Source organism: Methylobacterium sp. J-067, from assembly GCF_022829465.1.
In the GTDB taxonomy this organism is placed as follows: domain Bacteria; phylum Pseudomonadota; class Alphaproteobacteria; order Rhizobiales; family Beijerinckiaceae; genus Methylobacterium; species Methylobacterium litchii.
Genome location: NZ_JAKSXZ010000059.1, coordinates 1 through 54,425, shown reverse-complemented (window position 1 = coordinate 54,425; position 54,425 = coordinate 1). Strand labels below are relative to the sequence as shown.

At 65.3% G+C, this 54,425-nt stretch carries 59 protein-coding genes and 2 pseudogenes (1 of these 61 running past the window's edge); 29 read left to right on the top strand and 32 right to left on the bottom strand.

Going from position 1 to position 54,425, the window contains the following annotated elements; all coding sequences use genetic code 11:
• Positions 1 to 703: the 5' portion of an FAD binding domain-containing protein gene (locus MKK52_RS06755; protein WP_243953053.1), read on the bottom strand. Its footprint begins 311 nt before the window's first position; 703 of the gene's 1,014 nt are visible here — the first part of the coding sequence; the start codon lies at positions 701 to 703; its stop codon lies beyond the left edge, outside the window.
• Positions 700 to 1,221 carry a (2Fe-2S)-binding protein gene (locus MKK52_RS06750; RefSeq protein WP_243953052.1) on the bottom strand — a complete coding sequence of 174 codons (522 nt, stop codon included), beginning with the start codon at positions 1,219 to 1,221 and terminating at the stop codon, positions 700 to 702. Before MKK52_RS06750 ends, MKK52_RS06755 begins: the two co-directional genes overlap by 4 nt.
• A 616-nt stretch (positions 1,222 to 1,837) precedes the next feature.
• On the opposite strand from MKK52_RS06750, the gene MKK52_RS06745 reads away from it, so the two are divergent.
• Complete coding sequence (locus tag MKK52_RS06745; RefSeq protein ID WP_243953051.1) at positions 1,838 to 2,917, top strand: molybdopterin-dependent oxidoreductase; 1,080 nt, start codon at positions 1,838 to 1,840, stop codon at positions 2,915 to 2,917.
• A gap of 171 nt (positions 2,918 to 3,088) precedes the next feature.
• Positions 3,089 to 3,502 (top strand): ester cyclase, encoded by a 414-nt coding sequence (locus MKK52_RS06740; RefSeq protein ID WP_243953050.1) that lies wholly within the window; start codon positions 3,089 to 3,091, stop codon positions 3,500 to 3,502.
• Between the two features lie 111 nt (positions 3,503 to 3,613).
• On the opposite strand, the pseudogene MKK52_RS06735 reads toward MKK52_RS06740, so the two are convergent.
• The 9 genes and pseudogenes from MKK52_RS06735 to MKK52_RS06700 form a co-directional block, all read right to left on the bottom strand.
• Positions 3,614 to 4,183 (bottom strand): annotated as a pseudogene (locus tag MKK52_RS06735) (type 1 glutamine amidotransferase domain-containing protein).
• Positions 4,184 to 4,236: 53 nt separating this feature from the next.
• The gene (locus tag MKK52_RS06730; protein WP_243953049.1) at positions 4,237 to 5,319 is read right to left on the bottom strand and encodes a catalase family protein; all 1,083 of its coding nucleotides are present in this window, start codon (positions 5,317 to 5,319) and stop codon (positions 4,237 to 4,239) included.
• A gap of 323 nt (positions 5,320 to 5,642) precedes the next feature.
• The gene (locus tag MKK52_RS06725) at positions 5,643 to 6,161 is read right to left on the bottom strand and encodes an alpha/beta fold hydrolase (RefSeq protein ID WP_409564627.1); all 519 of its coding nucleotides are present in this window, start codon (positions 6,159 to 6,161) and stop codon (positions 5,643 to 5,645) included.
• A gap of 310 nt (positions 6,162 to 6,471) precedes the next feature.
• Complete coding sequence (locus MKK52_RS06720) at positions 6,472 to 7,812, bottom strand: SDR family oxidoreductase (protein ID WP_313898730.1); 1,341 nt, start codon at positions 7,810 to 7,812, stop codon at positions 6,472 to 6,474.
• Between the two features lie 573 nt (positions 7,813 to 8,385).
• Complete coding sequence (locus tag MKK52_RS06715; protein WP_243953047.1) at positions 8,386 to 8,997, bottom strand: DUF892 family protein; 612 nt, start codon at positions 8,995 to 8,997, stop codon at positions 8,386 to 8,388.
• 127 nt (positions 8,998 to 9,124) lie between these two features.
• A pseudogene (locus MKK52_RS26885) lies at positions 9,125 to 9,364 on the bottom strand (alkene reductase); the annotation flags it as partial.
• Positions 9,365 to 9,428: 64 nt separating this feature from the next.
• Positions 9,429 to 9,773: a hypothetical protein gene (locus MKK52_RS26880; RefSeq protein WP_279597671.1), complete on the bottom strand. Its 345-nt coding sequence runs from the start codon at positions 9,771 to 9,773 to the stop codon at positions 9,429 to 9,431.
• A gap of 41 nt (positions 9,774 to 9,814) precedes the next feature.
• Entirely contained in the window at positions 9,815 to 10,636 is an 822-nt protein-coding gene (locus tag MKK52_RS06705; RefSeq protein ID WP_243953046.1) for an alpha/beta fold hydrolase, read from the bottom strand.
• A gap of 106 nt (positions 10,637 to 10,742) precedes the next feature.
• Entirely contained in the window at positions 10,743 to 11,126 is a 384-nt protein-coding gene (locus MKK52_RS06700; RefSeq protein WP_243953045.1) for a hypothetical protein, read from the bottom strand.
• 1,322 nt (positions 11,127 to 12,448) lie between these two features.
• Between MKK52_RS06700 and MKK52_RS06695 the strand changes: the two genes are divergently transcribed.
• Entirely contained in the window at positions 12,449 to 12,994 is a 546-nt protein-coding gene (locus tag MKK52_RS06695) for a recombinase family protein (RefSeq protein WP_243953044.1), read from the top strand.
• 96 nt (positions 12,995 to 13,090) lie between these two features.
• Here MKK52_RS06695 and MKK52_RS06690 read toward each other — a convergent pair whose 3' ends face one another.
• Positions 13,091 to 13,303 carry a hypothetical protein gene (locus MKK52_RS06690; protein ID WP_243953043.1) on the bottom strand — a complete coding sequence of 71 codons (213 nt, stop codon included), beginning with the start codon at positions 13,301 to 13,303 and terminating at the stop codon, positions 13,091 to 13,093.
• A gap of 330 nt (positions 13,304 to 13,633) precedes the next feature.
• On the opposite strand from MKK52_RS06690, the gene MKK52_RS06685 reads away from it, so the two are divergent.
• A complete protein-coding gene (locus MKK52_RS06685; protein WP_243953042.1) occupies positions 13,634 to 14,233 on the top strand; it encodes a hypothetical protein in 600 nt (199 codons plus the stop codon).
• 244 nt (positions 14,234 to 14,477) lie between these two features.
• Here the strand turns inward: MKK52_RS06685 and MKK52_RS06680 are convergent, their stop codons facing one another.
• The 6 genes from MKK52_RS06680 to MKK52_RS06655 all read right to left on the bottom strand — a co-directional run bounded on the left by MKK52_RS06680 (position 14,478) and on the right by MKK52_RS06655 (position 20,630).
• A complete protein-coding gene (locus MKK52_RS06680) occupies positions 14,478 to 15,167 on the bottom strand; it encodes a hypothetical protein (protein ID WP_243953041.1) in 690 nt (229 codons plus the stop codon).
• Entirely contained in the window at positions 15,167 to 15,415 is a 249-nt protein-coding gene (locus tag MKK52_RS06675) for a helix-turn-helix transcriptional regulator (RefSeq protein WP_243953060.1), read from the bottom strand. The genes MKK52_RS06680 and MKK52_RS06675 overlap by 1 nt, the downstream gene beginning before the upstream one ends.
• Before the next feature lie 121 nt (positions 15,416 to 15,536).
• Positions 15,537 to 16,478: a helix-turn-helix transcriptional regulator gene (locus MKK52_RS06670; protein ID WP_243953040.1), complete on the bottom strand. Its 942-nt coding sequence runs from the start codon at positions 16,476 to 16,478 to the stop codon at positions 15,537 to 15,539.
• 96 nt (positions 16,479 to 16,574) lie between these two features.
• Complete coding sequence (locus MKK52_RS06665; RefSeq protein WP_243953039.1) at positions 16,575 to 17,759, bottom strand: tyrosine-type recombinase/integrase; 1,185 nt, start codon at positions 17,757 to 17,759, stop codon at positions 16,575 to 16,577.
• 495 nt (positions 17,760 to 18,254) lie between these two features.
• Entirely contained in the window at positions 18,255 to 18,737 is a 483-nt protein-coding gene (locus MKK52_RS06660) for a DUF1203 domain-containing protein (RefSeq protein ID WP_243953038.1), read from the bottom strand.
• 981 nt (positions 18,738 to 19,718) lie between these two features.
• Entirely contained in the window at positions 19,719 to 20,630 is a 912-nt protein-coding gene (locus MKK52_RS06655; RefSeq protein ID WP_243953037.1) for an MBL fold metallo-hydrolase, read from the bottom strand.
• A gap of 175 nt (positions 20,631 to 20,805) precedes the next feature.
• On the opposite strand from MKK52_RS06655, the gene MKK52_RS06650 reads away from it, so the two are divergent.
• Both MKK52_RS06650 and MKK52_RS06645 read left to right on the top strand, forming a co-directional pair.
• Positions 20,806 to 22,146 (top strand): sensor histidine kinase, encoded by a 1,341-nt coding sequence (locus tag MKK52_RS06650; protein WP_243953036.1) that lies wholly within the window; start codon positions 20,806 to 20,808, stop codon positions 22,144 to 22,146.
• Between the two features lie 8 nt (positions 22,147 to 22,154).
• A complete protein-coding gene (locus tag MKK52_RS06645) occupies positions 22,155 to 22,817 on the top strand; it encodes a response regulator transcription factor (protein WP_243953035.1) in 663 nt (220 codons plus the stop codon).
• Between the two features lie 590 nt (positions 22,818 to 23,407).
• Here MKK52_RS06645 and MKK52_RS06640 read toward each other — a convergent pair.
• The 6 genes from MKK52_RS06640 to MKK52_RS06615 form a co-directional block, all read right to left on the bottom strand.
• A complete protein-coding gene (locus tag MKK52_RS06640) occupies positions 23,408 to 24,922 on the bottom strand; it encodes a sodium:solute symporter (protein WP_243953034.1) in 1,515 nt (504 codons plus the stop codon).
• The gene (locus MKK52_RS06635) at positions 24,919 to 25,155 is read right to left on the bottom strand and encodes a hypothetical protein (protein WP_243953033.1); all 237 of its coding nucleotides are present in this window, start codon (positions 25,153 to 25,155) and stop codon (positions 24,919 to 24,921) included. Before MKK52_RS06635 ends, MKK52_RS06640 begins: the two co-directional genes overlap by 4 nt.
• A 23-nt stretch (positions 25,156 to 25,178) precedes the next feature.
• Positions 25,179 to 25,625: an SRPBCC domain-containing protein gene (locus MKK52_RS06630; protein WP_243953032.1), complete on the bottom strand. Its 447-nt coding sequence runs from the start codon at positions 25,623 to 25,625 to the stop codon at positions 25,179 to 25,181.
• Positions 25,612 to 25,968, bottom strand: coding sequence for an ArsR/SmtB family transcription factor (locus MKK52_RS06625; protein ID WP_243953031.1), 357 nt, complete (start codon positions 25,966 to 25,968; stop codon positions 25,612 to 25,614). Before MKK52_RS06625 ends, MKK52_RS06630 begins: the two co-directional genes overlap by 14 nt.
• Before the next feature lie 300 nt (positions 25,969 to 26,268).
• A complete protein-coding gene (locus MKK52_RS06620) occupies positions 26,269 to 26,658 on the bottom strand; it encodes a RidA family protein (RefSeq protein WP_243953030.1) in 390 nt (129 codons plus the stop codon).
• Positions 26,659 to 26,906: 248 nt separating this feature from the next.
• Entirely contained in the window at positions 26,907 to 27,860 is a 954-nt protein-coding gene (locus tag MKK52_RS06615; protein WP_243953029.1) for a GlxA family transcriptional regulator, read from the bottom strand.
• Positions 27,861 to 27,977: 117 nt separating this feature from the next.
• Here MKK52_RS06615 and MKK52_RS06610 point away from each other — a divergent pair, with 117 nt between their 5' ends.
• The 7 genes from MKK52_RS06610 to MKK52_RS06580 all read left to right on the top strand — a co-directional run bounded on the left by MKK52_RS06610 (position 27,978) and on the right by MKK52_RS06580 (position 33,768).
• Positions 27,978 to 28,790, top strand: a complete 813-nt coding sequence (locus tag MKK52_RS06610; RefSeq protein ID WP_243953028.1) for an SDR family NAD(P)-dependent oxidoreductase — start codon at positions 27,978 to 27,980, stop codon at positions 28,788 to 28,790.
• Positions 28,791 to 28,805: 15 nt separating this feature from the next.
• On the top strand, positions 28,806 to 29,201 hold the full coding sequence (locus MKK52_RS06605; RefSeq protein ID WP_243953027.1) for a tautomerase family protein: 396 nt from the start codon (positions 28,806 to 28,808) through the stop codon (positions 29,199 to 29,201).
• A gap of 123 nt (positions 29,202 to 29,324) precedes the next feature.
• The gene (locus tag MKK52_RS06600; protein WP_243953026.1) at positions 29,325 to 29,708 is read left to right on the top strand and encodes a tautomerase family protein; all 384 of its coding nucleotides are present in this window, start codon (positions 29,325 to 29,327) and stop codon (positions 29,706 to 29,708) included.
• Positions 29,709 to 30,254: 546 nt separating this feature from the next.
• On the top strand, positions 30,255 to 30,857 hold the full coding sequence (locus tag MKK52_RS06595) for a TetR/AcrR family transcriptional regulator (protein WP_243953025.1): 603 nt from the start codon (positions 30,255 to 30,257) through the stop codon (positions 30,855 to 30,857).
• A gap of 129 nt (positions 30,858 to 30,986) precedes the next feature.
• Positions 30,987 to 31,217: a hypothetical protein gene (locus tag MKK52_RS06590; RefSeq protein ID WP_243953024.1), complete on the top strand. Its 231-nt coding sequence runs from the start codon at positions 30,987 to 30,989 to the stop codon at positions 31,215 to 31,217.
• Positions 31,218 to 31,298: 81 nt separating this feature from the next.
• Positions 31,299 to 32,714 carry an amidase gene (locus tag MKK52_RS06585; protein WP_243953023.1) on the top strand — a complete coding sequence of 472 codons (1,416 nt, stop codon included), beginning with the start codon at positions 31,299 to 31,301 and terminating at the stop codon, positions 32,712 to 32,714.
• A gap of 229 nt (positions 32,715 to 32,943) precedes the next feature.
• On the top strand, positions 32,944 to 33,768 hold the full coding sequence (locus tag MKK52_RS06580) for an alpha/beta hydrolase (RefSeq protein ID WP_243953022.1): 825 nt from the start codon (positions 32,944 to 32,946) through the stop codon (positions 33,766 to 33,768).
• A 79-nt stretch (positions 33,769 to 33,847) separates the two neighbouring features.
• Here MKK52_RS06580 and MKK52_RS06575 read toward each other — a convergent pair whose 3' ends face one another.
• The gene (locus MKK52_RS06575; protein ID WP_243953059.1) at positions 33,848 to 34,261 is read right to left on the bottom strand and encodes a DUF2852 domain-containing protein; all 414 of its coding nucleotides are present in this window, start codon (positions 34,259 to 34,261) and stop codon (positions 33,848 to 33,850) included.
• Positions 34,262 to 34,536: 275 nt separating this feature from the next.
• Between MKK52_RS06575 and MKK52_RS06570 the strand changes: the two genes are divergently transcribed.
• A complete protein-coding gene (locus tag MKK52_RS06570; protein WP_243953021.1) occupies positions 34,537 to 35,700 on the top strand; it encodes a mandelate racemase/muconate lactonizing enzyme family protein in 1,164 nt (387 codons plus the stop codon).
• 46 nt (positions 35,701 to 35,746) lie between these two features.
• Here MKK52_RS06570 and MKK52_RS06565 read toward each other — a convergent pair whose 3' ends face one another.
• On the bottom strand, positions 35,747 to 36,652 hold the full coding sequence (locus MKK52_RS06565) for an SDR family oxidoreductase (RefSeq protein WP_243953020.1): 906 nt from the start codon (positions 36,650 to 36,652) through the stop codon (positions 35,747 to 35,749).
• A 417-nt stretch (positions 36,653 to 37,069) separates the two neighbouring features.
• Here MKK52_RS06565 and gntA point away from each other — a divergent pair, with 417 nt between their 5' ends.
• The 3 genes from gntA to MKK52_RS06550 all read left to right on the top strand — a co-directional run bounded on the left by gntA (position 37,070) and on the right by MKK52_RS06550 (position 41,048).
• Positions 37,070 to 37,846 carry a guanitoxin biosynthesis heme-dependent pre-guanitoxin N-hydroxylase GntA gene (gene gntA / locus MKK52_RS06560; protein ID WP_243953019.1) on the top strand — a complete coding sequence of 259 codons (777 nt, stop codon included), beginning with the start codon at positions 37,070 to 37,072 and terminating at the stop codon, positions 37,844 to 37,846.
• Between the two features lie 5 nt (positions 37,847 to 37,851).
• Entirely contained in the window at positions 37,852 to 39,339 is a 1,488-nt protein-coding gene (locus MKK52_RS06555) for an aminotransferase class I/II-fold pyridoxal phosphate-dependent enzyme (RefSeq protein ID WP_243953018.1), read from the top strand.
• Positions 39,340 to 39,716: 377 nt separating this feature from the next.
• Positions 39,717 to 41,048, top strand: a complete 1,332-nt coding sequence (locus tag MKK52_RS06550) for an LLM class flavin-dependent oxidoreductase (RefSeq protein WP_243953017.1) — start codon at positions 39,717 to 39,719, stop codon at positions 41,046 to 41,048.
• 9 nt (positions 41,049 to 41,057) lie between these two features.
• Here MKK52_RS06550 and MKK52_RS06545 read toward each other — a convergent pair whose 3' ends face one another.
• The 4 genes from MKK52_RS06545 to MKK52_RS06530 form a co-directional block, all read right to left on the bottom strand.
• The gene (locus MKK52_RS06545) at positions 41,058 to 41,600 is read right to left on the bottom strand and encodes a c-type cytochrome (protein WP_409564626.1); all 543 of its coding nucleotides are present in this window, start codon (positions 41,598 to 41,600) and stop codon (positions 41,058 to 41,060) included.
• The gene (gene soxC, locus MKK52_RS06540) at positions 41,587 to 42,828 is read right to left on the bottom strand and encodes a sulfite dehydrogenase (RefSeq protein ID WP_243953016.1); all 1,242 of its coding nucleotides are present in this window, start codon (positions 42,826 to 42,828) and stop codon (positions 41,587 to 41,589) included. The genes MKK52_RS06545 and soxC overlap by 14 nt, the downstream gene beginning before the upstream one ends.
• A 294-nt stretch (positions 42,829 to 43,122) precedes the next feature.
• Positions 43,123 to 43,377 (bottom strand): hypothetical protein, encoded by a 255-nt coding sequence (locus MKK52_RS06535; protein WP_243953015.1) that lies wholly within the window; start codon positions 43,375 to 43,377, stop codon positions 43,123 to 43,125.
• 123 nt (positions 43,378 to 43,500) lie between these two features.
• The gene (locus MKK52_RS06530; RefSeq protein WP_243953014.1) at positions 43,501 to 45,225 is read right to left on the bottom strand and encodes a peroxidase family protein; all 1,725 of its coding nucleotides are present in this window, start codon (positions 45,223 to 45,225) and stop codon (positions 43,501 to 43,503) included.
• A 465-nt stretch (positions 45,226 to 45,690) separates the two neighbouring features.
• On the opposite strand from MKK52_RS06530, the gene MKK52_RS06525 reads away from it, so the two are divergent.
• The 5 genes from MKK52_RS06525 (at position 45,691) to MKK52_RS06505 (ending at position 47,677) form a co-directional block, all read left to right on the top strand.
• A complete protein-coding gene (locus MKK52_RS06525; RefSeq protein WP_243953013.1) occupies positions 45,691 to 46,026 on the top strand; it encodes a hypothetical protein in 336 nt (111 codons plus the stop codon).
• Positions 46,027 to 46,058: 32 nt separating this feature from the next.
• Positions 46,059 to 46,295, top strand: coding sequence for a hypothetical protein (locus MKK52_RS06520; protein ID WP_243953012.1), 237 nt, complete (start codon positions 46,059 to 46,061; stop codon positions 46,293 to 46,295).
• A 122-nt stretch (positions 46,296 to 46,417) separates the two neighbouring features.
• Positions 46,418 to 46,663: a hypothetical protein gene (locus MKK52_RS06515; protein ID WP_243953011.1), complete on the top strand. Its 246-nt coding sequence runs from the start codon at positions 46,418 to 46,420 to the stop codon at positions 46,661 to 46,663.
• A gap of 47 nt (positions 46,664 to 46,710) precedes the next feature.
• A complete protein-coding gene (locus MKK52_RS06510) occupies positions 46,711 to 46,911 on the top strand; it encodes a hypothetical protein (RefSeq protein ID WP_243953010.1) in 201 nt (66 codons plus the stop codon).
• A 127-nt stretch (positions 46,912 to 47,038) separates the two neighbouring features.
• Positions 47,039 to 47,677: a glutathione S-transferase family protein gene (locus MKK52_RS06505; RefSeq protein ID WP_243953009.1), complete on the top strand. Its 639-nt coding sequence runs from the start codon at positions 47,039 to 47,041 to the stop codon at positions 47,675 to 47,677.
• A gap of 55 nt (positions 47,678 to 47,732) precedes the next feature.
• On the opposite strand, the gene MKK52_RS06500 is transcribed toward MKK52_RS06505, so the two are convergent.
• On the bottom strand, positions 47,733 to 48,938 hold the full coding sequence (locus MKK52_RS06500; protein ID WP_243953008.1) for a major royal jelly family protein: 1,206 nt from the start codon (positions 48,936 to 48,938) through the stop codon (positions 47,733 to 47,735).
• Between the two features lie 129 nt (positions 48,939 to 49,067).
• On the opposite strand from MKK52_RS06500, the gene MKK52_RS06495 reads away from it, so the two are divergent.
• From MKK52_RS06495 to MKK52_RS06465, 7 genes are all read left to right on the top strand, one after another.
• On the top strand, positions 49,068 to 49,382 hold the full coding sequence (locus MKK52_RS06495; RefSeq protein ID WP_243953007.1) for a hypothetical protein: 315 nt from the start codon (positions 49,068 to 49,070) through the stop codon (positions 49,380 to 49,382).
• Positions 49,383 to 49,464: 82 nt separating this feature from the next.
• Positions 49,465 to 50,091: an HTH-type transcriptional regulator RutR gene (gene rutR / locus MKK52_RS06490; protein ID WP_279597673.1), complete on the top strand. Its 627-nt coding sequence runs from the start codon at positions 49,465 to 49,467 to the stop codon at positions 50,089 to 50,091.
• 214 nt (positions 50,092 to 50,305) lie between these two features.
• Positions 50,306 to 51,406, top strand: coding sequence for a pyrimidine utilization protein A (gene rutA, locus MKK52_RS06485; RefSeq protein ID WP_243953057.1), 1,101 nt, complete (start codon positions 50,306 to 50,308; stop codon positions 51,404 to 51,406).
• Positions 51,406 to 52,128: a pyrimidine utilization protein B gene (gene rutB, locus MKK52_RS06480; protein ID WP_243953005.1), complete on the top strand. Its 723-nt coding sequence runs from the start codon at positions 51,406 to 51,408 to the stop codon at positions 52,126 to 52,128. Before rutA ends, rutB begins: the two co-directional genes overlap by 1 nt.
• A gap of 34 nt (positions 52,129 to 52,162) precedes the next feature.
• Complete coding sequence (gene rutC / locus MKK52_RS06475) at positions 52,163 to 52,555, top strand: pyrimidine utilization protein C (RefSeq protein WP_243953004.1); 393 nt, start codon at positions 52,163 to 52,165, stop codon at positions 52,553 to 52,555.
• 4 nt (positions 52,556 to 52,559) lie between these two features.
• Positions 52,560 to 53,339 carry a pyrimidine utilization protein D gene (gene rutD / locus MKK52_RS06470; protein ID WP_243953056.1) on the top strand — a complete coding sequence of 260 codons (780 nt, stop codon included), beginning with the start codon at positions 52,560 to 52,562 and terminating at the stop codon, positions 53,337 to 53,339.
• A gap of 14 nt (positions 53,340 to 53,353) precedes the next feature.
• On the top strand, positions 53,354 to 53,911 hold the full coding sequence (locus MKK52_RS06465) for a flavin reductase (protein WP_243953003.1): 558 nt from the start codon (positions 53,354 to 53,356) through the stop codon (positions 53,909 to 53,911).
• Positions 53,912 to 54,055: 144 nt separating this feature from the next.
• Here the strand turns inward: MKK52_RS06465 and MKK52_RS06460 are convergent.
• Positions 54,056 to 54,425, bottom strand: a 370-nt coding sequence (locus MKK52_RS06460) for a sugar phosphate nucleotidyltransferase (RefSeq protein WP_243953002.1), incomplete at its 5' end; no start/stop codon positions are given.

Below are 54,425 nucleotides of genomic sequence, written 5' to 3'. Positions count from 1 at the left end.
AGAGCCGGTCGCGCAGCTTGAGGTAGGTGTAGTTCGTTGCGAACCCGTTCTCCGGCAGATCGACGGACACGACGATTTCGCCGGGTTGGAGCGTGTTGTCCTTGGCCGGGTCGTCGCCGGGGAGGCGATGATAGTCCGCGAACGCGATGCTCCGTTCGCCCTCAGGCCCGCTCACTTGCACGGTAGCCTCCAACGCCGCGAGCGCGACGCACATGTCGGAGGGGTGCGTCGCGATGCAGTACTCGCTTGTCCCGAAGATCGCGTGGATGCGGTTGACGCCGCCGACCGCGGAGCAGCCGGAGCCGGGCTCGCGCTTGTTGCAGGGTGTGGCCGTGTCATAGAAATAGTAGCAGCGCGTGCGCTGGTTGAGGTTGCCGCCGGTAGAGGCCGCGTTTCGCAGCTGGGCCGAGGCCCCGGCCAGGATCGCGTTGGCCAGTATCGGATAGCGTTCCCGAACCCGCGGGTCGTAGGCCGCCGCAGCGTTCGTCACCAGCGCGCCGACGCGCAGCCCGCCTTCGTGCGCATCGATGGCAGTCAACGGCAGACGAGTGATGTCGATCAGCCGCTCGGGCCGCTCGACATCGTACTTCATCAGGTCGACGAGGTTGGTGCCACCGGCGATGAAGCGCGCCTTGGGATCGGCCTGGAACGCCTGGATCGCCTCGGCCACGGTGCCTGCGCGGACGTAGTCGAAACGGTTCATCGGCCGGCCTCCTGCATGACGTCCTGGATCGCGTCGACGATATTGGTGTAGGCGCCGCAGCGACAGATGTTGCCGCTCATCGCCTCGCGGATTTCGTCCCGGCTCTTGGCGTGGCCCTCGTTCATCAGGCCGACCGAGGAGCAGAGCTGACCCGGAGTGCAGTACCCGCACTGAAAGGCGTCGTGCTCGACGAACGCTTCCTGGATCGGATGGAGCGTGTTGGTGCCCTTCTGATGGGCGAGTCCCGCCAATCCCTCCACCGTCGTGATCTCAGCGCCGTCCTTCATCACCGCGAGGACGAGACAGGAATTCACCCGCATCCCGTCCACGAGGACGGTGCAGGCGCCGCACTGGCCGTGATCGCAGCCCTTCTTCGTGCCCGTGAGGTCGAGCCGCTCGCGCAGCAAATCCAGCAGCGTGGTCCAGGGCGCGACAGCGATCTTCCGCGTCTCGCCGTTGATCGTCAGGGTGATGTCGAAGGTGGTGGCGGGGCGGGCAGAACCGCTCGCTGTGGCCATGGGAGGCATCCTGTGCTGGATCAGACCCGGAAGACCAGGTCGAATGGGTGATGCGGCGGCCGATGCTGGAGCGTCGGGAGAAGCGGCACCGCGACCGATGGTCGGTCGATTTCGGACCCAGGCTGGGTCTCGCCTGACTTAACAACCGTTCCAAACAGAGGCTGTTCCCCATGCCTTGAAAATTGCCCAAATGGACCAAGTGAGACGTCATGCTATGTTCTGGGTGCAGTGCTTTCATATGGGCATACGTTATTTAGAACCGTCGTTATACGACTCAAAAACTGCCATTTATTTGGACGATCCGAACCGTGTCGCAGCGGGTGTCGCCCTCGCCGTGCCAGCACAGTGCCTTCATCGAGGTTCTTCGGTTGGGGGCGAGGTCACGCTCGCCCGAAAAGGATCGCGCTGGCGAACAGAGCTGCCTTCGAGAAGTCCGCCTCCTTCAGGGGGGGCCGTAGCACCCGTCCACGTGCATCGACGATTGCGGCCCAGGTTCGAATCCTCACCGTCGAAGCCAGGTTAAGGATCGCGTCCAGGGCGGTCCGCTGGGCCGCTGAATGACCCTTACGGTCCCCGGCGCGTTCACTGCCGTGACCCCACCCGCGCAGGAGCGCCGATGTCGAGCCTGACCGAGCGCAAGGCACGTCTGATCGTCCACGGCGACCAGCCCTACAACGCCGAACCGCCCCTCGACCGATTGCGGGCCACCTACCAGACACCGGCGGAGGACTTCTACGTCCGCACGCACGGCGACCTGCCGGACCTCGACGAGGCGACCTGGCGCCTCACCGTCGATGGCGGAACCGGCCCCCGGCTTGAGTTGTCGCTATCCGATCTGCGGACCCGCTTTCCGGTAGCCATGGTCACGGCCACGATGCAGTGCGCCGGCAATCGCCGCGCCGACATGCGGGCGGTCGCCCCGGTCTCGGGCGACCCGTGGGACGCCATAGCCATCGGCACCGCCGAATGGACCGGGGTGCGGCTCTGCGACGTCCTGCGCAAGGCGGGGGTCGCCGAACGCGTGGGCCTCCATGTCGCCTTCGAGAGCCACGACATGGTGGAAGGCCATCCCTACGGCGCCTCTATCCCGCTCGCCAAGGCCATGGCGCCCGAGACCCTGCTGGCCTACGCTATGAACGGCGAAGCCCTGCTCCCGGAGCACGGCTTTCCGGTCCGCGTGGTGGTGCCGGGCTTCGCCGGCGTGCGCAGCCCCAAATGGCTCCGGCGACTGACCGTCCAGGACCACCCCTCGGACAACCCGATCCAGGCCGGCGATTACAAGCTGTACCCGGCGGACGTGACCGCCGAAACCGCCGATCCGGCCAACGGGTACACCATTGATGCGATGCCGTTGAACGCGGCGATCTGCGAGCCGGCACGCGGGGCCATTCTCAAGCCGGGGGGCAACAGGATCCGAGGCTACGCGTTAAGCGGCGACCGAACCGTCGTACGCGTCGACGTCTCAGGGAACGGCGGCCGGTCCTGGGTGCAGGCCGAGCTCGAACGCGAGGCGGACGCTCCGTTCGCCTGGACGTTCTGGAGCACGAGCCTCGAGCTGCCTTCGGGCGAGCATGAGCTCGCCGTGCGCGCCTGGGACGAAGCGGGCCAGACGCAGCCGGCACTGCCGGACGAGACCTGGAACCACAAGGGCTACCTATGCGCCTGCTGGCATCGGGTGGGGGTGAACGTCACCTAGGGACGGACGGCCTGGCATGTCGGCTACCGCCACCCTCATGGACGACGTCATGCCCGGAGGTCATCCCGACCCTGTCGTGCGTGGCGCCGGCAACGTCCCACCGTGGCGGGAGTTTCCCGTGCGTCGAGGCGCCGGGCGCGCCTTTGCCAGCCCAGAGCCCCAAGGAACATCATGTCCCGCGAGACCAGCATCCAGGCGACCGAGAAGTTCGGCGAACTCGTCAACGCCGGCCAGTTCAACGCCTTCCCCGAGGTCGTCGCCCCGGACTGCCACGACCACGACCCGGCGCCGGGCCAGCACATGGGTCCTGAGGGATACCAAGCGTTCTTCACGCAGCTCCGCTCCGCCTTTCCCGACATGCAGGTCGAGGTGAAGAAGCTCGTCGCCGAAGGGGACAGCGTCGCCTTCGCCTACACGCTCACCGGCACGCACCAGGGAGACTTCAACGGCCACAAGCCGACCGGGAAGGCCATCAAGGTCCGCGGCATGCAGATCGGTCGCTTCGTCGACGGCAAGATGGTCGAACGGTGGGGCTCGTCCGACGAGCTCGGCATCCTGAAGCAGATCGGCGCCATCCAGGGATGACCGGGACATCCGCGAAGACGTCCCGGCCGCGGGACGTCGTCAAGGCATGACCTTGGGCGGCCCACGGGCCGCCCAAGGCTCTTAAGAACCAATCATTGGCTGCCCGCTTCCTCAGTCGCTCCGGGCCTGGTCGGGATGGCGGCCCTCGGCGAACTCCTCCACGATCTTGGCGCAGAAAGCCGGCAGATCCTTGGGAGTACGGCTTGTAACGAGCCCTTTATCGCAGACGACCTCCTCGTCGACTCAGGTGCCACCGGCGTTCTCGATATCGCGGCGGACCGTGGGGTAGGAGGTCAGCGTCCGGCCCTTCACGACGTCCGCCTCGATCAGGGTCCAGGGCCCGTGGCAGATGACCCCGACCGGCTTGCCGGCGGCGAAGAATTCCCGGACGAAGGCCACGACCTCCTTGCTCGCCCGGAGCTTGTCGGCCCCGACGCATCCGCCGGGAATGACGAGCCCGTCATAGTCCGCGGCGGATGCGCCCCCAATGGCGATGTCGACTTCGTAGCGGCCGGCGGGGTCGAGGTCGTTATTGACCGTCTCCGCCTCGCCGTTCTCCAGCCCGATGACCGTGACGCTCGCTCCGGCCTGCGTCACGGCTTCCCTCGGCTTGGTGAACTCCGGCTCCTCCGTCCCCCGCGGTGCGATCAGGATCGCGATCTTCCTGCCCTGCAAGCTCATGTGACTGCCCTTCCGATTTCACGATTCTTTCGAGGTGCTGATCGCGCCGATCCTCAAGCCGGGATGCGGTCGATGCCTGTGGTGTCCTCCGCCGCCACGCCGTTCTCACGGTGGCGGAAATCGCTCAGCGCCCTGTACACCTGCAGCCGTGCCCGCATCACCGAACCAAGCGGCCGGTGGGCCGCAAGGCTGTGCGCCGGACGGAAGGTCATCACCTCATCGAAGTAGCGCACGCGATCCGGTGCGTAGGCATCCTGGCGCGGCAGGCGCAGCGTGGCCACGGTTCGGTAGGGGCTGATCGAGACCGGCCAGTCGACCGAGGCGTCCTCAATGGGTTGCCGTTCGGCATCGGCCCAAAGCTGAGCCTTCAACTCGAACACCACCTCGTTCTCCCGGAAGAAGGCGACCGTGGCGTGGCGGAAGCCGTCCTCGTCCTGATGCGGATCGAGCCGCCACTCGGACAAGGCGCGCTGGCTTTCCGTCGCCGACACGATACCGAGCTTGGCCACGTAGTCTCCGAAGCGGACCGGCGCTTGGCTGAAGTAGCTGTCGGCCAGGGGATGGCTGTACGGATGGCCGAAGAAGTCGGCGAGCGCGCTCTCCGTGCCGAAGGCATGCAGCGCCTTGTTGAGGTTGCGCATGGTCGAGGACACCGCGCTCTTGATGCCCTCCGGCAGGCCGGTCGACTTGCCGATGACCGTGCCGTCGCGCAGGAATCCCGCCGCCGTGCCAGACGGAAAGGTGGTCCCGGTCGCGAGCACGAAATCCTGGGTGTCGACGGGGTGGCCGGGTAGCTTCTCGCCAGGGACGTCGAACACCTTGATGGACATGCCGCGATGGGTCGAGACGCGGTCGCCAAGGGTCTCGCCCGGACCCTGCGCGAAACGGACCGCGACGGGGTGGGTGCCGGGGTTGGCGAAGATCCCTTGGGCCAGTTCGGGCGGCAGACCGGCCGCGACCGTCAACTCGCCCGTGACGCAGGCCGAGCTCTTGGCATGGCTCGCCCGGACCGCGTGGTGCTCCCGCTTCTCGACCGTCTGCGATTGCTGCGTCATGCCGGCGATGATGCTGTCGATGGTCTCCTGCTCGTCCGGCGCGGGCTTCTCGATGTCGGGGGCATATCGGAGATAGGTCATGATCGTCCTCACGGTGATCGGAAAATTGAAGCGGATCGCGGCAGGAGAGAGCGAAGCAGACTTGGGGTTCGACGTATTGAATCGGAAACGGGATCCCGCTCCGAATATCGAGGGACGGCCGCGGACTGTTCCCGGATGACCTTGCGTCCGTCGAAAGTCTGCCTGAGTTCGACTGCGCTATGAGTTGGCTTCGAAGCGCGGCTTCATCCTCATGGTAAGGGAAGACTGGACCATCGACCGGTTGCGGAGCGGAGGCGGCAAGCTCGGCCGATATGCTTGACGACACGCGGATGTCCGCGGGCTCAGCTGTGTGACACGCCAGTTCAATGCGCATCCTGCCAAACCGTTTCAAGGATTACGCGCGCCGTCTCGGCAGGCTGATCCCAATGCTGGAAGTGGCCGCAGCGCTCGAACCAGCGCAGATGGGCCGACGGGAATGCCACCCAGGCGCGTGCAGCCTGACGCGGCAGCAGAAGATGGTCTTGGCGGCCCCAGCCTATGGTGACCCGGCCGGGGGTCGTTGCCGAACCCTGCTGCAGCGGCCCGCGTGCCAGCTCACGCAGCAACGCATCGAACACCGGTGTGGCCGCCAGGCTCGGCAGCTCTTCCACGACAAGCTGCGGTGGCAGCACCCACGGACGGGCCGACAGTTGGGCCAAGAGCAGCGTGCGGGTGACAGCGTGGCGCGACAGACCGGGATGGAATGGCCGCAGCAACCGCACCAGGCGTATCGACGCCGCGAGCATCGAGTGAAACCAGGGTGTTTCCCACCCGCGCCAGAAACCGCCGGGATCAAGCGCCACGCAGTGCCGACCGATGCCGCGCCGCGCCAGCTCCAGCACCAACCGGCCCCCACCGAACTGCCGACAAGGTCCAATGTCGCCAGGCCTTGCGACTGCACAAAGCTGGCGAGGGCGTCCGCATGAGCCTCAACTGTCTGCGGGCCCTCGAGTGGGGCCGATCTGCCATGTCCCGGCAGGTCGACCAAGATCAGTTCGTGCGAGCCGCGCAATGCGGTCAAGAGAGAATCCTAGGTGCGCAGATTGGCCCCCGGCCCATGGACCATCAGCAGGGGCCGACCCGTGCCCAGGCGTTCAAAATGCAGGGACATGACGGTATGCTAAAACAAAGTCCGATGGGTTATGACGTCGGTCAGACCGGTTTGCTCAGCAGGACGTCGAGCTTGTCGAGACGCGCCGGCGCCTTGAGAAGCGCGTTCGACCGTTTCATCAGAATCTCTGCTCCCTCACCTGTCAGGTGCGCCTCGCGGCCGGCCTCGTCGGGAAAAGCTTCGAAGATGCCGAAAGTGGAGTGGCTGAGCCGGACACCGTACCACGGCGCGGTCGCCCGCTCCCGTCGGACGCAAGCAAGGATGTCCCGGAGCAGGGTCTCAACCTCCGCCTCATGTCCGGCCTTGGCCTCGAGATGGATGTGCAGCGCCTTGGCCGTGGTGCTCCCCGCCGATCCAGTTATATTCACGGGACGGTGCGGCAACGCTTTGACGATCGCCCCGAGCACCAGCCCGGCGCCGACGACGGCTGCACTCGTCAGCAACGGGTTGAGCGCCGCCTTGGTGTAAAGGCTCGTCTCGAGAACGCGACCCTCATAATTGCCGCGCTCGCTTAACATCTCGGTCGCCTCATCCAGTCCGCTGCGGTCACGGCTGCGCTGCAGTGGACGACCACTCGGCGTATCCGGGATGATCTTCGCGTTCATGCCTCGATCGGTCAGGCTGGGCGCTAGATGCGCGACCTCCGCCATCACCTTGGCGCCGCCGCCGACATAGACGTCGCGCTCCGGCTTCTCGGCAGCCGAGAGGATCGCCTCGGCCACGACACCTGGTGCGTAGACCGGCGGCACATGGTGCGGCTCGCTGTCGAGGTAGTTCTTGGCATTGACCGTGAACGGCGTGTCGATCTGTCCGGGCTTGATCAGCGTCACCGAGACCGGCGCGCCCTCATTCTGCAACTCCATGCGTAGCGCGTCGGTAAAACCCTTCACCGCGTGTTTCGAAGCGGAGTACATCCCCTGAAGCGGCACTGCCCGTTCCGAGACCTCACTGCCGACGTTGATCAGCGCGCCGCCGTGCTTCTTGAGGTGCTTCACCGCCTCCAGCGAGCCATAGACCTCGCCCCAGAAGTTGGTTTCGAACAGTTTGCGCATGTCTGCGAGGGAGACCTCCTCCAAGCGTCCGTACAGGCCAATGCCGGCGTTGTTCACCCAAGTGTCGAAGCCGCCAAACGTCGTGCACGCCTCTTCGGCGATACGGGTCAGATCCTCCGGTTTGCAGACATCGGCCACCACGACGTGTGCCCGTCCGCCCTTGCTTTTGATTTCGTCGGCGAGTTGCTGGAGCGCACCGTCGCTGCGTGCGGCCAAGATGACGCGGGCGCCGCGATCGGCGGCCATGCGTGCGGTTGCGAGGCCGATGCCGGAGGAGGCACCAGTGATGACGACGGTCTGCTCGGCGAGAGGCTTCAGGGTCGGCGTCATGTAAATCCTTGCGCGGTCAGGATGATCCGATCCAGCATGCTTATCTCGTCATTTTGGGAAGCCAGCTGCAACATGGATTAGAGGAATGACCGGCCCCGCACCGATGCGGTGCTTTGGTCGGTATTCTGTCTGAGCGCCTGCCGCGTCGTGTCGCGTCGCCGACGCATCTGCTGGGGACCTTGCCCGGTTCTTTGGAGCAGAGGCTTTCTACACTGTCGCCGCGATGTTCATGCCCCAGCTCGCGTAAGCGCTCGAGATCGCGGGTGAGCGCGAGGATGGCGTCCGCTTTCGACTTTTGTGCACCAGGAGCGAACCAGCTCCATTCCACCCCGAGCCGCCGTTCCGCACCCGACCCAACTCGGCCGCCCACGATTTTTCTGCGCTTCCACAAAGCAGCCGTTCGTTAGGCTTTCGGGTAAGGTCGGCTCCGGGTGGCGAACGGAAGTTGACCGGTAGCCATAGAGTTGACGTTCGACCTTGCGCCCGTCTCGGTCATTTGAGACACATTCGTTCGTCCCCATAAGCAGACGACGGCAGACCCGGCGTAGGAGGTGCGCCTCGTCCGCCCGCCTTTCAACGTCGCTTGGATCGCTCCGCTTCCAAGAGCGCGACCGCGGCCAGCACACCGCCAAACGCCAGCCCGACCGTAAGGCCGGGGTGCATGGCCGCCGTGGTGGCGAGCGCGGTCTCGCCCGGATAGCGGGTCGAAGTGCGGCGTGCCAGCAGGTGATCGTAAAGTTGCGTGAAGGCGCGATCAATCGCACGGGTCTCAACGAGCGTGCGGTCTAAGAGCTTGACTGCTTTGGCGTGTTCGAGCGCCTGTGCGGCGCGACGCAGCGTGCCATACCGGGCGATGTAGAAATGCGCCGCAACTTGACCGTACTCGATGTTGATGAGGTCGCGGTCGGCGGCGTTCCCGTGCTTGGCTATTTCCGCTTCGTTGAGATCGCAGATGCCCTGCATGGCGAGATCGTTTCTGGGGTCGGGCCTGACGCCGATTGAGTCAAAGACCTCATCCAACCGCTTTAGCTGAACGATGTTCTGCTTCGATCCAGCCTCCAGCATCTGTTTCAGCTTCGGCAGCGTAGCCGTCTTGTCGTTGCGCTTCGCCTGTGCCGCTCCCTGCCGATGCGCTCCGTGGAGCAGATGTAACCCATCCTCGAAAAGTCGCCGGTTCCCTGGCATTGTTCCACACCTCGTGTTCGCCGTCTTGGGCGCGAAGTCTGTTTGGCAGCCCTGACCGCCCTAGTCGTTCGGTTGATGCGAGCGACAGCCGGATGCCGACGCGGCTCCCGCCGTCCCAGGCCTCGGTCACCGCACGGACCACTTCGAGCGGAAAGCGGAGACGATTCGCGAGCGAGCAACCGTAACGATCGGTTCGCCTGTTGGTTGAGTCTCGCACGAACTGCTCCAACAGGTAGTTGTTGGCCGAGTGGATCTCGACTCCGTCGAAGCCGGCGCGCCTGGCGTTCACGGCCGAGCGTCCGTAATTCTCGACGATGCCGGGGATCTCGTCGGTCTCCAACGCCCGCGGGGTGACGTGGGGCTTCACTTTCCTCCAATATGAAAGCGGTTCCCTCCGGCTTCACCGCCGAGGCCGAGATCGGGAGCCCGCTCTACGGCTGAAGGTCGGGATGGGATATCCGGCTGGTGTGCCAGAGCTGGAGGAAAATGCATCCGTCGTTGATGAGGACCGTCGAGACGACGCGCGTTCGGGCCGCGACCTGGTCATCCGACCAGATCCCCGGCGTGTAGGCGTAGCCTACGGCCTGGGGCGAGATGATGGTCGCCTCGGAGACGATCAGGCCGGCGCTGGCGCGTTGACCGTAATAGTCGGCGGCGAAGTCCGGCGGCACGCCTGCGGTCGAAGATAGACTGCGGGTCAGCGGCGCCATCACGATGCGGTTCTTGAGGGTCAGGTCGCCGATGGTGACGGGCTGAAGGATCGGGCTCGATGTCATGGTTCCTCGGATCGTGATGGCAATGGCGAGCGGACCGCGGGTCAGCCCTTCAGGAATGCCACGAGATCGCCGTGCAGCCGCTCGGCATGGGTTAACGGGATCGCGTGAGGGGCGCCTTCGTAGACCACGAGCTTGGCGCTGGGGATCGCGGCTACGGTAGCCTTGCCCGACACGTCGATCGGCACGGTCTGGTCGTCGTCGCCGTGGATGACGAGGGTCGGCACGTGGAACGCGCTCATGTCGGCGCGGAAATCAGTCTCTCCGAAGGCGGTCACGCTAGCGATCGTCGCCTTTGGCGAAGCGAGCATCGCGAGGTTGCCGGTCCACTGGATCAGGTCGGATGAGACCGGCGACGAGAGCACTCCAACCCCGAAGAAGGTCTTGGAGAAGGTCGCCATGAAATTCGGACGGTCTTTCTTCAATCCATCGATCATACCCGCGAACACAGACGGATCCACGCCCTTGGGATTGTCGGCGGTCTTGAGCATGTACGGCGTCACCGCAGAGACCAGCACCGTCCGGGTGACCCGGGCGCCGCCGTGCCGGCTCATGTAGCGGGCGATCTCGCCTCCACCCATCGAGAAGCCGATGAGAGCGACGTCCTGCAGGTCGAGGGCGTCAAGCACCGCCTTCAGGTCGTCGGCGAAAGTATCGTAGTCGTAGCCACCCCAGGTCTGATCCGAACGGCCAAAGCCGCGCCGATCGTAGGCGATCGTGCGCAATCCCGCCTCGGTGAGCGCCGGCTGCTGGAACTCCCACATGTCCGCATCCAGCGGCCAACCATGGATCAGCACGACCGGCCGACCGCTACCCCAATCCTTGTAGAAGAGTTGCGCTCCATCCTTAGCCGCGAGGAAGGGCATGCCGGTATCTCCGATCGGTCGTGATGTCGGGCGGGGATGGCCCGCTGGGCAGCGACGGTTCCCACGCCGTGTACGTGGAGATTAGGGCGCCCTGCTTTGCGGAAGGCTACGGCCTCACACCTGGATGCATCATGGTCAGGTTGCGACCGGGTTCGTCGGCAATCTGAAGCATGGCTGCCCCTGCCGCGACGAAGCCAGCCATCGCCCTCACATCAGAAGGCTGCTTCTGATCACGCGAGACCGCGTCAGCCTCTCGCTGCAGGCGGACGTTGCAAGCGCGAGACGGCATCCCGCCGTTCGGCGTGCAGGCGTCGTGCCGAGCGCAGGCTGCGTCGAGGGCGTCGATCGACGGAAGTGGGGCGTTGTTGCCAGGGCCGCAGTAGTTGCCATGGATCAGCATTTTCGGCTCACCCATGGCACCGGGTTCGGCCAGGACGGGTGTCGCGATGCTTATGGCGAGAAGGAACGGTACGACGGTTCTGCACAGCATGGTTTCATATCCCGAGACGAGCACGCCCCCTCAGACGGCTGGTATCGGGCGCTACTTGACAGCATCCCGGAGAGAGAACTGACCACCGAACAGCGGGTTTCGGTACGAGCTATGCACCGCATCGGGGGAGGTGTGCGGCAAATAAACTCTATGATTGGGAAGAGATAGGCACAGGTCGTCGATAGCTAACTGCCAAACCTGCGTAGGGCAGAAGAGCCCCGCCACCCATTTTGCGACGGATGGCGGGGTGAGACGCTATCAGCGACCCATGGTGCCCGAAGAGCCACCCGTTCCGTTGCCCATCGAGCCGGAACTCCCGGCCGAGCCGGTTCCCATTGAGCCGGAGTTGCCCGTCCCCATGCGGCCACCCGTGCCGGTCCCGTTGTTCATCTGACCGCCCGTGCTCATGCCGGTGCCGGATCCGCCACCCGCACCCATCGAACCGCCTGTTCCCATAGAGCCGCCGCTCATGCCGGCGCCCCCACCGGTGCCTGCACCACCAGCTCCACCGCCTGCCGCACCGCCCTGTGCGATAGCAAAGCTAGCGCTTCCAAGAAGCACAGCCACAGCGATCAAAGGCATGCGAAAAGTTCTGGCGTTCATCTCAAACTCCCTGTGTCACTCTCGGAGATCCTTGGGAGGATCTTGATCGGCAAACCGCGTCAGCAAGGAGATGTTCCTGCCTATAATCGCATCTCGCTCGTAATATTTTGCCGATTTTTGCGAAATTTACATAGGTTATAATCCATGGTTGACCTTCGACAGGACGTAATATTCGAGTGTGTACGTTCATTTCATAGTCAGCGACTTTTCCACCGGCGGCGGCCATCTCCACATGCATCTCCATGGTCAGCCGGAACAGCATGCCCCCACTGGCATCTCTCACGTTCATAGTGAGCTGCTGATCGCGTTCCCCCGTGTTCGCGACGATGTGTTCGGCAGGCAATCAGGTGCCATACCTTTTGGCCGCACCAGGATCGCTCAGCAGGATACCATCGCCGTCCGGCCTCACACGTCGGCTGTACAGGAGGTCGAAGAAGTAACGCTTGGCCATACCTATGAGTCCGAACGCTAGAATATTCGCTGAGGGAGTGTCCGCTTTCGGGCTGCCAGCGTTGACAGTTGGATGGCGGCAATGGGCGCAAAGCAGAAAGCCTGCTTTTGAGATCACGGCGATTTTGCGCGCTGCCAGCCCAACAGGCTTGCACATCAGGGCATACCCTGACGCGACGTAACACCTTGGCCACCGCGAGCCGTAACATCTGGGTTGACGCCGCCTATTTGTGACCGGGTAGCCTAAGGCATAAAGCCTGAGGTGACACATGGCCCGCATCGGTTACGCCCGAGTTAGTACCGTCGATCAGGACCTTGACGGCCAGTTAGCTCGGCTTCGCACCGAGGGCTGCGCGATTATTCGATCCGAGAAGGTGTCGGGCATTTCAAGGGAAGGCCGGACCGAACTGGCCACAGTCCTCGAATTTCTCCGGCCAGGTGACGAACTGGTTGTGACCCGCCTCGACCGGCTCGGGCGCGATACCCGGGACGTTCTCAATGTCGTTCACGAGGCTGAGCAGCGGGGGGCCAGCGTCACCGTTCTCGACCCTCACGTCTCGACCCGAGGGGAGATGGGGCACGTCGTCCTAACCGTCCTTGGAATGGTCGCCCAAATGGAGCGACGATTCATTAAAGAGCGGCAGCGGGAAGGGATCGCTCGGGCCAAAGCCGAGGGGGTTTACGCTGGGGGCACGCGCCGCCTCGACTATGACCGGCTCCGTGGCCTTGCGGCTGAAGGGCGGGGACCGAGCGCGATCGCTGCCGAACTCGGTTGCTCGCGGATGCAAGTTTACCGGGTACTCCGCTCGATCTGAAGGATGACAAATACATCGCCGACTATCCAAGTGATCAATCAGCCACGGTAAGGGCGCCCATCAATTGAGACGAGCGCCCCCGTCACTTAGAACAGCTCAGTCAGCGTCGGATTTTGTCGAAAGCTCGACCTCGACACCGAGATCGTGAAGATATTCGGCTAAGCACCTCATAATCGCCGAAGCGATCATTACCGCGTCGTAAGTCTCAAGGCGATGAATCTCTCGAATCAGCGCCTGCAAATGACCACTGATTTCCGGTGAGCCGATTTGTTCGCGTGGCATCTGTCTTCTCTCTTCAGCGATGATCACTCCGACCATCGCTGAAGTTTTACGGATCGGTGGAAAGGTCATTTTTGCGAGAGCGGCCTGATCAGTTAGGCGCCCGAAAGCTGGCCGAGAGCTCAGCAACTCAGGTTGCATAGCAGTTGCTGCAACCAATTTTGCAGAATGCTCCCTCGAAGACGACCGAGCGCGATCTTCCGCTGTGCAGAGACGCGAGTGCCCAACCCGTAAAAGCCAATTACCACCGCAGGTTTATGCGACGCGTGGAAGTGCCCGCGTCTCAGACCCTGCCTCATCCGCAGATCCAATGTGCCGTCCGAGGGACAGTGCATATGGCGAGCTATGGGCAATTGGGACATGCGCAAGCAGCTGAACAGCTTCACTGTCGAACAGGCCAAAAGCTACCGTGAACGCAAGCGGACGATCAGGGAATGGGGACGATGGATAGACAGGAAGCTCGATGAGGGGTGGGAAGGCTACCTCGTCACCCTGATGTACAAACAGATCAGAGGTTCGGAAGCGACAAAGATCGAGGTCATGGGGAAAGAGGTGGTTCGGGTGTACGCTACCTTTCTTACTCACCTGTTTCGTCGGCCAAACGCCCCAAGCAGCAGAGGGAAGCTCCCAATCCTTATTGCCGCACCAGATTACCCGGTTGCTAAACATCAAAAGGTCATCCTCGAGGAGGTGAAAATCAACGACGGCCTTCACTTTCACGGCGTTTTGCTAGTTCACCCAGACCGTCGACTGAAAGGAAGAGTGGAGGACTATTTCGATAACAACATGCATGTCTATGTGAACAACAAGCATGAGTTATTGCGACTGCACCTCAGGCCCATTGAGGAGCATGCAAGCTACGTCACCGGCTATGGTTACAAGACCATCCGCAAGCGCGCTTCGATTGGGCTTGACGGTTTTGTCGTGTTGCCGCGTATCGAATCGGAGATGCCGTCGTAACGCTGGAGCCATCCAGATGTCATACGAAGAAAAAGTGATTAATGTTCGGCTGTCGCCTTAAGCGATCTAGAAGCTTCCAGCTGGACATGGTCTCAGTGTCAGCTTGAGCATTTTCGCACGGTACGAAAAACGACCGTGACGGTTTCATAGACGGCGTAGCTATCTTCGCTTCATGGACTGATCTTAGGAGAGACGAGGTGTCCCGTTAGGTCAGGGGGACGCTCACGCGCCCCCCCTATTCAGTCTATTCGAAAAGAGTATGGTCAAAAAATTCAATGATCGGCCTGCCCTCGACTACGCCCATGACATGACCACAGACGCCGAACCAACTGCCGGTTTCGAGCTTCGTAATACCTCTGCCGTTCTTGTCGAACTTACAGTGCAACACCTCGGTACCTTTCAGCGAGTTCACTATCGTTTCAACGGACTGGACGTTTTTCGTTTTGGTGTGGGTTGTATCGTCGCCAGAAGCATGGCTCCCATCGGTAGAATTATTTTCAGCTTGCAGCTTCGACCCACGAGGGAATTTTACATGTTGAGATGCGAGCGCTCTATATCCTCCCGCCTTGGTAACTGCTTTTGAAAGCTTCACTCGACTAACGCCCCTCAAAAAAAAAGGCGTAGTCGCTCGGTAGTACAGGCTCACTTCCTTTGGATCTGAGCGCACTTTGGAAAGAACGAAGCGCAAAGCTTCTTCCTTTCTGGGACGACGCTGGATACGACGCTTGAATTCGCCGTCGAGCACCTCATCGCAATCATCTTTCGCTTCCCAAAGATCGCCGGCCAACTTGAAGCAATCGAAGATTTGCATATCGATGCGTTTTCGGTAGCTACCAGCCGCCTTGTCAAAACCCGATCTGATAGACTCGATCTTACGTTCGACCCTTCCCCCCTCGAGAGTGACAGCACGAACTTTCTCGCTGTGACTACGCATCACGCGACCTCCGACGAAATCAGGCTGCGGATGTCTTCGCAACGCCAAGCGGTGATACGCGGACCAAGTTTGACCGGCTGAGGGTAACGGCCGGACCGAACGCCGGCCCACCACGACGAACGACTGATCGGCAGCGGTCCAAGCGGACGGATGATTCCAGTCAATCGAACAAAGCCCGAAGGCGGCAAACCATCAATATCCGATTTCGGATCGCGTTTACTGTCAATAGCCACTTTTGTCCTCCTCATCACCGGAGCTGTGTATCGGTCCGGAACGAAAAGAATTTTGCCCCCTTGGCCCTCCGCGGAGAATCGTCGTTGGTGTTACATGACTTTGTTGCTCGCTATCGTACTGTGATTTCGAAGTTTTTTATGACTCCCGCCCGTCTAGCAACGCATGCACTTTCAATGGTAACGGGCGAACTTCTAATGCGGTCGGAGGCAGCGTCTCAGGAAATATAGGGAAGTTTTCCAAGCCGGTGGTTCGATAATCAAGACGTTCTCGCAGGAGGCTAGATGCCGCCTGGCAGCACGATAGAAAAGTTATAGTCTCCGATCTTTCCCGCCATATCCTATCGACACTCATGTTAAATTCGGTATCCGATGGATCAAGAACGAGATTATGTGCGTAATGGTACTTCCTTACGTATAATAAGGCTGCCGATGGTCCGTAAATTCCCCAATATTTTCGGAATGTTTCCAACGTCATTGGCCATTTATAACCAAATAGTCCGTTCTCATGCACAAAGTGGGCGTTTTGTAAGCTTGTTGAGCGCCGGCGATCTTTGGAATGTGGTCGATATGCCAATATAAAATTCGCGATATCTGCAAAATAATCTAGTTCGTCATAGTTTTGGTTGTAGAGTGGCCAAATGTCGAAGTTTATGAAGTTAGCATCGTCGCCGGCGCACATTTTACGCAACTTATCAACGGAAATATGCTTCAGCACCAATGCCAGCCCTTCCGGGGGCAGCTCGTCCAACGCTGCAGCCGTGCTGTCGCGCGAGAGGTAGGTGATTGCACATGTAGCGATTGCGGCAGGGTGATCATGTGGTGAGTTGGGCCATCTTAGCCACGCGATCAGTTTGAAAACCGCTTCAAGTCCCGCGTATTTTTCGATAATTTGTGGCGATGACAGTACCTCAAGGGCCTTTCCGATGCTAATGCAGCTTGATACCGAGCGATCGGCACCAGTAGCTCGCGAACTACGCTGCCGCACCCACCGGTAAATTGTCGAGAGTGAAACGCCAAGCTTATCGGCAATATCTTTGCGATCTTCAAAATTTAAAATTCCGTCTTCGAATTTCTGCAAGATATCTTGCCGTTGTTCGAGGGTGTGTCGCGAGTTTACCGATTGAGAGCGCTTAGGCATTTGATCCCCAAAGTGTTCATCCCAGCTGTATGTCTGCTAGGCTTTTGGGTGAGTGAGATAGCCGCTCCAAAGTGACATTAGTTCTGCACGTTTGGCCAGTAGATCGCCCCGACGGTATGCGGCTTCCACGCGGTTCTCTATTGTATGGGCCAGGGCCACCTCGGCTACCTCCCGCGGCAGGTTGGTCGCTTCGGCTGCCCAATCGCGGAACGATGATCGGAAGCCATGGGCGGTGATCGTCATACCCATCCTCCGCAGCGCCATCAGAAAAACCATGTTCGAGAGCGGTCGCTCGCTCTCACGACCCGGGAAGACAAGCTTGGTGCCAGCACCTAAATCCCTTGCTCGACATAAGATCTCCGATGCCCGGTCGCAGAGCGGCACCCGATGCTCCCGCCCCGCCTTCATCCGCGCCGATGGCACCGTCCAGAGCTGGTTCGGCTCATCGATCTCGTCCCATTGAGCGCCAAGAACCTCACCGGTCCGCGCCGCAGTTAAGATCAGAAATTCAAAGGCAAGTCGGCTGATCTCGCCCGGGCCGGACATCGCCCGCAACCGTGCGACGAAGGCTGGCACCTCTGCATAGGGTAAAGCCGCGTGATGCTCTTCCCGCTCCCCCTGCTTTGGCAAACCCTTGGCTACCCCCTCGATAGGGTTGTCGCCGCTTCGGTGGCCAGCTGCTTTTGCCCAGTCCAGCACCGTCCCGATCCGCTGCCGAACGCGCCGCGCCGTCTCTGGCTTCGTTAGCCAGATTGGGGATAGGGCTCGCAGGACGTCCGGGGTCTCAATCTGGTCAATCCGCTTGGCCCCAAGGTGGGGAAAGGCGTAGGTCCTCAGCGTCGTTATCCATTGAGCTGCGTGCTTTGGGTTTTTCCACGTGGACTGGTGCTCTGCGTGGACTAGTTCGGCTGCCTCGGCGAAGGTCGGGAGAGTTGCCTGCGCCTTCTTCCGCTCGGCCATGGGGTCGCCCCCATCGCGGGCGGTCTTGCGGTAAGCGAGAGCCTTCTCACGGGCCTCGGCGAGGCTAATGAGGCCCACACCACCGAGTCCGATGTCGCGTCGTCGGCCCTGCACGACAATGCGCAGGAGCCACCGTTTGGCGCCGGATGGATCGACGACGAGATAGAGACCGTGGCCGTCAGCATAGCGACCGGGGCTTTTCAATGCCCGCACCTGCACCGTTGTGAGTGCCTTTTCGGGATGCCGCCCCTTTCCGCCCATTACCGAGTCCGCCTAACTTCCATACCCCACATTTTGACCCACATCAGTTGACGGCTGCAAGTGGATCTTATGGGATCGTATCGGACTAGCGCTTCGAAACTGAAATTCCTCTATCCGCCTGATAAGCTATAGCAAATTGGGCCCTACCGGCCCTTGCAAGACCTCTTCGGAACTGCTGGTTGGGCGGACTCCGTCTCCGCCACTTCCCTGATATGTGGGGTCAGGCGCGGCTTCGCCCGTTGCTGAAGCCCTTGACACAGCACCATATTCACTAGGTCCAGCCATTGAGAGGCGCTTGCTCCCTCGACTGGATGTAGCCGAAAGCGGAATGACCGCTTTCGAAAAGGTGGATTGGAAAAGCGGACAGCCTCCTAGCGACCCAACCCTGCCGCCGGAACTGCTGTCGGCGTTCCCCCGAAGCAGACGTTCGTCAGCCGTCCGGCAACTTCAGCTCGGGGTGGATTGCAGACATCTAAAGACGTTGGAAACTTTCACTCAATCGAGTGTCCGTTCCACGAGCGATAACAGGCAACCGGGACGCGCGGTGTGAATGTTCACAAACAGCGTGCGTGCATCGCGGAGTGCGGTTTGGAGTGGGTCATCAACATCGCTGCCGGAGCAGACGCGCCCAAGGTCATAGAGGCATTGATGATCGACATCGTAAGCTCGTACCGAGACCAGCGGGTTCGCTCGAATGATCGGAGCCACTTCGCTGAAGGCTTCGCTGCGAGGGCACTCTTTTTCGTGCAGGAAGATCGGGCTTGGCGTCCAATAGATGCCGAGGGGCTGGGGTAAATTGTAGGATCCCAGCACCAAGATTTCTCCGGGCTGGGCCAATTGCAGACAGTGCCTGCATGGAAAGTTACCGCTTGCTGTCGCTACAACCCGCCGGACTTTATTGCCCCGATCGTCCAGTCCGGTACGCCGGAAGTGATCGGCCGTCTCCGTTGCGATCGGAACACATTTGAACTTGGTCATTTGCGCATCTCCTGAACGTGCCGTAAGGCTCGTCGCAGGGCTCCACATCCCGTTTCTTGCTTTCCAATCAGGGCAGGCGGTCGCCGCCGCTATGGGTTGTGAGCCGGCAGGGAGGCGATGTCCGCTTGCATCTATAGCTCCCCGAAAGCAGACCGGCGGCTATCCACCCCTACCGGCCATTCGGCATGAGACCCAAGCCAGCCGTTTAATCTGCATTCAAGGTGCTTCGCAAAGCTCTCGTTGCTATCCAATACCTAGGATGTTGATTGATCACATGGACTGCGTTCAATCTCCTGCTAGCGCCCACCCAAGGTGGCGAACGATATCTGGATTGTTTTCTGCTCGGTTCTTGCCGACCGGGTGACTGAAATACTTGTGTCACCACGGCCGGAGAGCGTAAGCCATTACCATCGGCTGGGACAAGCAACCCTTTACATGAGCCCACAGCAAGAGTGGGCGATAATCGCCGTATCGGGCTACATCCGTGAAGATGGGCGTCCTCGCGTCGTCGTACCGTTGATGATGTGCGAAGCGAATGTCCTCGATCGGCACGACGACGATGCCTGTCGCTAGCTCGGGATTGACCGCAATCTATCAAACGTACAGTGGCGTCCGGCTTTGGAAGCCGCACACGAACCGCCGTCATGGCGTGACGCGGATGCGGCGCGCCCGGCCGGTGCGGACGCCATCATTGACTGTTCATGCATCATCCCAAGCGGATGGCACGTAAATCTGTTCCGCTGGAATGAGCTTGGTGGCCCGGTCGTATCGGTCTGCGGTGAGCCGGTTCCCATCCAGTTATCAAACGATGGTCCGAAGTGGGGCTTGTAGCCATCTTTGAATGGCTGCCTTATCGAAGCCACACCCAGAAGCAGAATGGTACAAACCCATCCTGAGCAGTTATTCGGCTTGCGACCCGATGCAGCCGGCGAAGGGTGGTTCGATTCCCCCCGCAAGCGGACTTTCTCTGTCTCGGCCTGCTTAGATCAGCGCATATCCCGTACTAGCGCGCTCAACTCTCCCCATCGTGGCGAGATGCATTCCGGTGACGCTTAGACCCTCCACCGCCGCGCGGTCGAGGATGCCTCGCCGCGTCGCGATCGCCTCTGTCGGGTCGGTGTCCCAGATCACCGTCCAGTCTGGGTGCGGCATTTGCAGAATCCGGGAGTGGACGATGTCGCCCCAGATCAGCAGCCGGTCGGGACCGTCAGCGATGAGCACACCCATATGGCCTGGCGTATGGCCGGGCAGGGGCAAGGCATGGATACCTGGCGCGAGTTCCGCTTCACCGGAGACCCGCCGGAGCCGCCCCGGATAGGCCGCCATCACAGCCTGCACCGTCTCGAACATCGGGCTCAATGCAGCCGGAGCGGAGGCCCGGGCGCCCGCATCCGACCAGTAGGCCACCTCGCGCTCCTGCAGCACGAGTTCGGCGTTCGCGAACCGCGCGAGCCGGCCCGGCGTCAGCAGGCCGCCGGCATGGTCCGCGTGAAGGTGGGTCAGCCAAATGGTCTCGATCTGGTCCGGGCGCACGCCTTCCGACGCCAGTGCGGCAGTCACCCGGTCGAACCCCGGCCCGAGAACGGTGCCGCAGCCCGCATCGAGCAGCCACTGCCGGTCTCCGCGCCGGATCAGGAACGCGTTGACCGGTTCCGGCGAGGGGCCCTTCGCGGGAAGCCCGGCCCCCTTCAACAGGGCCTGTCCAGCTTGGCTTTCGGCCGCCGGGATCATGCTCGGCTCCAGCGGAAACAGCCCGTCGCGCAACGGCGTCACCGTGAACGCGCCGACCCGGTAAGGACCGCTTGGGGCTGCAGTGACAGCAGGGCCATGCAACCCTAGGGGCAGCAGGGCGGACGCAGCCAACAGGCTGCGGCGGGAGAGGTGAAAGGACATAGCTGGCTCCGTGGAGATGACACGGCGCCATCTTTCGGCTCCTGCCGCGACCGGGCCAGGGCTATCCTCCCGCCGAGGGCCGGGCATTCTTCCCGACCCGACTGTCCATGGCTTGCGCGCTGCGCCGCTCCCGGTGCCAAATCAGGACCTCGCTTCGAGCCCAGCCGTTTCATCCATGAGCCTGCCCGCGCACCTCGGCCTCCGCCTCCTCGTCATCGCCCTGCTGTGCCTCGCCGGTGCGGTCGCATGGACCGCCTGGGAGGCCCATGCGAGTCTCCGCCGGGAGGCGGCGACCTCGGCCGACCGGATCGCCGGACAGTTCGCGCGACAGCCGGGTCTCGGCAGCGCCGGCCCGGCCGCGATGCCCGCGGCCGCTCCGCAGGCCGCGCCGGCCATCCTCACACTCCTGCCGGGGATCTGCGCCGACATTCACCTCGGCATGGAATTGCCCCGGCGCAATTGTGGCGACTGGGACGGCGTCGATGCCGCCCCCGGGTGGTTCCGCGAGATGCTTTTCTGGGAGGCCGAGGCCGTACCGACGATCCGGCCGATCGTGTACCGTGAGCGCACGATCGGCAGTGTCACGGCGTGGCCCGACCCGATGGCGTCGGCCGTCCGTCTCTGGCGTCAGTTGCGCCTCGTGGGCGGGCTCGCCCTTGGAATGACGGCAGCGACGGTGCTGCTCAACTGGCTCGCCGTCACGCGCCTCGTCGCGCCCGTTGGTCGGATCGTGCGAGGGCTGGAGAGCCTCGACACGGCCGTGACCCGGGCGCCGCTGCCCCGCTTCGCTGCCGCCGAGTTCGACCGGATCGCCCGTGCCTGCGACGGGCTCGCCGAGCGGCTCATCCGCACCGAGGCGGAGCGCGCGAGCCTCATGCAGCGGCTGGTCATGGTCCAGGAGGAGGAGCGGGAGGCGCTCGCGCGCGATCTGCACGATGCCTTCGGCCAGTGCCTCGCCGCCGCCGGCGCACGGGCCGCCGCGATCGAGCAGGCCGCGCCCCCGGAGCACGAGGACATCCGCGAGGACGCCCGTGGCATTGAGGACACCATCGCCGCGATGCGGAGAAGCTTGAGCGGGGCGCTGGCCCGCCTCGAACTGCCCGATTTCGCCGAAGCCGGCTTGGAGGGCGCTCTCTGCGGCCTCGTCGCGAACTGGCGGGGGCAGCTCAGGTCCGGCCCCGCCCTGCATCTCGACGTGACGGGCGATCTGACCGGGATGCCCTGCACTGTGTCCGCGAGCCTCTATCGGATTGCGCAGGAGCTTCTGACGAACGCCCTCCGACACGGAAGGCCAAGCCGTGTCTTCCTGCGGCTGCACCGGTCCGAGGCCGGGGCACGCACAGTGACGCTCACCCTCGATGACGACGGCGGGGGCGATGTGTCCCGAACGACGTCCGACACGGGCCGAGGGCTCGTCGGCATCCGGGCAAGGCTCGCCGCCCTCGGCGGAAGCTTCTCGCTCACCGACACCGGTAGTGGCATCCGGGCCTGCGCGTCCGCCCCCACCCTCGCGTGAGGTCACACATGCCGACGTCCATCCTCCTCGTGGACGACCATCCTGTCGTGCGTGAGGGCTATCGCCGCCTGATCGAGCGGCAGCCGGGCTTGGTGGTCGTCGCGGAAGCCGAGAATGCCGCCTCGGCCTATCACCAGTACAAAGCCCATGCGCCGGATCTGGTGATCCTCGACCTGTCCCTGCCTGGCCCGAGCGGCATCGAAGCCATCCGTCACATCCGCCAATGGGACGGGGCCGCCCGCATCCTCGTCTTCAGCATGCGCACCGGGGCGGTGATCGTGCGCCAAGCCTTCGCGACCGGCGCAAGCGGATATGTCAGTAAGGCAAGTCCGCCGCGTGAGCTGTTGACCGCGGTTGCCGCCGTGCTACGCGGCGAACGGCCGATGAGTGACGACATCACCCACGCAATCGCCCAGGACGAGGTGGCGGGCGGGCGCTCCGTGCTCGACGACCTGAGCCCCCGGGAACTCGAAATCCTGAGCCTAACTGCCGGGGGGATGACCGCCCAGGCCATCGCCGACGCGCTGTGCCTGAGTCTCAAGACGGTGCACAACAACCTCTCGGTGATCCGCGCCGCGCTCGGAGCGCGCACCGATGCGCACCTCGTTTGGATCGCGATTGGCGCCGGCCTCGTGAGTTCGGCCGAGGCACCACCCGTCTCAGACGCATGAAATTTTGTCCGGTCTATCAAATTTCGACCGAAAGCTGATTGTTGCGACGCCAAACTCAAATCGTAAATCATCTCCCAAAATAATTTGGACAAGCTGATATATGGAATGATATCGAAATAAGACATCAATGGATGAAGCCGCTATCCCTTGTTATTCATGACGTTCGCGTTGTATTCGTCTTGCGCGAGAGTTCCGACGGCCGCGACACGCTCGCGATCAGCCGGCAGCAGGTCCTCGTCCAAGAACGCCAGCCGCTTCCACGCAGCCACCGTTGCGTTCCCCCGCGCGTCGGCACGTCGTGCGAGCTGACCTCATGCCGGTCGCGGTGAACGTCGCGTGGGCAGCGGCGAGTCATCTCCGCCGATCCGTACGAAACTCGGCGCGCCGCCCTTGTAGGACACGGTCGGTTGGCCGGTGGCATCGATGGTACAGGAACAGCATGTCGCGTCCCTCGATGAAGGCTCGGTGGTCCTCGGACAGTCGGTCGCTGACGATCACGCGCTCCTGCGTGTCCGCCAGACGGCGCGTGCCGAAGCGGTCCTGCAACGCCCGGTGCTAGGGCGTGTAGACGCTTCCCATGGCGGGTCTCCTCAGGCCATGGCCGGTCGAGACTGGCGGCTCACCCCCGACTGCCTTTCCCGCCTCCCCCGTACGACGGCGAACAGTTCCTCGATCCGCCGTCGCTCTTCGGCCGAATGCGGAAACTTATAGGCGCAGGCGATGTAGACGATCAGATTGACGGCCAAGCCGAAGCAGCCGGAGGTCAGTCCGTAGCCGAAGGGTAGATGACCGCCATAGGCGAACTCCAGCCCGACCGCCGTCACGAAGCCCAGGATCATGCCGGCGAACGCGCCCTGCCGGTTTCCTCGTTTCCAGAAGATCCCGAGGAACTGCGGCACCGCGAGTTGGATGATGCCCTGGTAGGCCAGCACCGCCAGCGAGAAGAGCGCCGGCAGTGTCAGCGTGGCGAGCCACGAGGCGAGGAGCGTCAGGAGCAGCATGCCGACCTTGGCGATGACGATCATCCGCTTCTGGTCGAGTTCGGCGTAGTTGCCGACGAGGTCGTTGGCGAGTTGAGCGCCATACGCCTGGATGTTGCCGTCCGTGTGTCCCATCGAGGCGGCGAGCAACACCACGCCGGCGAGGCCCAGCAGCACGAGGCCGCCGGCCTGCTGCGAGACGATGAACCAGACGTCATCGGGCTTGGCCACCGCCTCAGGGACCTTGGAGGCGAGCATGCCGAAGATCAGCAGCGCCACGCCGAACAGGAAGGTCAGCGGCACGGCGAGGGCGGCAGACTTCTTCAGGCTGTGAACGCCATCGGCCGTAAATAGCCGCACGAAAATGTAGGGCCAGCACCAGCCCCCGATTGCGCCGGTGAACATCAGCGCGAACAGATAAAGCGGCCCCTCCTTGGACCCGAAGCTCGGGATCGCGAACATCTTTGGATCGAGCGAGGCGAGGGTGCTGCCCCGGGCGACCATCAGCCAGACGATGAGGCCGACGAGCATCGCGCCACCGCCGACATAGGCGACGATCCCCTGCAGGTAATCGGAGATCACGACGCCGCGCATGCCCATCCGCACGGTCCAGACCTGACGGAGCGCGATGACGAGCACGCCGACCACGACCGACGTCGAGAACGAGAGTGCGCCGAGCGACATCGCCTGGAACAGGTTGCCGAGCGCTTGCATGCCGAGCACCAGCCAGGGCAAGCCCGAGACGATGCCGATCAGTGCCGCAACCGTGCGGATGTGGCGCGAGCCGTAGCGCAGCGCGAACAGGTCGCCCTGGGTCCGCAGGTCGTAGGCTTTGCCCCAGATCCAGACCGGCCGGGCGAGCACGAACAGCAGCACCACGGTCAGGAGCGAGTAGGACAGGACGTAGAACGACATCACCCCGGCGGTGACCGAGAGTGCGCCGAAGGCGGTGAACATCGAGCCAGGATACCAAGTGTTGAGGAAGGACATCGCTTGGTAGCGCGCGCCGAAGGAACGGCCGCCCACGGCATAATCGGTGAAAGACTGGTCGATGGCGCTGTTGCGCTGGAGCACCCAGACCACGGCAGCAAAGAACAGGGCGAGCAGGCCAAAGGTGATGATCATGCCGCGCTCCCCTCGTCGGCCGCATCGAGCCAATAGGCGACGATCAGGCTCGTGGTGATGCAGAGGCTGACAGCCAGGAAGTAAAACAGTGCGGCCGGGATCGCGGCGATCTGGGTCGTGCGGCCGTCGGCGGCCCAGTAGAGCGGCGGGGCCAGCGCTACGATTGCGTCGAGCGCAAACCACAGTTTGACGATCCCGCGCCTGAGGGGCGCAGGTGAGGTTCGTGTCGGCATGGCGTTTCCTCGTTTTTTGTCGTTTAGTGCAGGACGCGATCAAGCTTGTCGAAGCAGCTCGGCCAATCGCCCTGGTAGGCGTCGCGGATGTCGCCGCGGGCGATCCGACGATGGGTCAGGCGCATCTCGCTGGTGCCGTCGTCCCGCGGGGTGAAGTCGATTTGCAGCACCGTCTCCTCGCCCGGCAACAGGTCGAGGGGGCCGTCGTAGATCCAGGTCTGGATGATGCGACGCCCCGGTTCGAGTTCCCGATAGCGTCCGCTGATCCGGTGCTGCGTACCATCGGGCCCCCGCGTCTGTAGGCGGAAATGACCACCGACCCGCAGGTCGGTCTCGGCCCGCTCGACCACGTTCGGCCCCGGCGCGAGCCAGCGCTGGACCATGACCGGGTCGGTCCAAGCCCGATAGAGCGTCTCGCAGGTCGCCCGGAACGTGCGGACAAGGATGACGGCTGGCTCAATCTCGGTCATCGTCGTCCCCGGCATTCAGGAGATCTTCCAAGGCGTCGAAGCGCGCGTCCCAGAACTCGGTGTAGGCCCGCAACCATGAGAGCGCCTGCACGAGGGGCTGACGCTCGAGCGAGCAGCGATGGACCCGCCCTTCAATCGCCCTGCGGAGAAGGCCCGCCTGTTCGAGCACGCGGACGTGTTTGGAGGCGGCGGCCAGTGACATCGCGTGCGGCGCGGCCAGTTCGGAGACCGTGCGCTCACCGGACGCGAGCTGCTGCACCATCGCCCGGCGGGTCGGATCCGCGAGGGCATGAAAGATACCGTCCAGGGCTGCAGGCGGATGATCAACCATTTGGTTGATCATTGCAGGCTACTCCCGGGATCGCAAGGGGGGCGGATGAACTCCTAGGGCCCATGAATGGTCTTGTCCGTTTTCTTGCGTCCGTTGCTCGAGAGCGGACGGGCAGAAACCCACCCGACCCGGTAGTTCAGTGGCGCCGGTCGACGCGACAGGTGCTGGCCGAAAGCGGCTGGTCTGCTGCGAAAATGGTCCGTCGCTAAAGCAGACGACCTCCTACCGATCCCACCCAGCCGCCAGGACAGCCGTTAGCGCTTCTCAAACGCAGCCATTCATCGGCGGTCCGACAACTTTGGATCGCTGTGGTTAGCGGTCTTCGCTGCCCTTGCGGGCCGTGACCTCGATTTCGATCTTGATCCGTTTGTCGATCAATCCCGCCTCGATCATTGTCGCTGCAGGCCGCGCCTCTCCAAACGCACCTCGGAGGGCAGGCCAGCAGGCGGGGAAATCTTCCGCCGTTGGCAGGATGTAGCGCACCCGCACGACGTCGGCGAAGGTCGCGTCGGCCTCTCGCAAGGCTAGCGCGATATTTGCCAAAGCTTGCTCGGTCTGGGCCGCCACATCATTCGCGATGGTCATCGTAGCGTAGTCGAACCCGGTGGTGCCGGACACAAACACCCAATCGCCTTCGACGACGGCCCGGGAGTAACCGACGTCATGCTCGAATGACGAGCCGGACGAAATGAGGTGGCGCATCGTATTTCCTCGGGGCGTCGAACCGATACTCCGGCCTAACCTTTGGGATTGCAATGGGATGTGCGCAAGCGGGTCAATCTCGTCCGGTATCCCGTTGATCCGCGGGGACACGAACGGACTGAAAACCACCCCGAGCCGCCATTCCAATCTCGACCCAAGCCGGACGGGCATTCTCGCTCCTTCTTCGCCCGGAAGCAGACGTGCAGGGCGGCCTCCCCCCGGTGTGGGCTCATCGCGAACGGCTTCAGCTACGCGTTCGCCGGATCTGCATCTCCACGCGCATTGCGCCGAATGACCTGCGGCGGCTGTCCGAACGCCCGCAGGAAGGCGCGGCGCATGCGGTTGCGATCCGCGAAGCCGGTTTGGTCGGCGACGGCGTCGATGGGATGTCGGCTGCGCTCCATCAACACCCGCGCGGCCTCGACGCGCAGGTTCTCAACTGCCTTCGCCGGCGACTGGCCGGTCTCGGCGTGGAAGACGCGGCTGAACTGGCGCGGGCTGAGGTGAGCGGCCTCCGCCAACTCTTCGACCGAGAGCGGGCGGTGGAGGTTCTGCTTGGCGTAAGTCAGGGCCGCCTGGATGCGGTCCGACTTCGCGTCGAGGTCGAGCAGCGTCGAGAACTGCGACTGGCCCCCTGCCCGGCGATGGTAGAGCACGAGTTTCTTGGCGATCTCCTTCGTCACCGCGTGGCCAAGATCCGCCTCGATCAGGGCGAGCGCGAGGTCGATGCCGGCGCTCATGCCCGCGGATGTCCAGATCGGACCGTCGTTGATGAAAATGCGGTCCGTGTCGGCCGAGCACTTCGGGAATTGGGTTTGTAGCTCCCGCGCGTGCATCCAGTGCGTCGTGACCCGCCGTCCGTCGAGCAGGCCGGCTTCGCCGAGGACGAAGGCCCCCGTGCAGATGGCGGCAACGCGCCGGGCGTTTGCGGCCGCGCGCTGAACCAGCGCGACGAGGCCAGGCGTCGACGGTTGCACGAAGGTGCCGCCGCCGATGACGAGCGTGTCGAAGGGCATCTCGCCGAATGCCTCCGTTTCCACGTTCATGCCGGCCGAGGTGCTGACCGGACCTCCATGCTCAGAGATGAAATGGATGTCGTAGGTCGCCTCGTCAGTCGCGAGATTGGCGACCTCAAAGGGCGGCACGGCCGCCAGCGCCATCATCGAGTAGCCCGGATAGACGACGAAGCCGATGCGCTGCATGCCCATCTTCCATGACCTAAATCGACGCAACTATGACATTTGCGCCGCATACAGACAACGGTAGCTTCCTCCCATCGGGCGCCACCGACCCGTGCGCGAACGACGAGGAGAACGACGATGACCACTCGATCCACCAAGGGCCTCGCCGTCGTGACCGGTGCATCCGCCGGCATCGGCGCGGTCTACGCCGACCGTCTCGCCAAGCGGGGGTATGACCTCCTGCTGGTCGCCCGCAACGGGGAGCGCTTGCAGGCGCTGGCCGACCGCCTGTCCCGCGAAACGGGGCGCAAGGTCGAGCCGTTCACGGCCGACCTGGGCCGTAAGGACGATCTCGCACGCCTGGAAACTCGCCTGCGGGAAGACGCGAGCATCACCATGCTCGTCAACAACGCCGGCATCGGCTCCGTCGCCTCGATCCTTCAGGCCGACGTGGAGACGATGGACGCGATGATCCAGCTCAACATCACCGCGCTGACCCACCTGACCTACGCGGTCGCTCCGGCCTTCGTGGCCCGCGGATCGGGAACCATCATCAATATCTCCTCCGTCGTCGGCATCGCGGTCGAGATGCTCAACGGCGTCTACAGCGCCTCGAAGTCCTACGTCCTCAGCTTCGGCCACTCGCTGCAGAAGGACCTCGCGGACAAGGGCGTGCGCATCCAGACCGTGCTGCCCGGGGCGACGGCCACCGAGTTCTGGGATGTCGCCGGTTACGCGGCACAGAAGACATCGGTGATCACCATGTCGGCGGCCGATCTGGTCGATGCGGCCTTAGCCGGTCTCGACCAGGGCGAACTCGTCACCATCCCGGGCCTGCAGGATGTGTCCGACTGGACGCGCTGGGAGGAGGATCGGAAGACCATGTCTGCCAAGTTCGGCAACGCCAAGCCCTCCGTGCGCTATGGGCTCGCGACGGCGAACGCGGCCTGAACCCGAGGAGGATCCATGCCGTACCTTCAGCTCGACGTGACCGGCACACACTCCGTGGCCTCCAAGAAGCGCCTCGCGGCGCAGATGAGCCGGACCTATGCGGAGATGATGGCGGTCGACATCAGACGGATCAGCGTCGCCATCCGCGAACTCGGCGAGGGCGGCGTGTGGCGGATACCGGACTCCGGCGGCGAGCCGGTGCCGGTCTCCGTGATGATGCTGGACATCCGCAAGGGACGCTCGGCCGAACTGCGGATGGAGGTCGCCAAGGCGCTGTGCGCCCACTGCGTCGAGATCCTCGGGCTGAGCGAGGATCGCCTCAATGTGGAGTTCACGCAGCATTCCGGCGACGAGATGTATCACCCGACCCTCGGGGGCTACAGCCCCGAGTGGTCGGAGGATGAGCGCTAACCCGCCGCGCACGGTTCTGGCGCTGAGTGAACGCCATCGTGCAAGATGACCTTCGGGCGGTCGCCGTCGCGGTCTGGCCTGGACCCACTGCCGTCTTAAACTACAGACCCTGAGGAGTATGACATGCCATTGGCTCGGATTGATCTCGTTAAGGGCAAGTCCGCCGAGTACCGCCGAACGATCGGCGAGGTCGTCTACGACGCCATGCGCGAAGCCCTGAACGTGCCCAAGGATGATCGTTTTCAGGTCATAAACGAGCATGAGCCGGAAAACTTCGTCATTGACCCGAGCTACCTCGGCATCCACCGAACGAGAGACTGTGTCGTCATCCAGCTCACCCTCAATGCGGGGCGCGGGGTGGAGCAGAAGCGAAGCTTCTACAAGGCGGTGGCGGACGGCCTGCACGAGCGCCTGGATCTGCGCCGTGAGGACGTGTTCATCAGCCTCGTCGAGGTCGTCAAAGAAAACTGGTCCTTCGGCAACGGCGAGGCCCAGTATGCGACGTGATCGCTTGGGGCATGCCGCTCGATGCGGCTGTCGAGGGTAGCCGCTCCCAATGCCCTGGGTTGCCCCACCCAGAGGACGCCCGCAATCGCGAGCAGTATCCCTCGAGTACGCTTGACCGTCATCGGTTCGCCGAGGACCGCGCCGCCGCCGATGAACATGCCGGAGACGGGCCCGACGATGTTGGCCGGTCCGAGCGAGAGCCTCTTAAACGGAGATCCGGCAGCAACCATGAGCGCCGTACCGGCGGCGTAGGCGTACGACGCCCCGGCCGGGTCGTGCATTGGCCAGACCATCGCGCCGACCCGTCGGACGGCGTCGATGAAGATCTGCGCGAAGTACCCCGGCGCTCCGGTGCTGACGCTATGAAATTCAGTAATTGCTCTGGCGATACGCCGCCGCTGGTCTTGAAAGCAGACACCAGCGGTGAGGCGTGTCTTAGCAAGGTTCGTCGGCTGCGAACTGCCGCGCGGTGTCCTATACCCCCGATGGCGAAAAAAATTCGAAACGGCACTAGACGACCGGTCTAATCCATCTTATTTCATCGTCATGGCACGCGTCACCGCACACACCGATACCCGGCAGGAGATCCTCGATACCGCCTACGGCCTCGTCGGCGCGAAGGGGTTCTCTGGGGTCGGACTCAATGAGATCCTGACCTCGGCTGGCGTGCCGAAGGGGTCGTTCTACCACTACTTTGGCTCCAAGGAGGCTTTCGGCGAGGCCCTCCTGGCCGACTATTTCGAAAGCTATCTCGCCGACCTCGACACGACGCTTGCCGAGCCGGGGCTCAGCCATGCGGAGCGTCTGATGAACTACTGGCGCAAATGGCAGGCCACGCAGGGGAGCATCGACTACCAACGCAAGTGTCTTGCGGTGAAGCTTGCGGCGGAGGTCTCGGACCTGTCCGAGGCGATGCGCCTCGCCCTCAAGTCCGGCACCGCCGCGATCATAGAACGGCTGTCGCGAGCCATCGCGGCGGGCATGGCCGAGGGCTCGCTCAAGGTCGAGAGCGAACCGCATACGACCGCCGAGGACCTGTATCACGTTTGGCTCGGTGCGAGCCTGATGGCCAAGATCGTCCGAACCGACGCACCGTTCGAGGCGGCGATTGGCACAACCCGACGCATTCTGGGCCTCGCGTCGCACTGATTTACCGCGTTTGGAAGTCGCTCAGGACCGCTTCCTTCACGCCAAAATCCAAGACGACCGGTCTACTTTTATCGGAGCGAGCTGCCTCCCTCTGGCCGGCGGGGGAGCAGAACCCAACGGAGAGAACCCATGTCCCACCACATGCAGCCCACCGTAGCCGCAACCCTCACCGTTGCCGGGGTGATGACACTCCTGGCCGCGTCACAAGCGACGGCACAAGAGCGGATCACCCTGGAGATGATCGGCGCAGTCCGCATGGCCCGGTTCGAGGAGATCCGCAGCGCGAACCCTCAGACCCGTCCTGCGCAAACGACGCCGACGCGCGATCAGGCTGCGGAACGCACCGCGAAGGCGCGATAGAGCCGCCCCCCCTTGCCCAAGCCATCGACGGAAGCGGCCCCACACCCGCCCGCATCAACGACCTCAAAAGGATCCCAGCCCATGAGCACCAACACCGACATCGTCTTCTCGGACGCGACCCGGCTCGCCGAATTGATCCGCACCCGGCAGGTCTCGCCTGTCGAGGTCGTGCAGGCGCATCTTGATCGCGTCGAGGCGGTCGACCCCAAGATCAACGCCATCGTCACCGTTGCCGAAGGCGCGCTGGCGGCGGCAAGGGACGCCGGAGCCGCGGTCATGGCCGGCGGCCAGCTCGGGCCGCTGCACGGCGTGCCGTTCACCGTCAAGGATTCGATCGACACGGCGGGCGTTCTCACCCAGCGCGGCTCACCGATCTTCAAGGGCCGCACACCCGACACCGATGCGACCAGCGTGGCGCGCTTGAAGAAGGCCGGCGGCATCCTGCTCGCCAAGACGAACCTGCCCGAATTCTCCTACTGGATCGAGAGCGACAACCTGCTCTCCGGCCGCTCGAACAATCCGTGGGACCTGGAGCGCACGCCCGGTGGATCGAGCGGCGGCGAGTCGGCGGCCATCGCAGCGGGCCTATCGCCGCTGGGCCTCGGGACCGACCTCGCCATCTCGGTGCGCGGTCCGGCCGCCCAGACCGGCATCGTGTCGCTGAAGGCGACCCACGGGCGCGTGCCGATGACCGGCATCTGGCCGCGGGCGCCGCGCCGCTTCTGGCACGTCGGCCCGATGGCGCGCTCGATCCGCGACCTCGCGCTCGCTTTCTCGCAGCTCGCTGGCCCTGATGGCGAGGACGCCTTCGCGACCAGCACCGTCCCGTTCGATGCCGGCATCGGCGCCACGCCCGACCGCAAGCTCCGCGTCGGCTGGATGGTCGGGCCGGGCTTCGGTCCCATCGACACCGAGGTCGCGGCGACGGTGCGCTCGGCGGCCGAAGCCCTCAAGGGCGAGGGTCATGACGTGGAGGAGGTGCGCATCCCGGCGCTGGAGCGCGACTTCGCCCTCGACGTGTTCAACAAGCTCCACGTCATGGAGATGAAGCCTGCGTTCCGAGAAGCGGTCGCGGGTCGTCCCGAGGACGAAATCTACAAGATGGCGCGGACGATGCTGTCGCTGCCCGACACGTCGATGGAGGACTACGTCGCGGCCGAGCAGGCGGCGGAGCGGCTCCGGGACGGCTACGCGACCTACTTCCGGGACTACGACGTGCTCCTGACCCCGGTGCTGCCCATTCCGGCGCACAAGCACGGTATCCAGGAACTGGTCGTCAACGGTGAGACCGTCGACCTGACCTACCTTCAGGGCGCGACTGTGCCCCTCAACGTGACGGGCCTGCCGGGCCTGTCGATGCGCTTTGGGACGAGCCGCGAGGGTTTGCCGATCAACGTGCAGGTGGTGGGCAGCTGGCAGGCCGAGTCCACGATCCTGCACGCGGCCTCGGTTCTGGAGCGCGTGAGCCCCGTTCGCGGCCTGCACGCAAGCCTTTGATCGGACTGTACCGGCCGGGGAGCGCCACGCGGGCCCCGGCCGTGGCTGACGTCGAAAGGCCAGACGACACAATCGGGTCGATGTCTGCCCTCGATCTCGGTAGTTATAGCGCAAAGCATCACCACTTATTGCATCTTAATCTCTGCAGCCGACCTTCCTCTTGCCTATCGTGAGGGTCGAGCATCCGGTACGATCTTCGTCGCTCGATCGCGACCAGGATGTACGGCTGATGCTGAGCTATCTGTCAGGCAAGCTCATGGGCGGGGCCCTAATGCTCCTGAACCTTCTCGCGCCCGCCGAGGTCCGCGTCCATAAGGACCTTCCCTACGCTGGCGGAACCCAGCAAGTCGCGGACGTCTATCAGCCGAACACCGATGGTCTGCATCCCGTCGTCGTCTTCTTCTACGGCGGTGGCTGGCGGTCCGGCTCCAAGAACCGGGTCGCCTTCCTCGGTGCCGCCTTAGCGCGGCAAGGTTTCGTCGCTGTGATCCCTGAATTCCGACATTTCCCAAATGGAAGCCTGCCCGACATTCTGAGCGACAATGCCAACGCCGTCGCCTGGACAATCGCCCATGCGGAAACCTTTGGCGGGGATCCGAAGCGCGTCGTGGTGGCCGGACATTCCTCCGGCGCCTGGTCCGCCGCGATGCTGGGACTGGATGGCACGTGGCTTGAGCACGCGGGTTCGAGCCCGGCGGCTCTGGCAGGTGTGATCGGGCTATCGGGACCCTACACGGTGTCGTCCCTGACCGAGACCGTTGACGCGGAGGTTTTCGCGGGCAGCGATCCCACCCTGCAGCCGATCAATCATGCCGCGGGGTCGCATCCGGCCATGCTCCTGCTCACCGGCGCGGACGATCAGGACGTCAAGTCATCCGGTACCGTCGCCCTCGCTGACCGGTTGAAGGCAGCGGGGGACAACCCGGAAGTGCGCATCTATCCGGGGCTGGGGCACGATGGGACGTTGCTGTCGATCGGCACGCCCTTTGCCCACCGGGCGCCGGTCGTCACCGACATCAAGCAGTTCGTCGAGGGCGTGCATACCGCGCAATGAGCGCACTTGAGGCCGGTGTTCGGGGGGATCGGCGCACGACCGAACGGCCGCCGATCCGCCGGCCCGACCGCAGTCGAAACTAAACGGGTCGGTGCTCGGAAGGACCGGTCGCTCCGGCGATGTCGACCACCGCCCCCGAGGCCGCGGGATGCTCCGCCATGAAGCGCTCGAAGGTGGCGCGATCCTTGGCACGCTTCAGCTTGTCAACGAAGCTTTCGAAATCCTGGAGACGGCTTTCGAGAGCGTGGCGCTGCGCTTCGATCCGGCTGATCTCGCCATCGCGCCATGCGTCGAAGGCCGTGTTGCCGCTGGGACGGGCCGTGGCGTGCGAGGACCGTCCGCGGGGCGCAGCGTCACCCCCGAAAGGCCGGCGCAACCGTTCGAAGCCCGGCAGGCCGGACAGCTTGAGATCGTATCGGCCGAGCGCTTGGCGTGCCACGACGACGAGGCCGGCAAAGCCACCGAGATAGAGGGCATCTTCGATGAGGGGCATGAGGGGCATGTGATGGCTCCTTGAGCGCGTCTCGGCGCTGGTGACGATGACCGGAGCATGCCGATGCGCCCGTGATGCAGCCTGAACCGGTCGGTTCAGAGTGGGTTAAGCTCTCGGGCCCCGTGTCCGGCGCCGATCGACCGCAGGCGGAAGCGACCCGGCCCATTTGCAGGCGGTATCCCACGGTTGGTCCGCACGGGCCCCCATGGCGTCGCGGAGGCGCCACCCGATCTCACCTCACCACGTCCCCTTGCGTCCACGAGCGGAGCCCACAGATGCGCATCATCGACGTCCGCGAGGTCACCAAGCCGATCGCGTCCCCCATCCGCAACGCCTACATCGACTTCTCGAAGATGACGGCGAGCCTCGTCGCCGTCGTCACGGACGTCGAGCGCGACGGGCGGCGCGTCGTCGGCTACGGCTTCAATTCGAATGGCCGCTACGGCCAGGGCGGCCTCATCCGCGAGCGCTTCCGCGACCGCCTGCTCGAAGCCGATCCGGCGAGCGTGCGGAACGAGTCCGGGGACAATCTTTGCCCGCACAAGCTCTGGGCGGCGATGATGAAGAACGAGAAGCCCGGGGGCCATGGCGAGCGCTCGGTGGCGGTGGGCACCCTCGACATGGCGATCTGGGACGCCACGGCGAAGATCGCAGAGAAGCCGTTGTTCCGGATGCTCGCCGAGCGGAACGGCCGCGAGCCGAACCCGCGTGTCTTCGTCTACGCGGCAGGTGGCTACTACTACCCGGGCAAGGACGACACCCAACTGCGCGCAGAGATGCGGGGCTACCTGGACCGCGGCTACACCGTCGTGAAGATGAAGATCGGCGGGGCGCCGATCGCGGAGGACCAGCGCCGCATCGAGGCGGTGCTGACCGAGATCGGTTCGCGGGCGCAGCTTGCCGTCGATGCGAACGGACGTTTCGATCTGGAGCAGGGCATCGCCTACGCCAAGATGCTCCGGCAGTATCCCCTCTTCTGGTACGAGGAGGTGGGCGACCCCCTCGACTACGCCCTGCAGGCAGCGCTCTCGGAGTTCTACCCCGGCGCGATGGCGACCGGCGAGAACCTGTTCTCGCATCAGGATGCGCGCAACCTCTTGCGCTACGGCGGGATGCGGCCGGACCGAGACTACCTCCAGTTCGACTGCGCCCTGTCTTACGGGCTCGTGGAGTACCTGCGCACGCTCGACGTTCTGCACCAGTTCGGCTGGTCGCCCGCGCGCTGCATCCCGCACGGCGGACACCAGATGTCGCTCAACATCGCAGCGGGGCTGGGCCTCGGGGGCAACGAGAGTTACCCAGATCTCTTCCAGCCCTACGGCGGCTTCCCCGACGGGATCGCGGTCGAAGACGGACACATCACGATGCCGGAGCTACCCGGCATCGGCTTCGAGGGCAAAGCCGACCTCATCGAGGTCATGCACGAGCTGGCTCATTGAGACGCAGGTGCCAGACTTACGGCCGGTCGAGGTCGCGACCTCAGGATCAGGCGGTGCCGTTTCCGCCGGTCGCGCCGTAGACCTCGCCGGTCACGTAGCTCGCCTCCTGGCTCGCCAGAAAGACATAGACCGGCGCCAGTTCCACCGGCTGCCCGGGGCGGCCGAGCGGCACATCGGAACCGAACTTTTCGACCGCATCCTGCGGCTGGCCGCCCGAGGGCTGAAGCGCCGTCCAGAACGGGCCCGGCGCCACCGCGTTCACGCGGATGCCCTTGGCGATCTGCTGCTTGGCGAGCGCCTTCGAGAAGGCCACGATGCCGGCCTTCGTGGTCGCATAGTCGACCAGGATCTGCGGCGGGTTGTAGGCCACCACCGAGGCGGTATTGATGATGGATGCCCCCGCCGGCATGTGAGGCAGGGCGGCCTTCGTGATCCAGAACATCGCGTAGAGGTTGGTCTTCAGCGTCCGGTCGAACTGCTCGTCCGTGATGTCGCCGATGTCCTTCTGGTTCGTCTGCTTGCCGGCATTGTTGACCAGGATGTCGAGGCCGCCCAGGTCGGCCACGGCCTTCTTCACGAGCATGTCGCAGAACGCCTTGTCGGTGATGTCGCCGGGCAGCAGGACGGCCTTGCGTCCCTCGGCCTCGATCAGCTTGGCGACCTCCTGCGCGTCCGGCATCTCGGCCTCGACGAAGCTCAGCGCGACGTCGGCGCCTTCGCGGGCGAAGGCGATCGCCGCCGCTCGCCCGATGCCCGAATCCGCCCCCGTCACGAGGGCCTTCCGCCCGTCCAACCGGCCATGGCCCCTGTAGCTGGTCTCGCCGTGATCGGGCTTCGGGTCCATCGCTTTGGCCAGGCCGGGCGCCTCCTGCGGCTGCCGTCCGAACGGCGGCTGCGGGTATTGGGTGCGCGGATCCTGCATCGCGAGTCGCTTGTCGGCGTCGTTCGTCATCGTCGATCCTGAAAGCGCCAACGAGGCCGGGGCGGCTGTCGCGGCGGCTATAAGCAGAGTGGGTCCCAATCTCAGGCAAACCGCGGAAGTTCCTCGACCGAAGCTCGACAAGTCGCCGCGCGCCGCCGATGTCGCAGGCGTAGACTCCGGCCCTGAATCGTCACGGGAATGTTATCGCCGATAAATGAAGCCTACTACAGGGCGCGCGAAGTCGTTCGACTATAAGGGTTTAACTCAAAATCCTGCCGTGTCGCCGCCGGCTTTAGTCATGGCGGGCGCATCGATCACATCCCGAAATGCCGCAGGACGGACGGTGACGAGGCTGGAACGGCGCCAGCGGCGTGAGGTTGCTCAATCCGCAATCAGCGACTGCCGCCATCCTGCGCAAGCCTGCGCGCCTCTCGGGCTTCCCGCCTCATGCAAATGCCTTCCGACGATCGCACGCATCCGAGCGCCGAGGCGTTCCGTGCCTTCATCCGCAATGCGCCGTTCCCCTGCGTGGGAGCGAAATCCGCCCTGGTGCGGGGGCAGTTGAGGATCGTCATCGCCCGGGACATCCGATCGGGCTGGGACGACATGCGCATCTATCCCGCCCTGCTGGCCTTCATCGCCGGCTACCGGGCGCGGCCGGATCTGTTCCAGAGTTTCGCCGTCGTCTTCGAAGGCCCGGGTGACCTCGACGAAGCTGCGTTCGAGGATCAACTTTGGCACCGCGTCCAATCGTTGTCCGACAAGGATGCGTCCCTGGGCCTTCCCCACGATGGTCGTGTCGCTCAGGACCCGGACAACCCGCATTTCTCGCTCAGCTTCGGTGGCGAGGCCTTCTTCGTCGTCGGCCTGCATCCCCGGGCCAGCCGTCCCGCCCGGCGGTTCGTATCGCCCGCGCTCGTCTTCAACCTGCATGCGCAGTTCGAGCGTCTGCGCGCCGAGGGACGCTACGAGAAGCTTCGCGCCTCGATCCTCGACCGAGACCTGGATCTGGCGGGCAGCCTCAACCCGATGCTGTCACGCCATGGCGAGATGTCCGAAGCGCGCCAATACAGCGGCCGGGCGGTCGGCGACGCCTGGCGCTGCCCCTTCCGAGGGCGGCCGGAAACACTGCCGGACGCGACAACCCGGTCACAACACGACCTGCCGTTCGACCAGTTGTTTCCAGTCGGCGGGGCTTGGCAGTCGGCGCAGACGGGGGAGTGAACGGCATGATGGACCAGTCCAAGGCACCGATCCTCGACGCGCTTGCCGCCGTCGAGCGTGGTGACATTGCAGGCTTCGGCGGCCCCGGACACGACGAGGGCCGGGCGGCCTCGGCCGACGTGGTCGCCCTCCTCGGCGAAAAGGCCTTCCAGGCCGACGTGCTGACGCCGAAGGGGCTCGACGACCGCACGGAATCGTTCGGGGTGATGCAGCAGGCCTATCGCCTCGCCGCCGAGGCCTGGGGTGCGCAGCTCTGCCGGTTCTCCACCGGTGGCTCGACGCAGAGCGTCCAGACCGCCGTCGCGGCGGTCGCGGGCCCCGGCTACACGGTGCTGATCGCCGGCAACGAGCATAAGGCGGCCTACTGCACGGCCGTCTACGCCGGCGTGAACCTCGTGGCGATCCCGCCGGTGATCGACCGGGAGCGGGACGTCGAGCACGGCACCGATCCCGAGACGCTCGCCCGGCTCCTCGACCTGCATCCGGGCGCGAAGGCCGCGCTCGTGATCAGCCCGACCTTCTTCGGCGTGACGAGCGACATCCGCGCCCTCGCAGAGGTCTGCCATGCCCGCGGCGTTCCCCTGATCGTCGATGCCGCCTGGGGGGCGGCCTACCCGTTCTGCGACCGCCTGCCGGACAACCCGATGGCCCTCGGTGCGGACGTGATGGTGGTGAGCGTGCACAAGACCATGGGGGCGCTGGCGCAGGGCTCGTTCATGCTCGTGTCCGGCGACCTGATCGACCGCGAGCGGTTCGTCTGGGCGTTCGAGATGCTTCAGTGCACGAGCCCGTCGGTGCCGATCCTCGTGTCGCTGGACGCCACGCGCCGCGCCCACGTCGCCGAGGGGCAACGGCTGTGGCAGCGCGTCGTCGACCTCGCCGCTTCGGTTCGGGATCGCCTTGCCTCCCTCGACGGGATCTCGATCCTCGGTCGGGAGATGATCGGCGGCCCCGGCGCGCATGACCTCGACCCGACCTTCCTGATCCTGGACGTGCGCCGGCTTGGGATGTCGGGCTACGAGGCCGACGAGTGGCTTCAGGCCGAGCGCAAGGTGAGTGCGGTGCTGGGCGACCTGCGCCATATCGGGTTCAGCTTCTCGCTCGGCACCACCGAGGCGGACGCCGAGCGTCTCGTCCAGGGCGTCCGCGACCTGGCCGCCGCCGCGAAGGCCGGCGACGCCCGCTTCCACGCGGTCCCGGACGGGGCGCCGGACTACGCGTCGCTCATGGCGGCTCTCCCGGCGACCCCGGCGATGCCACCTCCGTTGGCGGCAGCGGCTCCGTTCGACCGCGTGCCTTATGAGCAGGCCGCCGGGCGGATCGCCGGCCAGTCGGTCGCAATCGTGCCCCCCGCCATCCCCCGCCTGCTCCCGGGCCAACGGATCACTGCCGCGCATGTCGCCTTTCTCCGGGCGAACCTGGATGCCGGGGCGTTCATCCTCGACCCGGACGAGCATGGCGACGGATTGATCCGCGTCGTCCGCAAGGCCTGACCGGCGTGCGGATCGGGGATGGCAGGGTGCCGGCCCTGCAATCCGCCTTCAGGTCGACGCGGGCGAACTCTGTCACCGGTTTCGTCTGCTTCGGGAACACTTGGTGAGCTGACAGCGCGATCATTTTGCTAGATCGCCCCTCGCAAACCGTCTTCCGATGGCCTCGCCAACGGTTGATGGTGGTTCTGCGGCGCTTCCTGCGGCCGGGTCGATGGCAAGGGGCTCGGCACGGATCGCGTTGTCGCGCGACGGCTGCTAGGATTCCGGCGAGGCCACGGCGTCGTCGCCACCCGGGAGCGGGGGCGATCCGGCGGCGGGGCGGCATCCGATACCAGTCCCGCGCGTTTCGATGGGGCTCCAACCCGATCAGACCAGACATGACTCAGAACGTCCTGCGCCTGGGCGCCTTCTTCTACGCCACCGGCCACCACATCGCCGGCTGGCGGCACCCGTCCAGCGAGGCGGATGGCGGGGTCGACCTCGGCCGCTATGTCGGCTGGGCGCAGAAGGCGGAAGCCGCCAAGTTCGATCTCATCTTCCTCGAAGACGGCACCGGCATCCGCGACACCAACCTCCGCTCCAGCGAGCGCACGGCCCGCTCCACCCATTTCGAGCCGGTGACGCTGCTGTCGGCGCTCGCCGCCGTCACCAGCCGGATCGGCCTCGTGGCCACCACCTCCACGAGCTTCAACGAGCCCTACAACGTCGCCCGCCGCTTCGCCTCCCTCGACCTCCTGAGCGGCGGCCGGGCGGGGTGGAACCTCGTCACCTCGGCGACCGACGCCGAAGCCGCCAATTTCGGCAACGACCGCATTGCCCAGCACGCCGACCGCTACGAGCGCGCCGAAGAGTTCGTCAACGTGGTCCTTGGCCTCTGGAACACGTGGGACGACGACGCCGTGGTCATCGACCGCGCGAGCGGCCAGTTCTCGAAGCTGGACGGCTTCCGGCCCCTGAACCACAGGGGCACGCATTTCGAGGTGCGGGGCCCCCTCAACATCTCGCGCTCGCCGCAGGGCCAGCCGGTGCTCGTCCAGGCCGGCTCCTCGGGGCCGGGCAAGGACCTCGCCGCCCGCACCGCCGAGATCGTCTTCACCGCCAACCAGACCCTGGCCGAGGCCGTGGAGTTCTATGGCGACCTGAAGGGGCGCATGGCCGGGTTCGGCCGCGCGCCCGATGACCTGAAGGTGATGCCGGGCCTGTTCCCGGTGGTCGGGCGCACGGAATCCGAGGCCCGCGCCAAGTTCGAGGAATTGCAGGACCTGATCGACCCGGTGGTCGGGCTGGCGCTGCTGGAGCGCATGATCGGCGGCTTCGATCTCTCCGGCTACGATCCGGACGGGCCGGTGCCGGAATTGCCGGAATCCAACGGCGCCAAGTCGCGCCAGCAGCTGATGTTCGACCTCGCCCGCCGCGAGGGGCTGACCCTGCGCCAGCTCTACCTGCGGATCGCCGGGGCGCGCGGGCATTCGCAGATCGTGGGCACCCCCGCCCAGATCGTCGATGAGATGGAGGCACGCTTCCGGGCGGGCGGCGCCGACGGGTTCAACATCATGCCCGCGACGCTGCCGGGCGGCCTCGACGACTTCATCGAGCTCGTCCTGCCGGAGCTGCGTCGGCGCGGCCTGTTCCGGCAGGATTACGAGGGACGCACCCTGCGCGCGCATCTCGGCTCCCGCCCGGCGCCCGGCTTCGGCCAGCGCGGATAGAACCGCGGGTCAGGGCTTCACATCCGGCCTCGGGTCCGGGACGAAGCCGTCCCGGTTCGGCATGCGGATGGCCGCGAGCGAGCGGGCGTCGAACACCGCGTCCTCCGGCGCGAGCCCGTTCAGGTGGAGGACGTAGCCCGAGACCGCATAGACGTCGTCGTCGCTGAGCGATTGCGGCGCGTTCATCGGCATCGCCCGGCGGATGTAGTCGAACAGGGTCGGCGCGTAGGGCCAGAAGCTGCCGACCGTCTTGACGGGCTTGGCCGAGGCCAGCGTGCCGCGACCGCCGACCAGCCGCTCGCCGAGGCCGCCTTCCCCGGTCGCCCCGTGGCAGGCGGCGCACTGCGCCGCGAAGATCTCGCGGCCATGGGCGACGCGGCCCCGGCCCGGCGGGAGCTTCAGCCCGTCACGGTCGATGTCGATGTTCCAGGCGGCAATCTCGGCCTCCGTCGCCGGTCGGCCGATCCCGAACCGCTCCGCGCCCCCGGCCGCCCCGGCGAAGCCGAGCAGGAGGCCGAAGGCCGCGACGAGCCGGATCTCACGCATAGCCATTGGCGACCTCGCCATCCGCCGCGATGCGCCAGGGCACGACCGCGTTGTTGTGGTAGAAGGACTTGAGGCCCCGCACCGCCGTCAGATCCTCGAAGGTGGGCTGCACGTAGCCGGTCTCGTCGATGGCCCGGCCCGCGATGGTCGTCGGCGCGCCGTCCCCGGTCCAGGGCAGGCGGAAGCGGGTCAGGGCCCGGTTCAGCACCGGCTCCTGCAGGACGGCGTCCTGCCAGGTCTTGCCCCCGTCGGTCGTGACCTGCACCCCCCGGATGCGGCCGCGCCCGGTCCAGGCGATGCCGGTGATCTCGTGGAAGCCCGGGGCGATCCGCTGGGTGCCGGAGGGCCGGGTGATGATCGACTTCGCCTCCATCACGAAGGTGAATTGCCGGGCGGTGCCGTCCGGCATCAGGTCCGTGTACTTGGACGTCTCCTCGCGGGAATAGGCCGGCTCCGCGCTCACGTTGAGGCGGCGCAGCCACTTCACGCTCATGTTGCCCTCGAAGCCGGGCAGGAACACCCGCAGCGGGTAGCCCTGCTGCGGGCGCAACCGCTCGCCGTTCTGGCTGTAGACCAGCAGCGCGTCGTTGAGACATTTCGCGATGGGGATGCTGCGGGTCATGGCGGCGGAATCCGCGCCCTCCGCCACCACCCATTGCGCCTCCGGCTTCAACCCGGCCTCCCGCAGGACCGTCGCGAGGCGCACGCCCGTCCACTCGGCGCAGCTCACGAGCCCGACGAGGTCCGAGGCCGTCTTGCCCTTGATCGCCTCGAAACCTGGATTGCCCGAGCATTCGAGGAAGTGGATGTGCGATTCCGAGGGGAAGCGGCGGATGTCCTCCATGGTGAGGACCAGGGGCCGCTCGACCAGTCCGTGGATCAGCAGCCGGTGCCGGGCGGGGTCGATCTCCGGGATGCCGCCGTGGTGACGTTCGTAGAACAGGCCGTTCGGCGTGAGGATGCCGTCGAGGTCCTGCAGCGGCGAGCGGCTCGAGGCCGAGGTGTATTGCTTCAACCCCTTGGGCACGTTGCGGATGAGCCCCGCCTCGAAGCGCGAGGGCGTGCCGTAGGTCTGGCTGCCGACATCGGCGCCGGGGGCCTTCATCCCATCGGGGATGCCAGGTGGCGTCGCCTCCTCCGCGCGGGCGGAACCGGCCACCGCGCCCACGGCCGCCGCCGCGCCCTGCACGAGGAAGCGGCGCCGGGCGGGGATCGTCGTATCGCTGTCGCTCATGGGAGACGCCTCAAGCCGAGCCGACCCGGTATTGCCGGGGCGGTCCCTCGCCGGTTCATCCGTCTGCGACATGGCCTCGACCTTCCGATTCACGACATCGCCCCGGGGGCGGTCGTCCGAAGGAATCGGCGAGGCGTTTCCCGATCTCAAGCCGGATTCTCCCTCGACTCTCGTCTTTGGGACCGATGTATTGCATAGAAACGGGCAAGTGGAATTTCGTTTTTCCCTCGTCGGCTTACACCGACAATCCCTTCTCGGCCCCGGAATGGCAGCGTCTGTCCGCGACCCCATGCGTCAGAGCCGGGCGGATTTCACGCCTTCCGCCGTGCGGACCACGGCTTCGCCCGATCCCGGGGGCGTGAAGTAGGCCGCTCCGAGCGTCGCCATGGCGGTGACGAGGGTGGTGATCGCCGCGCTGACCGCACTGGGCAGCGCCCCCGCAGGGTCTATGGCATAGAGCAGCAGGATCGCGATGGCGGCTCCCACGGCCGAGCCGCCGGTTGCCGCGACGGCCTTGTTGGTGGGCGCCGCCGAAGGGAGCGGCGGCATCGTTTGCGGATCATCGGCGGGCATGTGATGGCGATCCCTCGTTGACGATCACCGCATCCTGCGGACCCTGCGGCTCGGCCGTCGCGACGGTGGGCCGCCGTCGCGGCCCACCGCTCCCGTCAATCACTCGAACGACATCGCCCCGTCCGTCGTCCATGCGGCAAGGCCGAACATGGTGGAGAGCGGCGCCCCGGGATCGAACCCGCTCCTCGCCTTTTCGGCCGCGGGCGTCCACGCGCGGTCCTGGTACAGGAAGGACGTGTGATCGTTGAAGGCGATGCCGACCAGGACTTCGGCGACGATCCGTCCACCGACAGGGCCGAGGTGATGGCCCGCGCTCTTGTCCGTCACATGCGCTGACCGCCCCTTCAGCTCCGATTCCTTGAGGATGTAGAACCAGAGCGGCGCCCGGAAGGCGAAGGGATTGGGGGTCGGCGCGGTGGCGCTGAAGTCGTGGCCCCGCTTCGGGTCCTTCGTGTCGTCCCAGAGCTCCGCCTCCGACAGGACTGGCACGCGGAGCGCCCGCGCCACGTTCTGCCCCGAAGGCAGGGAGAAGGCGCTCCCGCGCAGCAGGTTGCGGTAGGCGAGCGAGGGAATGCCGTCCGGGTGGTTGCCGCTCCGCGCGACGTCGGGGGGCAGCATGGCCAGGGGATCGACGATCTGCGAATCGATCCGGTAGCCGGGTTGCGTCCGATGCGCGTCGTCCTGCGGGGCGACGCCGAGGACGTCCTTGTCGGGCCCCGATGGCGTGACCATCGTCGGCATGGCCCCGGCGGCGAAGAACAGGCGCCAGTCGATCTCCCAGTGGGACGGCAGGGGGCCGAAGCCGTTCAGGCTCACGTTCGGCAGCACCTTGTCCGAGAAGATCGGGATCCGGTGGAACCGGTCGTCACTCGCGAACGGTGTCACGGCATCGCCCCCGACGATGGCCTCCCCGCGCCGCAGCGCGTAGCTCGGCCGCACCATGGAATGCCCGAAGCGGAAGGCCGCGACGGAGAACTCGACGGGCATGTAGGCCTGCCCGTCCTTGGGCTTGTAGAACTCGATCGCCGGGTGGGGCTTGGTCCCGCCGCCCAGATAGACGTGCCGCCACGCCTCTTCGCCGACGATGCGCGGCAGGTAATCGTTGAGCACCAGGTACTGGTAATGCCAGCGGACGATCCGCTGCGCCTCGGCGAACAGCCTAGGCCGATCCGCCTTGAGGTCGGGGCGCGCTTTTTCGAGGGTGTCCACGACCTTGTTGTGAAAGTTCAGGAAGAGCGCCTGGATCTGGCAGACGATGCCGTTCTCGTCGTTGCGGGGGTCGCCGAGCAGCGCGCGGCCCTCGACGTTGCGGGGCAACTCGCCCCGGCGCACCGCCGACGGGTTGCCCGCCTGGCGGCCGAGCAGGAAGCGGATGCCGCCGCCGTCGGACTGACGATCCTGGTAGAGGTAGGGCTGGTCGTCGGGCCCCCGCCCATAGAGGGAATCGAGGTCGAACCGCGGGGTCCGGAAATCCTCCGTCGCGTCCGGGTCGTTCAGCTTCTGCAAGGAGCTGTTGGGATCGAAGGTCAGGTCATGGTCGATGAACTGGCCGAAATAAGTATAGCCGGCAGGAATGAGCGGATTTTCATCGCCGGGCTCCGGTTCGCCGTAGGGCGTGTCCAGACGCGTATTCGGGCTGGGCGGATCGCGGGTGAAAGGCACCGTGCCGAATACGACATCCGGGCCCTCCTTGACGGGTGCCGTCGGGTCCCGTCCCTCCTCACCGCTCTTGCGCAGATGAGCGGTTTCCTTCTGGATCATGATCGTAGCGAGGTTGGCCAGATCGGCCTTCTCGTAGTTCTCGGCAGGCAACCACCGGAACATGCGCCCGAATCGTGCGCCCTCCTGGGGAGACTTATTGACATACGTTGTGCCGCGAACGATCCCGTGCGCCCTGGTCATGCCAAGCCTCCGTATCATTATTTTATGTTTAACAAAACGGCCGCGATCGCTTGAAGCGAATCGGTCTAAAGTCATACGCAGCGCCAAATCATCTGGCGCATAATTGAATTACATTGTCCATGAGTCTTGAAATAATATAAAGAGATGGCCGTGATATGAATTGATATCTCGAATTCGTATCAAGCTTCGCAAAATCGATTGGCGCAAATCCGGCCTTTTGATTCATCGCGCCGCGCATCGCGCGGCCCAACACGAATCGCCCCGAACACGACCTCACGGAAGCTTGAAGGATTTTCGGCTAGACTTGTCGGACCATAAGCGTCCGATAATAGCCTTTCATTAGCCTGGCGGCCGAATGATGGGCGCAGGTCTTCAGACGGCTTCGCCATGCCCCCGTTTCGTGCCCCTCCCGATATCGCGAACAGGAACCGCCAGCCGACCACGTGGGGCGGCACGTCGCGTTCGGATCGCGAAGGGTTCCTATCCAGCCACGACCTGGCTGTCCGGCAGGGCGCTCCGGGCGGCTCCGGCCGACGGGAGGCGCTGCTCACCGGGCTCATCGCCGTCCTGATCTTCTCGGCCGTGGTGATCGGCTGCGCGGTGGTCTGGCCGTCGTATCTCTCCTGCCGCCACGTGCAGCAGACGACCGGCCTCGTCGGTGGCCAGACGCTGACGACCTGCACGGCCCAACGCGCGCTGTGGCGCATCGGCCTCTCGATCTAGCCACGGGTTTCCCTGCGCCGACGACGAGCCGCATGTCCAGCCTCCCTCTGATCCCCCTCGCCGAGGCGGCCGTCTTCACCCTCGGGTGCGCGGTCATCCAGGCCCTGCGAAGCCATGCCGTGCGGCTGACGCAGGTCCTGGTCGTGATGGTCATCGTCGCCGTACTGGCGATCGCGTTCGCGATGACACCGGACGACGAGTTGAACGCGGCGGCGACCGCGACGGCGGTTGGCGATACCGGCATGCCGCCGACATTCGAGCTTCAGTAAGCCCGCAGGCAGCAGAACCGGCTCGGCCGATGAGGTTCGTCAAGATCGGGTCGCGTTGCCGACGCCGATCATCGCTAATCGGTGCCGGTGAGCGTATGCTCATCGCCACAGGGGGATCGGCGATGTCCATGACCAATCGGCGAGAACTGTATCGAAGCCCCAACGGCGACAGTTGGTTTCTCGGGCGCGAACCGGAAAGCGGCCATGCCTTCGTGATCCATCAACCGAACGGGCCCTCCGGCGGACGTCTCTCGCACATCGCGTTGGGAGACTTCCTCCGGGGCAGCGCGCACGGCCCCGAGCACCAAGCCCTGCTCCGCCTCATTGGATCGCTCGTCGAGGTCCCCCCCTATGCCGAGCGGACGTAGCCGACGGCCGATTCTCGGCCGGCGGCGCGTCGATGAGGAGAGAACGTGTGACCAGTCAGACTGCGATAGACGCCCTGGCCCTCGAAAATCGGCGTTTCACCGAGATCATGCGGAGCTTCGACGGCGGGATCTGGTGGTCGTCCGATGCCACGGCGCAGATCGATGTCGACGCCATTTGCGCCCAGGCGGCGCATATCAAGATCGCCTTGGACGAGATCACCCGGCTGGCGAAGAACATCGCGGGGTGATCGCCGTGGCGGCCGAGGGGCGGCCTCTCCGCGGGGCGAGGGCTACCGGGATCTCCATGGCGTCTTCGACCATTGACCCGCACCCGCGCAGAGACCGCGCGCCGCCCTCGAAGACAATGGACAAGCGATGAAGTTCTACTGGGGACCGCACACCTGCGCGATCGGCATCCACATCCTGCTGGAGGAGATCGGCAAGCCCTATGAGAGCGTGAAGATGGATGTCGCCGGCGGCGAGGCCGGGCGCGAGCCGTTCAAGGCGATCAACCCGAAGGGTAAGGTGCCCACCCTCGTGCGCGAGGACGGGACCGTCATGACCGAGTACGGCGCCATCGCCACGTGGCTCGCCCGCACCAACCCGGACAAAGGGCTGATCCCCGCCGACCCGGACGCGGAGCGTCGGGGCCTGGAGGTGATGGACTACGCCATCGGGACGCTGCACCTGCAGGGGTTCGGACGGCTGTTCAAGACGGCGAACTACGAGCCGCAGGACATGCTGCACCAGACGCTCAAGCTCGGGCAGGCCTCGGTGAAGGACCAGGGTCGCGCGATCATCGACGAGGCGCTGGTCCTCCTCGACCGGCAGATGGCGTCCCGCCCCTACGTCGCGGGCGATGCGTTCTCGATCGGTGACAGCGCGCTGTTCTACGCGACCCGCTGGGCGCCGCAGGAGGGCATCGCCCTCCCGGCCAACCTCGCCGGGCATTACGAGCGCATGATCGCGCGACCGGCTGTGGCGCGGGTGCGCCGGATCTGGGGCGAAGAGTAAGACGGCACCAAACCGGGCGACGCGACCCTCGCAGGCCGCGCCGCCCCTCCCCTGATCAGCGGGCGGTGCCGGTGTCCGTGGAGCCCGTGGCCTCGGCGGGGCCGGGCTTGATCGACCACAATTCGGTCGGCAGGCTGATCGGCGCGCCGGGCTTGTAATCCGCCGAATCCTGGATGTGCGACGTGGTGAAGTAGATCGTGCCGTCCGGCCCCTCGGAGAAGGTATCCGGCCAGCGCAGACGCTCGTCCTGGACGAGGGTCGTGAGGGGCGCATTCGCCTTCGAGAGGTCGCGCACCTTCACCGCGTTGTCCTGCGGCGAGGTCACGTACATCCGCCCGTCCTTGCGCGAGATGAGCAGGCCGTCGGCCACGCCGTTCTCGCCCACGGTGGCGATCTTGCCCGTCAGGGTCTTGTCGCTGAGCATCTCCGGCACGAAGGAGGCGGTGGCCCAGCCGGTCAGCGCGTCGGTCGGCAGGCTGTAGAGCGTCTTGCCCTTGATCGCCTGCCAATAGAGCGTCTTGCCATCCGGCGAGAGGGCGATGCCGTCTGCCGAGAATTCCACGCCGCGCCCATCGGGGCGGCGGAGCGGCTTGCCGTCATACTGCACGGTGACGCTCTTGTCGGGCATGGTCGAGGGATGCCCCGACAGGAGCCGCTTGGCCGTGCCGCTGTCGAGATCGACCACGATCAGCGCGCCCTCCGCACCGGAATCGGTGAGGTAGGCGGTCTTGCCGTCCGGCGAGATCCGCACGTCGTTGATGTAGGAGGCCTGCATCACCGTGCTGGTGTCGAAGGGAATGGTCTTGATGACCTTATTGGTCTTCAGGTCGATGCCGACGAGCTTCGGGCCGTCCTTCACCACATGCGCCATCGCGGGGGCGGCGGCATCGACCACCCAGAGCCGGTCCTGCCCGTCGGCGACGACGCTCTGCACGCAGACGAAATGCGTCTTCGGATCGACCTCGTCCTTCTTCGCGTTGCGCCAGCCGTTCCACTCCTCGTCCGGGTAGGCGACCGGCTTGCCGTCCTTCAGCTCCGCGACGGACACGGGGGCGTCCTCGCTCCAGCGGGGGAAGTTCACGAACATGCGCCCGTCCCGGCTCACGGTGATGCCGGTGACCTGATGCGCGAAGCTCGCGACCTGCGTGAGCTTGCCCTGGCCGGCGGCCGGGTCTTGGGCCAGGGCGGGGCTCGCGAGGATCCCGACACCGGACATCATCGACAGGGCCAGCCCAATCCGGGCCGTCACGGGACGAGTCATGCTGTACGCTCCTTAAGGATATGCACGCCAACGCCGGCCGGGCGGGACGGCTCCCGCCTGCGACGCGGCAACCGCGACCAAAGCGGGCTTCGCGCGTTACCCGCAGCACACGCCCGAAAGGGGATCCCGATGCTGATCCGCGCTGCCCTCGTCTTCGTCGCCCTCACCTCGGGCGCGCACGCCGCCGCCTTCGATGACCTGAAGGGCTATCTCGCCTCCTGCCTGCGCTTCGAGATGAACGGCGCTAGCGTGCCGCGCGGCGTCGCCGCCTCGACCCGCGTCCGCTACGCCCTCGACCGCTGCTCGGACGAGGTCGCCCGCCTCGACCGGGCGGACGGGCGCCGCCTGCGCGGCGACGGCGGCATCAGCCCCTCGACCAAGGAGGTGATCGGCGCCGTCGTGAGCCGCAGCGGCGGCAACGGCTTCGCCAACGTCCGCTATTGAGCGCTTCCCAGCCGCGTGCCGCTCCGCGATAGGATTGGCGCGGCGCGCGGGGCAGAGGAGTGCGGGTGTGACGGGACGCAGCATGCCGGTGCCGGCGCGACGGCGGCGGCGGGATGGCGAGGCACGCCGCGAATCCGTGCTGGATGCGGCCCTCGACATCTTCTCCACCACGGGCCTGCACGGCGCCAGCCTCGACCAGATCGCCGAGCGCGCCGGCCTCTCGAAGACCAACCTGCTCTATTACTTTCCCTCGAAGGAGGAGCTGTACCTCGCCGTCCTGCGGCGCGTGCTCGACGTGTGGCTCGATCCGCTGGTCTCGCTCCAGGCCGACAGCGAGCCCGCCCAGGCGCTGCGCGACTACATCCGCCGCAAGGTCATGCTCTCCCGCGATGCGCCGCAGGCCTCGCGCCTGTTCTGCCTGGAGATCGTGCAGGGCGCGCGCCTGCTACGGGCGGAGCTCGAAGGGCCGCTGCGCGCCCTCCTGGACGACAAGGCCGCGATCCTGCGCGCCTGGACCGAGGCCGGGCGGATCGCCCCGCACGACCCCCACCATCTGATCTTCTCGATCTGGGCGATCACCCAGCACTACGCCGACTTCGCGACGCAGATCGAGGCGATCACCGGCCACACCCTCGATGACCCGGATTTCTTCGAGGCCACGGTGGCGAGCACGCAGGCGCTGATCCTCGGGCGGCTCGGCCTCACCTGATTCGCCCGCCCCGGAGGGTCTGCGCGCCCGCGCCTTGCGCAAACGCCGCCTTGCCCGCGGTCAATCGGCGGAGAGTTTGTGCAAACGGTCAAAATTGGCCGTTCGAAGTTTGACCGTTTGGTCCGATCATCTCATCGTCCTCTCGCACAGGCCAGTATTCCGGCCCGGCCCATCCTGAATGCGACAGGTGAGGGAGATTGCGATGGCGAATCCCATGAATGTCGGTGTCTTCATCCCGATCGGGAATAACGGCTGGCTCCTGTCGGAAAACGCGCCGCAATACAAACCGAGCTTCGATCTCAATAAAGAGATCACCCTCAAGGCCGAGGGCTACGGGCTCGACTTCGCACTCTCGATGATCAAGCTGCGCGGCTTCGGCGGCAAGACCGAGTTCTGGGACCACAACCTCGAATCCTTCACGCTGATGGCGGGCCTCGCCGCCGTCACGAGCCGGATCAAGCTCTACGCCACCGCGCCGACCCTGTGCCTGCCCCCCGCCATCACCGCGCGGATGGCCGCCACCATCGATTCGATCTCGCACGGGCGGTTCGGCATCAACCTCGTCACCGGCTGGCAGCGGCCGGAATATTCGCAGATGGGCCTGTGGCCGGGGGACGAGTATTTCGCCCGCCGCTACGATTACCTCTCCGAATACGCGCAGGTGCTACGCGACCTGTGGGGAACCGGGCAGAGCGACCTGAAGGGCGACTTCTTCCAAATGGACGATTGCCGCCTGAGCCCCCGGCCGCAGGCGGACATGAAGATCATCTGCGCCGGCCAGAGCGCGGCGGGGATGGCGTTCACTGCCACCTACGCGGACTACAATTTCTGCTTCGGCAAGGGCGTAAACACGCCGACCGCCTTCGCGCCGACCGTCGCCCGGCTGGAGGAGGCCAAGGCCAGGACCGGCCGGGACGTGTCCTCCTACGTCCTGTTCATGGTGATCGCCGACGAGACCGACGCGGCGGCGCAGGCCAAGTGGGAGCATTACAAGGCGGGCGCGGACAAGGAGGCCATCGCGTGGCTCGGCGTCCAGGGCGCGGCCGACACCAAATCCGGCAGCGACACCAATGTCCGCCAGATGGTCGATCCGACCTCGGCCGTGAACATCAACATGGGCACGCTGGTCGGCTCGTTCGCGACGGTCGCGCGCCTGCTCGACGAGGTGATGACCGTGCCGGGCACGGGCGGCGTGCTGCTCGTCTTCGACGACTTCCTCAAGGGGCTCGACGATTTCGGCACCCGCATCCAGCCCCTGATGGAGACCCGGCGGCACATCACGGCCGAGGCTGCGCCCCTGGCGGAGGTCGCCTGATGGACGCGCCTGCGGGCTACCGGGATCCGGCGGGGCGGTTCGGGGCGGTGACGCTGCCGGCGCGGCCCGAGCCCATCGCCTTCGCTCCCGCCGCCACGGCGCTAATCGTGGTCGACATGCAGAACGCCTACGCGACGAAGGGCGGCTATCTCGACCGCGCCGGCTTCGACGTGTCGGGCACCGGGCCAGTCATCGCGCAGATCGCGCGGTCGGTCGCGGCGGCGCGAGCGGCCGGGATCGCGGTGATCTGGTTCCAGAACGGCTGGGACCGCGACTATGTCGAGGCCGGCGGGCCGGGCTCACCGAACTGGCACAAGTCGAACGCCCTCAAGCACATGCGGGCGCGACCGGAGATGAACGAGCAGCTGCTCGCCCGGGGCACCTGGGACTACGCCCTCGTGGACGAGCTGAGGCCGGCGCCGGGCGAGATCGTGCTGGGCAAGCCGCGCTACAGCGGCTTCTTCAACACGCCGCTCGACAGCATGCTGCGCGCCCGCAGCATCCGCACCCTGGTGTTCACGGGCATCGCGACGAACGTCTGCGTGGAATCGACCCTGCGGGACGGCTTCTTCCTCGAATATTTCGGCATCGTCCTGGCCGACGCGACGCATCAGGCCGGGCCGCCGGCCCTGCAGGAGGGCGCGCTCGCCAACATCGCGACCTTCTTCGGCTGGGTCTCCGACGTCGCCGCCTTCGAGGCCGCCCTGAAGACCGCCGCATAAGCCTCCCCCACCGTCGAGAAAGGGACCCGAGACCATGCCGAAGACCGTGATCATTCCCCCCGGCACGGGCAAGCCGCTGGCGCCCTACGTGCCCGGTACCCTGGCGGACGGGATCCTCTACGTTTCGGGCACCCTCCCCTTCGACACGGACAACAACGTCGTCCATGTCGGCGATGCGGGGGCGCAGGCCCGGCATGTGCTGGAGACGATCAAGGGCGTCGTCGAGGCCGCCGGCGGCACGATGGACGACGTCACCTTCAACCATATCTTCGTGCGGGATTGGGCCGATTACGGCGCGATCAACACTGTCTACGCGGAGTATTTCCCCGGCGACAAGCCCGCCCGCTACTGCATCCAGTGCGGCCTCGTGAAACCCGATGCGCTGGTGGAGATCGCCACGATCGCGCATGTCGGCAAGGCGGGGTGAGCCGATGGGCCCCGTCCACCACGCGGTCTCGGGGCTCGCCACCGGGCGCCCCGTCCTGCTCTCGCCGGGCCTCGGCGGCTCGGCCGCCTACTTCGCGCCGCAGATGGAGGCGCTGGGCGCCGCTCTGCGGGTCGTCACCTACGATCACCGGGGCACCGGCCGCTCGGCCGGTCCCCTGGAGCCTGGCCACGACATCCCGGCCATGGCCCGCGACGCGCTCGGCGTGCTCGACGCCCTCGGCATCGAGACAGCCGACATAATCGGCCATGCGCTCGGCGGCCTCATCGCCCTGCAACTCGCCCTGGACCACCCGGAGCGGGTCGGCCGCATCGTGGTCATGAACGGCTGGGCGGCGATGGAGCCCGCGACCCGCCGCTGCTTCGCGGCCCGCAAGGCGCTCCTGACCCGCGCCGGGGTCGAGCCCTTCGTGGCCGCGCAAGCCATCTTCCTCTACCCCTCGGCCTGGATCAGCGCGAACGGCGAACGCCTCGCGGCGGACGAGGCGCACGCGCTGGCCCATTTCCCCGGTGCCGAAACGGTGCTCACCCGGATCGCCGCCCTGGAGGCCTGCGATTTCGGCGACCGGCTCGGCACCCTCCCCCACGACGTCCTGGTCATGGCCGCCCGGGACGACGTGCTCGTCCCCTACACTGCCTCGGAACGCCTCGCCGCGATCCTGCCGAACGCCCGCCTCGACCTCGCGCCGGAGGGCGGCCACGCCCACAGCGTCACCTGCGCGGAGTCCGTGAACTGCGTGCTCCTCGATTTCCTCGTCCGGCCCTGAGGAGGAACCCCGCCATGGCCTTCGACGATCGCCGCATATCCGTGGATGGCGCCGCCTATCGCGAGGCGATGGCGCGGCTCGCCGGGGCCGTCCACCTCGTCACGACGGACGGCCCGGGCGGCCGGGCGGGCTTCACCGCCACTGCCGTGTGCAGCGTGAGCGACGCCCCGCCGACCCTGCTCGTGTGCATCAACCGGGACTCGTCGGCCTATCCTGCCTTCAACCGCAACGGGCGGCTCTGCGTGAACCTCCTCGCCGCCGGGCACGAAGCCCTGGCGGAGGCCTTCGGGCGGCGGCCGCTCGCCGAGCGTTTCTCGGAAGGAGACTGGCACGAGGGACGGGGCGGCGGCCCGGTGCTGGATGAGGCGCTCGCGGCCTTCGAATGCCGGATCGTCCGCCGCGTGCCCGCCGGCACGCACGACGTGCTGTTCGGCGAGGTCGAAGCCCTGTCGGGCGGGGGCGGCGACGCCCTAGTCTACGGCTTCCGCCGCTACCACGGGGTGGCGCGGGACGTAGCCCCGCCCTCCCCGTCCCTGTGCGACCGTGCCCCCAGGGTGCTGGGACTTCGATAGCTCGGCTTATATCAGCCTACGACCACCTCCGCCCCTGACCTCAAACGGTCGGCAATCTCTGAAATATTATCCAACGAGCGTTCACACGCTTCACGTGAGCTGAATGCCGCTTGAGTTCGCTCAGAGGATGAGGGGCATCTCATCTCACGCCTGCGGCTCGTCGGCGAGCCGCAGCAGGTTCCGGCCGTAGGCAGTCTTGGAGAACAGCTTGCCGCGGGCGATCAGCTGCTCGCGGTCGATGAAGCCCTGCACGTAGGCGATCTCCTCCAGGCACGCGACCTGAAGCCCTTGCCGGTGCTGGATCGTGCGAACGAATTCCGACGCTTCGAGCAGGCTGTCGTGGGTCCCCGTGTCGAGCCACGCATAGCCCCGACTCATCTTCTCCACGTAGAGCTGGCCGCGCTCGAGATAGGCCTCGTTCACGCTGGTGATCTCGAGTTCGCCGCGCGCCGAGGGCGTCACGGCGGCGGCGATGTCCAGCACCTGATTGTCGTAGAAGTACAGGCCCGTCACC

Bases quoted from the DNA above. Each gene is read 5' to 3' on its own strand.
- MKK52_RS06750 (WP_243953052.1), bottom strand. From the start codon at position 1,221: ATGGCCACAGCGAGCGGTTCTGCCCGCCCCGCCACCACCTTCGACATC.
- MKK52_RS06745 (WP_243953051.1), top strand. From the start codon at position 1,838: ATGTCGAGCCTGACCGAGCGCAAGGCACGTCTGATCGTCCACGGCGAC.
- MKK52_RS06740 (WP_243953050.1), top strand. From the start codon at position 3,089: ATGTCCCGCGAGACCAGCATCCAGGCGACCGAGAAGTTCGGCGAACTC.
- MKK52_RS06730 (WP_243953049.1), bottom strand. From the start codon at position 5,319: ATGACCTATCTCCGATATGCCCCCGACATCGAGAAGCCCGCGCCGGAC.
- MKK52_RS06720 (WP_313898730.1), bottom strand. From the start codon at position 7,812: ATGACGCCGACCCTGAAGCCTCTCGCCGAGCAGACCGTCGTCATCACT.
- MKK52_RS06715 (WP_243953047.1), bottom strand. From the start codon at position 8,997: ATGCCAGGGAACCGGCGACTTTTCGAGGATGGGTTACATCTGCTCCAC.
- MKK52_RS26880 (WP_279597671.1), bottom strand. From the start codon at position 9,773: ATGACATCGAGCCCGATCCTTCAGCCCGTCACCATCGGCGACCTGACC.
- MKK52_RS06705 (WP_243953046.1), bottom strand. From the start codon at position 10,636: ATGCCCTTCCTCGCGGCTAAGGATGGAGCGCAACTCTTCTACAAGGAT.
- MKK52_RS06700 (WP_243953045.1), bottom strand. From the start codon at position 11,126: ATGCTGTGCAGAACCGTCGTACCGTTCCTTCTCGCCATAAGCATCGCG.
- MKK52_RS06695 (WP_243953044.1), top strand. From the start codon at position 12,449: ATGGCCCGCATCGGTTACGCCCGAGTTAGTACCGTCGATCAGGACCTT.
- MKK52_RS06685 (WP_243953042.1), top strand. From the start codon at position 13,634: ATGCGCAAGCAGCTGAACAGCTTCACTGTCGAACAGGCCAAAAGCTAC.
- MKK52_RS06680 (WP_243953041.1), bottom strand. From the start codon at position 15,167: ATGCGTAGTCACAGCGAGAAAGTTCGTGCTGTCACTCTCGAGGGGGGA.
- MKK52_RS06675 (WP_243953060.1), bottom strand. From the start codon at position 15,415: ATGAGGAGGACAAAAGTGGCTATTGACAGTAAACGCGATCCGAAATCG.
- MKK52_RS06665 (WP_243953039.1), bottom strand. From the start codon at position 17,759: ATGGGCGGAAAGGGGCGGCATCCCGAAAAGGCACTCACAACGGTGCAG.
- MKK52_RS06660 (WP_243953038.1), bottom strand. From the start codon at position 18,737: ATGACCAAGTTCAAATGTGTTCCGATCGCAACGGAGACGGCCGATCAC.
- MKK52_RS06655 (WP_243953037.1), bottom strand. From the start codon at position 20,630: ATGTCCTTTCACCTCTCCCGCCGCAGCCTGTTGGCTGCGTCCGCCCTG.
- MKK52_RS06650 (WP_243953036.1), top strand. From the start codon at position 20,806: ATGAGCCTGCCCGCGCACCTCGGCCTCCGCCTCCTCGTCATCGCCCTG.
- MKK52_RS06645 (WP_243953035.1), top strand. From the start codon at position 22,155: ATGCCGACGTCCATCCTCCTCGTGGACGACCATCCTGTCGTGCGTGAG.
- MKK52_RS06640 (WP_243953034.1), bottom strand. From the start codon at position 24,922: ATGATCATCACCTTTGGCCTGCTCGCCCTGTTCTTTGCTGCCGTGGTC.
- MKK52_RS06635 (WP_243953033.1), bottom strand. From the start codon at position 25,155: ATGCCGACACGAACCTCACCTGCGCCCCTCAGGCGCGGGATCGTCAAA.
- MKK52_RS06630 (WP_243953032.1), bottom strand. From the start codon at position 25,625: ATGACCGAGATTGAGCCAGCCGTCATCCTTGTCCGCACGTTCCGGGCG.
- MKK52_RS06625 (WP_243953031.1), bottom strand. From the start codon at position 25,968: ATGATCAACCAAATGGTTGATCATCCGCCTGCAGCCCTGGACGGTATC.
- MKK52_RS06620 (WP_243953030.1), bottom strand. From the start codon at position 26,658: ATGCGCCACCTCATTTCGTCCGGCTCGTCATTCGAGCATGACGTCGGT.
- MKK52_RS06615 (WP_243953029.1), bottom strand. From the start codon at position 27,860: ATGCAGCGCATCGGCTTCGTCGTCTATCCGGGCTACTCGATGATGGCG.
- MKK52_RS06610 (WP_243953028.1), top strand. From the start codon at position 27,978: ATGACCACTCGATCCACCAAGGGCCTCGCCGTCGTGACCGGTGCATCC.
- MKK52_RS06605 (WP_243953027.1), top strand. From the start codon at position 28,806: ATGCCGTACCTTCAGCTCGACGTGACCGGCACACACTCCGTGGCCTCC.
- MKK52_RS06600 (WP_243953026.1), top strand. From the start codon at position 29,325: ATGCCATTGGCTCGGATTGATCTCGTTAAGGGCAAGTCCGCCGAGTAC.
- MKK52_RS06595 (WP_243953025.1), top strand. From the start codon at position 30,255: ATGGCACGCGTCACCGCACACACCGATACCCGGCAGGAGATCCTCGAT.
- MKK52_RS06590 (WP_243953024.1), top strand. From the start codon at position 30,987: ATGTCCCACCACATGCAGCCCACCGTAGCCGCAACCCTCACCGTTGCC.
- MKK52_RS06585 (WP_243953023.1), top strand. From the start codon at position 31,299: ATGAGCACCAACACCGACATCGTCTTCTCGGACGCGACCCGGCTCGCC.
- MKK52_RS06580 (WP_243953022.1), top strand. From the start codon at position 32,944: ATGCTGAGCTATCTGTCAGGCAAGCTCATGGGCGGGGCCCTAATGCTC.
- MKK52_RS06575 (WP_243953059.1), bottom strand. From the start codon at position 34,261: ATGCCCCTCATCGAAGATGCCCTCTATCTCGGTGGCTTTGCCGGCCTC.
- MKK52_RS06570 (WP_243953021.1), top strand. From the start codon at position 34,537: ATGCGCATCATCGACGTCCGCGAGGTCACCAAGCCGATCGCGTCCCCC.
- MKK52_RS06565 (WP_243953020.1), bottom strand. From the start codon at position 36,652: ATGACGAACGACGCCGACAAGCGACTCGCGATGCAGGATCCGCGCACC.
- gntA (WP_243953019.1), top strand. From the start codon at position 37,070: ATGCAAATGCCTTCCGACGATCGCACGCATCCGAGCGCCGAGGCGTTC.
- MKK52_RS06555 (WP_243953018.1), top strand. From the start codon at position 37,852: ATGATGGACCAGTCCAAGGCACCGATCCTCGACGCGCTTGCCGCCGTC.
- MKK52_RS06550 (WP_243953017.1), top strand. From the start codon at position 39,717: ATGACTCAGAACGTCCTGCGCCTGGGCGCCTTCTTCTACGCCACCGGC.
- MKK52_RS06545 (WP_409564626.1), bottom strand. From the start codon at position 41,600: ATGGCTATGCGTGAGATCCGGCTCGTCGCGGCCTTCGGCCTCCTGCTC.
- soxC (WP_243953016.1), bottom strand. From the start codon at position 42,828: ATGAGCGACAGCGATACGACGATCCCCGCCCGGCGCCGCTTCCTCGTG.
- MKK52_RS06535 (WP_243953015.1), bottom strand. From the start codon at position 43,377: ATGCCGCCGCTCCCTTCGGCGGCGCCCACCAACAAGGCCGTCGCGGCA.
- MKK52_RS06530 (WP_243953014.1), bottom strand. From the start codon at position 45,225: ATGTTCCGGTGGTTGCCTGCCGAGAACTACGAGAAGGCCGATCTGGCC.
- MKK52_RS06525 (WP_243953013.1), top strand. From the start codon at position 45,691: ATGCCCCCGTTTCGTGCCCCTCCCGATATCGCGAACAGGAACCGCCAG.
- MKK52_RS06520 (WP_243953012.1), top strand. From the start codon at position 46,059: ATGTCCAGCCTCCCTCTGATCCCCCTCGCCGAGGCGGCCGTCTTCACC.
- MKK52_RS06515 (WP_243953011.1), top strand. From the start codon at position 46,418: ATGTCCATGACCAATCGGCGAGAACTGTATCGAAGCCCCAACGGCGAC.
- MKK52_RS06505 (WP_243953009.1), top strand. From the start codon at position 47,039: ATGAAGTTCTACTGGGGACCGCACACCTGCGCGATCGGCATCCACATC.
- MKK52_RS06500 (WP_243953008.1), bottom strand. From the start codon at position 48,938: ATGACTCGTCCCGTGACGGCCCGGATTGGGCTGGCCCTGTCGATGATG.
- MKK52_RS06495 (WP_243953007.1), top strand. From the start codon at position 49,068: ATGCTGATCCGCGCTGCCCTCGTCTTCGTCGCCCTCACCTCGGGCGCG.
- rutR (WP_279597673.1), top strand. From the start codon at position 49,465: ATGCCGGTGCCGGCGCGACGGCGGCGGCGGGATGGCGAGGCACGCCGC.
- rutA (WP_243953057.1), top strand. From the start codon at position 50,306: ATGAATGTCGGTGTCTTCATCCCGATCGGGAATAACGGCTGGCTCCTG.
- rutB (WP_243953005.1), top strand. From the start codon at position 51,406: ATGGACGCGCCTGCGGGCTACCGGGATCCGGCGGGGCGGTTCGGGGCG.
- rutC (WP_243953004.1), top strand. From the start codon at position 52,163: ATGCCGAAGACCGTGATCATTCCCCCCGGCACGGGCAAGCCGCTGGCG.
- rutD (WP_243953056.1), top strand. From the start codon at position 52,560: ATGGGCCCCGTCCACCACGCGGTCTCGGGGCTCGCCACCGGGCGCCCC.
- MKK52_RS06465 (WP_243953003.1), top strand. From the start codon at position 53,354: ATGGCCTTCGACGATCGCCGCATATCCGTGGATGGCGCCGCCTATCGC.